Source organism: Proteus hauseri (genome assembly GCF_040139125.1).
GTDB classification, from domain to species: Bacteria; Pseudomonadota; Gammaproteobacteria; order Enterobacterales; family Enterobacteriaceae; genus Proteus; species Proteus hauseri_B.
Window position 1 is genome coordinate 1 of sequence record NZ_JBEEUB010000006.1, and the last position, 57671, is coordinate 57671.

The window sequence follows — 57671 nt, forward strand, 5'->3', positions numbered from 1 at the left end:
GCGCAGCGGTCCCACCTGATCCCATGCCGAACTCAGAAGTGAAACGTTGTAGCGCCGATGGTAGTGTGGGGTCTCCCCATGTGAGAGTAGGGAACTGCCAGGCATTAAATATCGCCTTAATGTTACATAAGACATTAAAGCAAAAAGAATACGCGGAGCGGTAGTTCAGTTGGTTAGAATACCTGCCTGTCACGCAGGGGGTCGCGGGTTCGAGTCCCGTCCGTTCCGCCAACTATTTAGGGGCGTAGTTCAATTGGTAGAGCACCGGTCTCCAAAACCGGGTGTTGGGAGTTCGAGTCTCTCCGCCCCTGCCAGTTACCAACTAAGTAATAACAAATTTATACTTTATTTATAGCCCAGTTAATTAACTGGGCTTTTTGTTGTTTAAAATTTGGCATATCTTTATGTCTCTCTTCATTGAAATCTGACAATGAATATAAGCCTCAATTAGTTGTATTTATGTACAACTAATTGAGGCTTACTATTATTGATGAGCAACGGGTTGTTTCAGCAATTGCTGTATTAAAGCTTGCTGATCGCTGGTATTTAACCAGACAGCAAAGAGGGGCTTTTGAATAATATCAGCAGAGACCGCAGATAAATCAGAATAGAGCTCAAGCCAATGTGTAGGTAAAAAAGCAACCGCATGTGTTGTTTTCATCAACTGGTAGGCAATGACAGCTGAGTTAGTCGTTAAAATAGGATCAACTTTCTTATCTATATCGCTTTGCAATAAGGGATAAAAATCAGCACTCCATTCTATTTTGATAAATTGGGATGGGCTGTCTGTTTCTTCTGACGATATTCTCATCAATTGAAAAGCAATATTACCAATAATCTTACTTTCCAACTCATCCATTTTAGGTGCTTCTGTTGTAAAAAGTAGATCAAGCTCTCTGGCATGAAGTTGTTTTACAAGAGATTGTCTTGTAGAGGCTCTAGATTCGATTCTGAGCTCTTTTTTATCTAGATAAGATTCCTGTAACCAAGAGGTTAAATAAGCCTCCCAGAGCGATGCCGTAGCGCCAATTGAAAGCTCAGAATGTTGAGATGCATGGCTAATCTCTTTTTTAGCCAGCAACCAAGTATTCATCAACGATTCAGCATAAGGTATGAGCCTTTCACCCGCCACAGTTAAACGAATATTATTGCGATGACGAGTGAATAAGTTCGTTCCTAATTGTGTCTCTAATTGTCGTATTCTAAAACTGACCGCAGACTGCGTTAAATAAAGAGATTCAGCGGCTCGGCCAAAGTGTCTTGTCTTACTGACTTCCAAAAAGGTTTTCAGTAATTCGGTATCCACATCTATCTCCAAAAAAATTTGTCGTTACGATTTAAATATTTTGTTTTACAGAACCGCATGACTACCTAATACTCCGCGCCATAAGTATGACGATAGAGAATTAGGAGTGTGTCAGATGGCAGAAAGTTTTATCACGACTAATCGTTTTTTTGACAATAAACATTATCCGCGTGGTTTTTCTCGTCATGGCGATTTCACTATCAAGGAAGCTCAGATATTGGAACGTCATGGTCAAGCATTTAACGAGCTTGATTTAGGCAAACGAGAGCCTACAACCGAAACGGAAAAATTATTTGTTGCCATGTGTCGTGGCGAACGAGAAGCAGCAACTATTGAAGAAAAAATTTGGAAAAAATATACAAGCCGTATAAGACGTCCAAAACGTTTTCATACATTGTCGGGTGGAAAGCCACAGCTCGATCCGTCTGACGACTATACCGACTCTGATGATTAATATCATTAGTTTTAGTGAAAAGGAGCGTTTTTCGCTCCTTTTTATTTATCCATCAAGCTGTTTTTGAAGATGTATCATTAATCTATCCATTGCGCGAAAACTCAGCGCTTCAATTAAATGATTTCGTTGTATATTTTCTTCATTTTGCAAATCGGCAATTGTTCTCGATACTCTAAGGATCTTATGCCACGCGCGTATAGATAATCCCAGTTTATTTAGTGTATCCTCTAAAAAAGTTGCATCTGCTGTATTTAGCGCACAATACTGCTCAATCTCTTTTCCCGTAAGGTAAGTATTAATTTTCCCACACCGCTTTAATTGCCTCTCTCTTGCCTTTAATACTCTTATTCTTATCTCTTCACTGCTTTCATTAGAGTGTGTGGGATTGATAAGTGCACCTTGAGGTAATAACGGCATTTCTACCGAAAGATCAAATCTATCTAAAAAGGGACCTGATATTCGACTTAAATAGCGTAATACTTGTTTTACGGGGGTTCGATTATGAGTGCCTTGATAATGCCCTGTTGGGCTTGGATTTAGAGCACCAATAAGCAATACACTCGCTGGGTAACTTATTTTTGCTTTTGCTCGTGAAATAACAATTCTTCTCGCATCTAAAGGCTCACGTAATGCATCTAACACTCGACGCTCAAATTCAGGTAATTCATCTAAAAATAAGATACCGTGATGTGCTAGTGTTATTTCTCCAGGTTTAGGAATTGAGCCGCCTCCCGTTAAAGCGACTGCTGAAGCTGTGTGATGAGGTGATCTAAACGGTCTCGTAGGCCATTTCCCTTCTGTAAACACAACGCCTCTTAAGCTACTAATGATTAAAACATCAAGCGCTTCTTGCGCGGTTAGTGGGGGTAATAATGTGCTGATCCTCTGAGCCAACATTGTCTTTCCTGTTCCTGGTGGACCAAGAAATAAAATGTTGTGATTTCCTGCTGCTGTAATTTCTGCTGCCCTTTTTGCATTGTTTTGACCAATAATATCACTAATATCTCTATTATCTTGGTTTTCAATTGCGCTATTAATATTAAGTTGCTGAGCTTCAGCTAATGGTGTGTTATTTTCTAAATAATGGCAAATTTCTAAAATATGAGATGCTAATAAAACAGATTTATTCGGTAATAATGAAACTTCTGAGCCATGTTCTATTGAAACAATACAGGTACGACCATCTTGAGATGCACTAATAATAGAGGGGATTATGGCATTAACTCTTTGTAGTTTACCTGATAGTGCTAGCTCACCAATAAATTCATAACTACTTAATTTGTCAGACTTTAACTGTTCTGATGCGATTAAAATCGCGAGAGCAATGGGTAAATCATAACGTGCTCCTTCTTTTGGCAAATCAGCGGGTGAAAGATTAATTGTTATTCTTTTTGCTGGGTAGATATATCCACTATTAATTAATGCGCTTCTAACTCTATCTTTGGCTTCTTTTACTACCGTTTCAGGTAAACCCACTAAAGCTAATCCGGGTAATCCTTGGCTAATATGAGCCTCTATAGTAACAAGTGGCGCAGATATTCCTAATGAAGCTCGTGTATATATGACTGCTAATGCCATTTATTATTCTCCCTTATTTTTATTCTTTTTAATTTATTTTTATCTTTTTGTTAAATGACTATTTAAATAAATGAGAGTTAACTCGTAAATATTGTAATTATTTGAAAAATATGAATAAAAGTAAAGTATTTTTAATTTTATTAATGGAGTTTTAATTATTTATATCGGTTTTTTATCTGTAAAAATAAATAAGGGGTAGCTGTAGTTAAAAAAGTTAAATAAATCGTTATTATCCAGTATATAATGCTATGAACTATTTATTTGTTGGTTTATTATTCTTTTTCGGTTTGGTTAAATAAAAATAACTATAAATTTCATAATGTTATACTTATTTTAAAAATAAACATTGTCAATATTAAAATATCATGGTAACTCTAAAAGAACAGAGTGAAATAAAACACAACACAACATTAAAAACATACATTTTAAATAAGAAAAGAAGTCATAAAACTATGAATACTATCGTCCTAGTGATTAGCCTAATTATTGTCAGCGTGGTGGTGATTATTATCCCACCGTGCGGGGCTGCACTAGGACGAAGAATGGCTAAGTAATTAGCCGGATCGCTTAAAACCCCCGCACCGAAAGGCGCGGGGGTTTTTTTTGAGCCTAAGTTTGAGAAATTAATCAAAAATAAAATTAATCAATATTAAACAATAAGTTAAACAGACGGGTGAGAAAATGAATGGAGCACAGTGGTTAGTACAGGCATTACGAATGCATCAGGTTGAAACCGTGTTTGGTTACCCCGGTGGTGCAATAATGCCTGTTTATGACGCACTCTATGATGGTGGTGTTGAACATGTCTTATGTCGCCATGAACAAGGTGCTGCCATTGCTGCTATCGGTTTTGCCCGTTCTACTGGCACAACTGGCGTTTGCATTGCAACCTCAGGGCCTGGTGCTACCAATGTTATTACTGGACTTGCAGATGCATTGTTAGACTCTGTTCCTGTTATTGCTATTACAGGTCAAGTAACTTCAGATTTAATTGGTACTGATGCATTTCAAGAAATCGATGTGTTAGGACTGTCATTGGCGTGTACAAAACATAGTTTTTTAGTATCTACCGTTGATGAATTACCAAGAGTTTTATCAGAAGCTTTCTCTATTGCATCGCAGGGAAGACCTGGACCCGTTTTAATTGATATTCCTAAAGATGTGCAGTTGGCTGATGCCTCACATTTATCAAGTTATCAATTGCCCGAAGAACAAGAGTTTCCTTATCCCACACAAGAGTTAGCTCAAGCTTTACACATGTTGGCTCAAGCACAAAAACCTATTCTGTATGTAGGGGGTGGTGTTGCAATGGGCGGTGCCGTTGACACATTAAGAAAATTTGTTGCACAAACTCAGATCCCGGTTGTTTCGACGCTGAAAGGCTTAGGTTGTGCTGATGCGTTCGATGCAAATTACTTAGGCATGTTAGGTATGCATGGTACAAAAGCCGCTAACTATGCCGTTCAACGCAGTGATTTATTGATCGCGGTTGGTGCTCGTTTCGATGATCGTGTGACTGGTCGATTAAATACTTTTGCATCCAATGCCAAGGTTATTCATATCGATATTGATCATGCTGAGCTGAATAAACTTAAACAAGCGCATGTTGCCTTGTTAGGCGATGCCAACGTTTTATTGCCAGTTTTATCTCAGGTATTAGATATCACACCTTGGAGAGAAGAAGTTCAGCACTTAAAAGCAGAACATGCTTGGCGTTATGACCATCCTGGTCGTGCAATCTATGCGCCATTGTTATTAAAGCAGCTTTCAGATGCAAAACCTGAAAATACGATTGTGACAACGGATGTAGGTCAACACCAAATGTGGTCAGCGCAACATATGACCTTTGATGCACCTGAAAATTTTATTACGTCTAGCGGGCTTGGCACGATGGGATTTGGTATTCCTGCCGCGGTAGGTGCTCAAATCGCAAGACCTGATGCTTGTGTAATCTGTGTCTCAGGGGATGGCTCTTTTATGATGAATGTGCAGGAGTTGGGCACAATAAAACGTAAGCAGTTGCCTATCAAGTTAGTGTTATTAGATAACCAACGTCTTGGTATGGTTCGCCAATGGCAAGAGCTGTTTTTTGAACAGCGTTATAGTGAAACTATTTTAACCGACAACCCTGATTTCGTTGCTTTAGCAAAAGCATTTGATATTCCGGGACAGCGCATTACAGAAAAATCACAGGTTGCTGACGCAATTAAAAACTTATTAGAGAGTGATGGTGCTTATTTATTACAGGTATCTATCGATGATGCAGAGAATGTCTGGCCTTTAGTTCCGCCGGGCGCAAGTAATGATGAGATGATGGAGAAATCAAAATGAACCAACACAATATCACAATTGAAGCCCGTTTTTGTCCAGAGATCTTAGAACGTATTCTGAGAGTTATCCGCCATCGTGGTTTTCATATATGCTCAATGAATATGAATATCACGGAGAGTAATAATATCAATCTTGCTCTGACTGTGAGTAGTCAACGACCTTTAGACCTTCTATGCAGCCAGTTAACTAAGTTAGCTGATGTTGCGGGAATTCAGGTCTTACAACAACATCAACAAAAAGAAAAATTACAATTCATGAGCGCACTTAGTGCTATGTAAGGATAGAAAATGACAAAGCAAGCTGATTATATTTGGTTTAACGGTGAAATGGTTCCATGGGCTGATGCCAAAGTTCATGTAATGTCTCATGCATTGCATTATGGAACTTCAGTTTTTGAGGGCGTTCGTTGCTATAACTCACATAAAGGACCCGTTGTTTTTCGTCATCGTGAGCACATGCAGCGTTTACATGATTCAGCTAAAATTTATCGTATGCCTGTTGCACAAAGTGTCGATGAATTAATGGAAGCCTGCCGTGAAACATTACGTAAAAATAATTTAGTCAGCGCTTATATTCGCCCACTAGTCTTTATTGGTGATGTTGGTATGGGTGTTAATCCACCTGCTGGTTATAAAACAGATATTATTATTGCTGCATTCCCATGGGGCGCTTATTTAGGTGAAGAAGCGCTAGATAAAGGGATTGATGCAATGGTTTCATCTTGGCATCGTGCGGCTCCAAATACTATTCCAACAGCGGCTAAAGCGGGTGGTAACTATCTCTCTTCATTATTAGTAGGTAGTGAAGCACGTCGCCATGGCTATCAAGAAGGTATTGCCTTGGATGTACATGGTTATCTTTCAGAGGGTGCGGGTGAAAACCTGTTTGAAGTAAAAGATGGGATTATTTTCACACCACCATTTACATCGTCTGCGCTGCCAGGGATCACCCGAGATGCCATTATCAAGCTAGCAAAAGATTTAGGTTATGAAATTCGCGAACAGGTGCTTTCTCGTGAATCACTTTATCTTGCTGATGAAGTCTTTATGTCTGGTACTGCGGCTGAAATTACGCCAGTACGTAGTGTTGATGGTATTCAAGTGGGTATTGGTCGTTGTGGACCTGTTACTAAAGCTATTCAAAAAGCCTTCTTCGGTCTATTTACAGGCGAAACGGAAGATAAATACGGCTGGTTAGATCCTGTTAATCAATAATCATAAATTAAATAAATTTGTTTAGCGGGTAGTTCGTTCGCTATTCGCTTTCATCATCGCAGGAGTGTTAAAAATGCCTAAATACCGTTCAGCGACAACGACTCATGGTCGCAATATGGCTGGAGCACGTGCTTTATGGCGTGCAACAGGAATGACAGATGCTGATTTTGGCAAACCCATTATCGCTGTTGTGAACTCATTTACTCAATTTGTACCGGGTCATGTGCATCTACGGGATTTAGGAAAACTGGTTGCAGAACAAATTGACGCTGCAGGTGGTGTTGCTAAAGAGTTTAATACCATTGCTGTAGATGATGGGATTGCGATGGGGCATGGCGGAATGCTTTATTCTTTGCCATCTCGTGAACTGATTGCTGACTCCGTGGAATATATGGTTAATGCACACTGTGCTGATGCCATGGTGTGTATCTCTAACTGCGATAAAATCACCCCAGGAATGTTGATGGCATCGTTACGCTTAAATATTCCCGTTATTTTTGTTTCAGGTGGACCAATGGAAGCGGGTAAAACCAAGCTTTCAGACCAAATCATCAAACTTGATTTAGTTGATGCCATGATCCAAGGTGCAAACCCAAATGTCAGTGACGCTGATAGTGAGCAAATTGAGCGTTCAGCTTGCCCAACGTGTGGCTCATGCTCAGGGATGTTTACTGCAAACTCGATGAACTGTCTAACCGAAGCTCTGGGATTATCTCAACCGGGAAATGGTTCATTATTAGCAACACATGCTGATCGTGAAACACTGTTTATCAACGCAGGTAAACGTATTGTTGAATTAACTAAGCGTTATTATGAGCAGGATGATGAGTCCGCTTTGCCGCGTAATATCGCGAAAAAAGAAGCCTTTGAAAATGCGATGATCTTAGATATTGCGATGGGCGGCTCTACTAATACCGTATTGCATTTATTGGCTGCTGCGCAAGAAGGTGATGTCGATTTTACGATGGAAGATATCGATAGGCTTTCTCGCCAAATTCCACACTTATGTAAAGTGGCACCCAGTACACAAAAATATCATATGGAAGATGTTCACCGTGCTGGTGGCGTAATGGGGATTTTAGGCGAATTAGACAGAGCAAACTTACTTAATCGTAATGTTAATAATATCTTAGGATTAACATTGCCAGAAACGCTTGATCAATATGACGTAATGTTAACGCAAGATGAGCAAGTTAAGTCGATGTTCCAAGCGGGACCTGCGGGTATTCGTACCACTAAAGCGTTCTCACAAAATTGTCGTTGGCCAACGCTAGATACTGATCGTGAAAATGGTTGTATTCGTAGTAAAGAGCACGCTTATAGTCAAGATGGTGGACTTGCAGTGCTTTCCGGTAATTTAGCGCAAGATGGTTGTATCGTTAAAACAGCTGGTGTTGATGAAGATAATCTGGTTTTTAATGGTCTTGCTAAAGTTTTTGAGAGTCAAGATGATGCCGTTGAAGCCATATTAAGTAGCAAGGTTGTTGCTGGTGATGTTGTGGTTATCCGTTATGAAGGACCTAAAGGTGGACCGGGTATGCAAGAGATGTTGTACCCAACTTCTTATTTAAAATCCATGGGATTAGGTAAAGCTTGTGCACTGATAACCGATGGTCGTTTTTCTGGTGGTACTTCAGGTTTATCTATTGGGCATGTCTCACCGGAAGCGGCTAGTGGTGGTGTCATTGGATTAGTTGAAGATGGCGATATGATTGCTATCAATATTCCTACTCGTGAGATTACCCTAAAAGTCGATGATAAAACCTTGGCCGATCGTCGTGATGCACAAAATGCGCGTGGCGATAAAGCATGGACACCAAAAAATAGAGAACGCCAAGTCTCCTTTGCGTTACGCGCTTATGCCTCTTTGGCAACAAGTGCAGATAAAGGTGCGGTACGTGATAAATCAAAACTTGGAGGCTAAGAAATGGCTGCCTTTAGACCTCTGAACTCAGCGCCAAGTAGCGCTGAGTATTTAAAAGCGGCGTTAAGTGCGCCTGTTTATGAAGTCGCGGTTGTCACTCCATTGCAAGAGATGATCAAAATTTCTGAGCGCTTAGAAAATACCATTTTAGTTAAGCGTGAAGATAGGCAACCAGTGCATAGTTTTAAATTACGCGGTGCTTACGCCATGATTGCTGGTTTAACACCAGAACAAAAAGCCAAAGGTGTTGTAACTGCCTCTGCGGGTAATCATGCACAAGGTGTCGCGTTATCAGCTAATAAAATGGGTGTAAAAGCGTTGATTGTTATGCCTGTGGCAACGGCAGATATTAAAGTTGATGCTGTACGCCAGTTTGGTGGTGAAGCACTGCTTTATGGTGCTAATTTTGATGAAGCTAAAGCCAAAGCTATCGCACTATCGCAAGAGATGGGCTACACCTTTGTACCTCCGTTTGATCACCCCGCAGTGATTGCAGGGCAAGCGACATTAGCTATGGAGCTTTTACAACAAGATGTGCATTTAGACCGAATTTTTGTCCCTGTAGGTGGGGGAGGATTAATTGCAGGTGTCGCTGTACTGATTAAGCAACTGATGCCTGAAATCAAAATAATTGGTGTCGAAGCAGAAGAAGCCGCCTGTTTAAAAGCAGCATTAGCAGCAGGTCATCCAGTTGAGTTAGCTAAAGTTGGTCTATTTGCAGAAGGTGTAGCGGTTAAGCGTATTGGTGATGAAACTTTTCGTTTATGCCAAAAATATGTGGATGATGTTATCACTGTTGATAGCGATGCAATTTGTGCCGCAGTGAAAGATTTATTTGAAGATGTACGAGCCATTGCAGAACCTTCAGGGGCTTTAGCGTTGGCTGGGCTGAAAAAATACGTTGAAGAGCACCAAATTAAAGGTGAACGTTTAGCGCATGTACTTTCTGGTGCTAATGTGAATTTTCATGGCTTACGTTATGTATCAGAACGCTGTGAATTAGGTGAAAAGCGTGAAGCGCTGTTTGCCGTTACTATTCCTGAACAGAAAGGCAGCTTCTTACGTTTTTGCCAAATCTTAGGTCAGCGTGTTGTGACGGAGTTTAACTATCGTTATAGCGATGCTGATGCCGATAATGCATGTATTTTTGTTGGTGTACGTTTAAGTCAGGGGCTACAAGAGCGTAAAGATATTTTACGTGAATTAACCGCTTCTGGTTATCAGGTTGCCGATCTCTCCGATGATGAGATGGCTAAATTGCATGTGCGTTATATGGTGGGTGGTCGTCCTAATAAACCGCTAAAAGAACGTCTTTTTAGTTTTGAATTTCCAGAATCACCGGGTGCATTAATGAAGTTTTTAAAAACATTAGGCACTTACTGGAATATTACGCTGTTTCATTATCGCAGTCATGGTACCGATTATGGACGAGTGCTGGTGGCGTTTGAATTACCTGAAACAGAAGGGCGTTTTGAGCGACACTTAGATGCATTAGGTTATGAATATCATGATGAGACAGGAAATCCCTCTTTTCAGTTATTCCTATCTCCTCAAACGACACCGTTAGCCGTGGAGTAATTGCCAAAAGGCATTAATCACTGGTTCTTGTAGGCGTTTGTTCAATCCACAAACGCCTAATTCAAACGGCTCTACTAGCGAAATGTTATCCAGTAAAGAGATACGATTACGCACAGGCTCAGGGCAATTATCAACCACAACTTGTGGAATAAGTGCAATGCCACAACCTAACGCAACCATTGAAACGATAGCTTCATGCCCTGAAACTGTCGCATAAATTGAAGGGTTATGGATCCGGTGACGTTTAAACCATAGTGCAATTCGTTGTCGAGAAGGGCCATGTTCTGGAATGATAAAAGGAATATTTAGCCAATCTGGATTTTCTTGTGTAGCGAGATGGCGAACATTGCAAGGTAATGCGGGAGCAATAAGTACAAGTGGGATCTCGCCTATTTTTTCAAAGCAGATATTTTCGGGAAGTTTTTCTGGTTTGCCCGCAATGCCAAGATCTGCTTCGTCAGATTGTACTTTATCAACCGCATCCGCAGCATCGCCAGTTGTCAGTTTTATCTCAACGAGTGGATTTTCAGCACGGAAACGGTCAAGAATCGAGGGTAAATGGCTATAAGCTGCAGTGACAGAACAAAATAAGCGTAGTTCACCTGAAAGCGTAGGGCTATTTTGATTTAGCATGTGCTTAAGTTGCTTATATTGCAACAAGGTTTGTTGAGCATATCGCCTAAGTTGCTCGCCAGCATCGGTGAGTGTGACTTGTCGATTGTCACGTAGAAAAAGAGGGTGCCCAAGGCTCTCTTCTAGGCGCTGGATCTGTCTTGAAAGCGTTGACGGGCTGACATGCATCGCTTGCGCGGTCTTAGTGAAATGACAGCTTTCAGCTAAGTGTAGGAAGAGCTTGAGATCACGAATATCCATGGCCAGCCACCGATTTTAATGAAAAAGAGTACGTTGCATATTTTGCAACACCATCTTGTAAATATATCAATTTAAGCAATGGCTTTCATCCCCTATAGTGAAGTCATGCAACACCTCACAGAAAGTGAGGATAAAAATAGCAAACACATACACAACGATTTTGGAGTCACTCATGACAAACTATTTTAATACATTAAATCTGCGTCAGCAGTTGTCACAATTGGGTAAATGTCGCTTTATGTCGCGTGAAGAATTTGCTGATGAAGCAAATTACCTGAAAGGCAAAAAAGTCGTTATCGTCGGTTGTGGTGCGCAAGGTTTGAACCAAGGCTTAAACATGCGTGATTCAGGTTTGAATATCGCCTATGCATTACGTCAAGAAGCGATAGATGAGAAACGTGCATCATGGCGTCGTGCGACTGAAAACGGTTTTGAAGTTGGGACTTATGAAGCGTTGATCCCACAAGCAGATTTAGTTGTTAACTTAACGCCAGACAAACAGCACACCGCCGTTGTTCAAGCGGTTCAACCTCTGATGAAATCAGGTGCTGCATTAGGTTATTCACATGGTTTTAATATCGTTGAAGTTGGCGAAAAAATTCGTGATGACATCACTGTTGTTATGGTGGCGCCAAAATGCCCAGGAACGGAAGTACGTGAAGAGTATAAACGTGGTTTTGGTGTTCCAACGCTGATTGCCGTTCACCCTGAAAATGATGCAAAAGGTGAAGGCATGGCGATTGCCAAAGCATGGGCAGCCGCAACCGGTGGTCATCGTGCTGGTGTTTTAGAATCCTCTTTTGTCGCTGAAGTAAAATCAGACTTAATGGGTGAGCAAACTATTCTGTGCGGTATGTTACAAGCTGGTTCACTGTTATGTTATGACAAAATGGTTGCTGATGGTGTCGAACCTGGTTATGCCGGAAAACTGATCCAGTTTGGTTGGGAAACTATTACCGAAGCGTTGAAACAAGGTGGTATCACCTTAATGATGGACAGATTATCAAACCCAGCCAAAATGCGGGCTTATGCATTGTCAGAGCAACTGAAAGAGATTATGGCACCTCTGTTTGAAAAACATATGGATGACATTATTTCAGGTAAATTCTCTGAAACCATGATGGTAGATTGGGCTAATGATGATAAAAACCTGCTGACATGGCGTGAAGAAACCGGTGCTAGCACATTTGAAAACTACCCAGATTATCAAGGTGCAATCAGTGAACAAGAGTACTTCGATCACGGTGTATTGATGGTTGCTATGGTTAAAGCGGGTGTTGAGTTAGCATTTGATACTATGATTGATGCCGGTATTATCGCGGAATCAGCTTATTATGAGTCATTGCATGAATTGCCATTAATTGCTAATACCATTGCTCGTAAACGTCTGTATGAAATGAATGTCGTTATCTCTGATACGGCAGAATATGGTAACTATCTGTTCTCATTCGCGGTTGTGCCTATGCTGAAAGAGTTTATGACAACATTACAACGCGGTGATTTAGCGAAGAATGTTCAAGATAGCGGCACAGATAATGCACAGTTACGTGAGATCAACGAAGCGATTCGCCAGCACCCTATTGAGGCTGTAGGTAAGAAGTTACGTGGTTATATGACGGATATGAAGAAGATTGCCGTTGGTAACTAATTTTCCAATTTTTCGTCGCTCTTTACGCGATAAGTGCGTTGGCTACACTCGGTTACCCAAGTCACATACTAATGTATGTTCCTTGGGATAACTTCTTTTGCCGCCTTCTTCTCTCGCAAATAGCTTAGAAAAATAAGCACTAAGTGTATTTAAAAATAATAAAGACCACATAATCTATTAATTAGGTATGCGGTCTTTTATTTAAATAAATCAGAATGTGAACCAGTTCTTTCAAAATGGACTGTATCATCTTCTATTTTATAAATAAGTAGCCAATCAGGTTCAATATGAAGATCTCGACGAGGTTTCCAATTTCCAGTTAATGGATGGTCTTTCAATTGAATTGGTAGTCGTCCTCCTTGTATTAATAGCAGCATAATATCTTTTAGTTTATTGATATCCTTTCCACGTTTTTCTGCGAGTTTTAAATCTTTTTTGAATTGTCCTGAATAGCTAACTTTTCGCATTTAGATATCCAATTTTTTGAATAAATCATTGGCATCTTTGGCATAAAAAACATCATCACCTTTATCTGTTTTTGCAAAAGTTTTTAATGTTTTTTCATTTGGTTGGGTTTGATTACTTTCCACATAAACTCGAATGAGATCTCTTAAAATTTGAGAGGCAGGTCTGTGTTTATTTCGAGCTATTGCAACAAAAGCCTCTTTGAGTTCAGCATCAATTTTAGTGGCTATTAACTCGCTTTTTATACTCATAATACACCTCCTTATTTGTTCAAATATCATACAGAGTAAAACTTTATTAAACAAGGTTAAACTTCGTTTTACTTAGATAAAATGAGGCTCAAAAAACCGAACCATCTTTCTATGCGCTTTCTGCTACAATTATCCCCCGTTATGTTCTTTATTGATGAAGTTTGGAAAAAGTATGCGATTAAATCCCGGTCAGCAAAAAGCAGTTGAATATGTGTCAGGTCCTTGTTTGGTCTTGGCTGGTGCTGGTTCGGGTAAAACACGGGTTATTACCAATAAAATTGCACATTTGATACGCCAATGTCGCTATCCAGCAAAACAGATTGCAGCGGTGACCTTTACCAATAAAGCGGCTCGCGAAATGAAAGAGCGAGTTGCTCAAACATTAGGTAAGCAAGAAGCTAAAGGATTAATGATCTCAACATTTCATACCCTTGGGTTAGAGATAATTAAACGGGAATACAAAGCGTTAGGAATTAAATCTAATTTTTCACTATTTGATGATCAAGACCAATCCGCACTACTTAAAGAATTAACGGCAGATTTATTAGAAGAAGATAAAGAGTTGTTATCACAGTTAAAGAGCCAAATCTCTAACTGGAAAAATGACATGCTTACACCAGAACAAGCTGTTGGAATTGCCAGATCTCAGCAAGAACATACTTTTGCTGAATGTTTTCGCCGCTATGAGCAACATCTTCGCAGTTGTAATGTCTTGGATTTTGATGACTTAATTAGTCGCCCAACCCTTTTATTACGCTCCAATGAAGAAGTGAGAGAACGTTGGCAACAACGAATTCGCTATTTGCTGGTGGATGAATATCAAGATACCAATACTAGCCAATATGAGTTAGTAAAGTGGTTAGTCGGTGAAAGAGCGCGTTTTACCGTTGTAGGTGATGATGACCAATCTATCTATTCATGGCGTGGAGCTCGACCTCAAAACTTAATCTTACTGCAAAAAGATTTTCCACAACTCAATGTGATTAAGTTAGAACAAAATTATCGATCTTCAGGACGTATTTTAAAATCAGCGAATATCTTGATCGAAAATAATCCTCATGTGTTTGAGAAAAAACTCTTTTCAGAATTGGGTTATGGAGACGAGCTTCGGGTATTAACAGCAAATAATGAAGAGCATGAGGCTGAACGTGTTGCTGGTGAATTAATTGCTCACCACTTTATTAATAAAACTAATTATAAAGATTATGCAATACTTTATCGTGGTAATCATCAGTCGCGTATTTTTGAAAAATATTTAATGCAAAACCGCATTCCTTACCGTATTTCCGGTGAAACTTCATTCTTTTCACGCGAAGAGATCAAAGATATTTTGGCTTATCTGCGAGTGATAACAAATCCTGATGATGACTCCGCTTTTTTACGCATTGTGAATAAGCCACGCCGTGAAATTGGACCAATGACAGTTCAAAAATTAGGGGAGTGGGCAAGAGTACGTGATAAGAGTTTATTTAGTGCTTGTTTCGACCTCGGTTTAAGTCAAACCCTAACGGGGCGTGGCTTAAATTCACTTCACGCTTTTTCACAATGGATGTCTCGTATTGTGCAGAAATCGCAGCAAGAACCGTTACTTGCGGTGAGAGATTTACTCCATGAAATGGACTATGAGAGTTGGTTATATGAAACCTCAAGCAGCGCCAAAGCAGCTGAAATGAGGATGAAAAATATTAACCAACTGTTTTCATGGATGAGTGAAATGTTAGAGGGTGATGAACTGCATGAACCGATGACACTTTCACAGGTCGTTAATCGCTTTACTCTGCGCGATATGATGGAACGTGGTGAATCAGAAGAAGCGCTAGACCAAGTTCAACTGATGACATTGCACGCCTCTAAAGGCCTTGAATTTCCACATGTTTTTTTAGTTGGGATGGAAGAGGGGATCTTACCTCATCAAAGTAGTATCGATGAAGATAATGTTGAAGAGGAGAGACGACTTGCTTATGTTGGGATAACTCGGGCACAGAAAACACTTACTTTCACCTTGTGCAAAGAAAGACGTCAATATGGTGAATTAATTCGCCCAGATCCTAGTCGCTTTCTCTATGAATTACCCCAAGATGACTTAAATTGGGATACTAATAAAAAGAAAGTCTTAAGTGCTGAAGAAAAGCAGGAAAAAGGGCAGGTTGGTGTTGCTGGGTTAAGAGCCATGCTTGCCAAGCATAAGCCTTAATATTTCTTGTATCTATTTCATAGTCGAACTGATTGCATAAGCCGATATTTCAAAAAATAAAATCCCTTAACTGATAAGGGGTTTTATTTTAAACTTTTATCTTAAATATAAACTAAGATGAGCTAGCCCATACGTGAACTATTTTGTTCTTCAATAATAAGAGGCCAGTGTATATAGCTTTGTAACTGGGTCTCTTCTTGAAGGTTTTCGGCTCGTAACGGATGCTCGGTAAGCCATTGATGAGGTAGTGTAATTACCAGCTTTTCATCTTCTGTACGCAAACGAAGTGCTGGTAGTGTGTCATCACGGCGGCGGCTAGCAAAAATAATCGCCAATCGTAATAAGCGAACTAATCGGTATGCTTGATTGATTGGTAACGCATTTTGGTGATTAAGTGGCGCTAAATCGATAATGCCAGTTTGGTTTCTCAATAGTGAAGCTAATAAGCGTCGTTGTGCAGGCGTATAACCAGGCAAATCAAGATGAGAAATTAGGTAACTAGCATGCGATGGCGCTTGGCGAAAATCTACGCTAAGACCAATTTCATGTAGTGCACTCGCACTATTAAGTAATTCACGACAACGATTATCTAATTGCCAGCTTTTACTTACCTGAATAAAAAAGTGTTCGGCAAGTTGTTGAACGCGATGAGCCTGTTCGATATCAATTTGAAAGCGGCGTTGGACATTACGCAATGTACGTTGACGGATATCTTGTTCAATTGGCAAGTGTAACATGCCGTAAACCAAACCTTCGCGTAATGCGCCACCTGCAAGGATCATATTCTCGATATGAAGTGTTTCAAAGATAGCGATTAAAATGGCAAGCCCACTAGGGAAAACCAGTGCTCTTTCAAAGGTTAAACCTTCAATTTCTAGCTCTTCCAGTTTGCCACATTCAATAGCTTTATGTTTAAGTCGCTCTAATTTAGGTAAGGTGATTAGCTCATCCATACCTTGTGCAATCATAATCTCTTGTAGTGCTTGAACGGTACCTGATGCACCGACACACACTTGCCAACCTTGCTGAATTAATTTATCAGCGACAGGCGCAAGGATTGCTTTAGCCGCATCTTGAGCTTGTTTGAAATTCTCTTGTGTTAGAGAGCGATCACTAAAGTAGCGCTCTAACCAAGTTACGCAGCCCATACCAAGGCTCATTAATTGTGTTGTTTTAGCACCAGTGCCTGTAACGAGCTCGGTACTACCACCACCAATATCAACAACTAACCGTTGTTCTGCTCCGCCTGTGGTATGTGCTACACCACGGTAAATAAGACGAGCTTCTTCCTCACCACTAATCACATGAATGGTATTGCCTAGTATTTCAGATGCTTTAGCAACGAAAGTATCTGCATTTTTGGCAATACGCAGTGTTGCAGTTGCAACCACTCTGATTTGGTCTGCAGGAATATCACGTAGATATTCTGAAAAAAGTTTTAGACATTGCCAGCCACGTTCCATGGCTTGTTCTGACAATTCATTCTCTTTATTTAGACCTGCTGCAAGGCGAACCTTACGTTTAACGCGGGAAAGCACTTGTATCGAGCCCGCAATTTCACGAACAACTAGCATGTGAAAGCTATTTGAGCCTAAATCGATAGCAGCATAAAGTGATGAGGATTTCAGCATAATTTATGAATGACTCTGGCGTTTAGGTCGGTTATTACGTTGAGTATTATTTCCTCTGCGAGGTGCCGCATTATTACGACGAGGCTGACCTTGACGAGGACGATGACGACGTTTTGGCTCCGGTAATTCGGTTAACAACGCGTCACTATTATATTTACTCACAGGAATTGAGTGCTGAATGTACTCTTCAATGGAAGGTAAATTCAGTGCATATTCTTCACAAGCTAAACTAATTGAATTACCACTTTTACCTGCACGTCCTGTTCTTCCGATACGATGAACGTAATCTTCACAGTCATCAGGTAAATCATAGTTAAAGACATGAGTTACAGAAGGAATATGTAATCCTCGTGCCGCAACATCAGTTGCAACCAGAATATCAATATTACCTTGGGTAAAATCTTCTAAAATACGTAGGCGTTTTTTCTGTGGAACATCACCTGTTAATAAACCAACACGGTGTCCATCGGCAGCAAGATGTGCCCAAATATCATCACAACGATGTTTGGTGTTTGCAAAAATAATGCAGCGATCTGGCCACTCTTCTTCAATAAGTGTCTGAAGAAGACGCATTTTTTCTTCATTTGATGGATAAAACAGCTCTTCTTTAATACTAAAGCCAGTTTTTTGCTCTGGTTCCACTTCAACGTATTCTGGATTATTCATCTGCTCAAACGCTAATTCTCTTACACGATAAGAGAGTGTCGCTGAAAAGAGCATGTTCATACGCTCTGCGGCGACAGGCATACGACGGAAAATCCAACGAATATCTTTAATAAAGCCAAGATCATACATTCTATCTGCTTCATCAAGCACAACGACTTGAATTGCATTTAGATTGACGTGACCTTGTTTTACATAATCAATTAGGCGACCTGTTGTACCAATAACGATATCAACGCCATTATTTAAAACTTTAAGTTGTTCGTCATAGCCATCACCACCGTAGGCTAGACCCATTTTAATCCCTGTATTTTGCGCAAGCTCTTTAGCATCAGAATAAATCTGCACGGCTAATTCGCGTGTTGGCGCCATAATAAGTGCACGAGGTTGATTGGTTTCATGCCCTTCTTTAGCAGGGTGTGTTAAAAGATAATGAAACGTTGAAGTTAAAAACGCCAACGTTTTTCCTGTTCCTGTTTGGGCTTGCCCGGCAATGTCTTGACCTTTCACAGTGATAGGTAACGTCAATGCCTGAATTTGTGTACAATTAGAGAACCCTTTTTTCTCAAGGGCTTCTATCACTTTTGGATGCAAGGCGAAGTCGGAAAACTTCTTTTCTGTCAAATATGTTTTGCTCATAATGTAATAGAATATCAGTTATGGGTTGCATTACAAAAGTTTATCCGCTGAAATGCAGGCAGACTTTTGTTGTTTAATGTTACACTGGTACGGTCAATATTATTCTTTGGAGTAGAACAATGAGCGATAAAATCCTTCACTTATCTGACAGCAAATTCGATGCTGATGTATTACAAGCAACCGGCCCCGTGCTCGTTGATTTCTGGGCTGAATGGTGCGGCCCGTGTAAAATGATTGCTCCTATTCTAGATGAAGTTGCAACAGAATACGCAGGTAAATTAACAGTAGCGAAATTAAACATCGATGAAAACCCTGCTACCGCACCAAAATACGGTATTCGCGGTATTCCTACACTGATTTTATTCAAAAACGGTGCAGTTGCTGCAACTAAAGTGGGCGCACTGTCAAAAACTCAGCTAAAAGAGTTTTTAGACGAAAATATCTAATTTGATTTAGATATCAAAAATAAAACCGGACGTTTAGATGTTGTCGGTATTTCTGTTATTGACCGCTAGACGTCCGCTTAGAAGCATGATAAGTTAGCGCCACTTGCTTACATAATATATCGGTTTTTCTTGTTTATTTGATTAGACACAATTAAATAAGTCTGAAATACTGAGTACCTGAAATATTGAACAAATATTTGAATATAAGCAATCTGAATTCATCTAACCAGTCAAGTTGCCTTAGAATAATCTATAGTATTCAAGGAATATAAAATTTTTTCCAATATGTTCCTAACCCATAAGTTGAAAGTACAATCATTTCATTATTACAATGGATGTCACTTTTCTGGGTATGATGCTGACTGGTCTATAAAGTATCAACATACTCTCTAGCATTATCATTTATGTTATATAGCAATGTAAGAAAGTAGAAATCTGTAATTTTACACATGACGAAACTGACAGCGATTCGCTGTTATACTATTCACGTTCATAGTTCGAGAGTTACCCCGAGTTATTAAGAACCCACCATTATGAATCTTACCGAATTAAAAAATACGCCGGTATCAGAACTGATAGCACTTGGCGAAAATATGGGGCTAGAAAATCTGGCTCGAATGAGAAAGCAGGATATTATTTTCTCTATTTTGAAGCAGCATGCTAAAAGTGGAGAAGATATTTTCGGTGACGGTGTGCTGGAAATACTACAGGATGGCTTTGGCTTCCTACGTTCCGGAGACAGTTCCTACCTTGCAGGCCCCGATGATATCTACGTTTCTCCTAGTCAAATTCGCCGTTTTAACCTTCGCACTGGTGATACCATCGCAGGGAAAATTCGTCCTCCTAAAGAAGGTGAACGTTACTTTGCTCTACTAAAAGTTAACGAAGTTAACTTTGATAAACCAGAAAATGCTCGCAGTAAAATCCTCTTTGAAAACTTAACTCCTTTACATGCTAATAATCGTTTACGCATGGAACGTGGTAATGGTTCTACTGAAGATTTAACAGCACGAGTGCTTGATTTAGCCGCACCAATTGGTCGTGGACAACGTGGTCTTATCGTTGCTCCGCCTAAAGCGGGTAAAACAATGTTACTGCAAAATATTGCAGCAAACATTGCTCACAACTATCCTGATTGCGTATTGATGGTTCTTCTTATTGACGAACGTCCAGAAGAAGTAACGGAAATGCAACGCTTAGTTAAAGGTGAGGTTATCGCATCTACCTTTGATGAACCTGCTTCTCGTCATGTGCAAGTCGCTGAAATGGTCATTGAAAAAGCAAAACGTTTAGTTGAGCATAAAAAAGACGTTATCATTTTATTAGACTCTATTACTCGTTTAGCCCGTGCTTATAACACCGTTGTTCCTTCTTCAGGAAAAGTATTAACCGGTGGTGTGGATGCTAACGCATTACATCGTCCTAAGCGTTTCTTTGGTGCTGCACGTAATGTTGAAGAGGGTGGAAGCCTGACCATTATTGCAACTGCGCTGGTTGATACGGGCTCTAAAATGGATGAAGTTATCTACGAAGAGTTTAAAGGTACAGGTAATATGGAATTACACCTGTCGCGTAAGATTGCTGAAAAACGTGTATTCCCTGCGATTGACTACAACCGCTCTGGTACACGTAAAGAAGAGTTACTGACGTCACAAGATGAGCTACAAAAAATGTGGATCCTGCGTAAAATCATTCACCCTATGGGTGAGATTGACGCGATGGAGTTCCTCATTAATAAGTTAGCTATGACAAAAACGAATGAAGAATTCTTCGACTTTATGAAACGCTCATAATTTTCAGGAAGAAAACGAGACCATCATAAAGATAAAAGTGATGAAACAGTGTGCTCTATTACAAAATAAGTAATATCACCTCGATTTATATGCTGTTAAGCTCGTTTACTTTGTGTGAATGACGATATGATAAAAACGCCACAAATTTTTGTGGCGTTTTTTTATATGGATTATTTATTGATTGCAACATATGGAAACTAGATCTTGGTACATATATTGCATGTTTAATGTTTTTGATAAAAATAGCGATAGCATCAATGCAAATAGTTAAGGAAAACTTATTATTGATGAAGGGTGGTGGGTTACTGAGTTAACTCGTCGTGGTACAAGCTGGAACAGAATAAAAAAACAATGGATGAGTAAATAACCAGCTATATTTATTATAGAGAACAGTACTGTGGATATACTAAAAATGAGCACAAGCGTTTTATATGTGTTCTTATTTTCTTTCGTGTTTTTATTTGTTGCACGTAAAATCGCGAAGAAAATTGGACTCGTGGATAAACCTAACTATCGTAAACGGCATCATGGATTGATCCCTCTTGTAGGCGGGATATCGGTCTATTTTGGTATTGTTTTCGCATTTTATATTTCAGATTTATATATTCCTAATAAGGAACTTTATCTGGCATGTGCGGGACTGTTAGTTTTTGTTGGTGCCTTAGATGACCGTTTCGATATTAGTGTAAAAATAAGAGCGACGATTCAAGCTTTTGTTGGGATTGCCATGATGGTGTGGGGAGGATTGAAATTAGACTCTCTTGGTCATGCATTTGGTCCTTGGGAAATGCATTTAGGACCTTTTGGCTATATCGTCACACTTTTTGCTGTTTGGGCTGCAATCAATGCTTTCAATATGGTTGATGGTATTGATGGATTGTTAGGGGGCCTCTCTTGTGTCTCTTTTGGCGCTTTAGGTATTTTGTTGTACCAAAGTGGTAACTCTGCCCTCGCATTTTGGTGTTTCTCGTTTATTGCCGCTATTTTGCCTTATATTTTATTAAATTTAGGGGTGTGTGGTAAGAAATTTAAAGTCTTTATGGGAGATGCAGGAAGTACTTTAATTGGATTTACCATTATCTGGTTACTTGTATCATCAACTCAAAACCAACCTCGCCCAATTAATGCCGTGACTGCGTTATGGATAATTGCTATTCCGCTCATGGATATGGTGGCAATTATGTATCGACGTTTACGTAAAGGGATGAGTCCTTTCTCGCCAGACCGTCAACATATACACCATCTTATTATGAGAGCAGGTTTTACTCCTCATCAGGCTTTTATTTTAATTACGGTTGCAGCGGCATTATTAGCTGCTATTGGTATTATTGGCGAAAACCTATCATTTGTGCCTGAATGGGTAATGTTGGCATTATTCTTGCTTGCATTTGTAATGTATGGTTACTGCATTAAACGCGCGTGGCGAGTTGCTCGTTTTATTAAACGACATAAGCGCCGTCTACGTAAAGCAACACAACTTAAGCATTAATAAGCAGAGGTTTTGTAACGTGATGAACTCGGAAAATAACGCTTCCCAGCAAGGTGTTTCACCTGATAACGAACTCGATATTCGAGGTCTTTGTTGCACACTTTGGTCCGGAAAAATTTGGATTATAGGGTTCGCTCTGCTTTTTGCTGTTGTGGCTCTGGGTGCATCTTATTTGATGCAACCCAAATGGAGTGCTATCGCAATGACAGAGAAACCGACAGTGAATAACTTAGGCAGTTATTACTCTCAGTCTCAATTTTTGCGTAATCTTGATACACAAATTAATCCTTCAACATTCAATGCGTCGCTGAGTATTCCTGATGAAGCTTATCAAGAGTTTGTGACTCAAATAGCGGCATTTGATACTCGACGAGAATTTTGGTTGCAGACGGATTATTACAAACAGCGTCAAGAGAGTGATGAACAAGCAAATGCAGCGCTATTGGACGAGTTGATTAATAATATTCAATTTACGCCAGCAGATGAAAAAAAGTTGGTTAATGATCAACTAAAATTAATCGCTGAAACCTCTAAAGAAGCTAGCCAGCTATTAAATGCGTACATCGCTTTTGCTAATAAACGTGCTTCTACTCATCTTAATGAAGAAGTTATTGTGGCTTGGTCAACGAGAACACAATCGATGAAAGCATTGGTTAAGCGCCAAGAAATGGCGGCTCGTGCTGCTTATCAACGTCAGATTAATTTATTAGAACAATCAATTAAAGTTGCTGAGAAACAGGGAATTTCTCAAAAACAGACATCGATTGCTATGGATGAATTACCTGATTCTAAGTTGTTTATGTTAGGTGTCCCGCTTTTACAGTCGCAATTAGAAACGCTAATTGCAACAGGACCAGATTTTGATAGCGATTATGATCAAAATACGGCAATGTTAGCGACCCTCGCAGTTGGTGCAAAACTACAAGATAACTTCCAAACTTACCGTTTTTTACGTACACCTGAAGATCCTGTGAAACGTGATAGTCCGCGTCGTGCCTTTATGATGGTACTTTGGGGGGCTATTGGTGTTTTAGCGGGAGCTGGCGTTGCACTGACAAGACGTAAATCATTAAAAAAATAATAATTATTAATTTCTATCTTTTATGACAATAACGAGACATCAGGTGTATTTGCACCTGATGTATTGAGAATAAGGGCATATTGCTTTCCCAAAAATAAGCAATATAACAATGAAAAAAAGAGAGCCACTGTGAAAGTGTTGACTGTTTTTGGCACACGCCCTGAAGCGATAAAAATGGCACCTTTAGTGCACGCTTTAGCAAATGATAATTCGTTTGAAGCAAAGGTATGTGTTACGGCCCAACATCGAGAAATGCTTGATCAGGTATTAAATCTTTTTGAGATCCAGCCAGATTATGATCTCAATATTATGAAACCAGGACAAGATTTAACTGATATTACTTGCCGTATTTTAGAAGGGCTAAAACCTGTTTTAGCTTCATTTCAACCCGATGTTGTTTTGGTACATGGTGATACAACAACAACGATGGCGGCAAGTTTAGCCGCGTTCTACCAACGGATCCCTGTTGGTCATGTTGAAGCCGGATTACGCACTGGCAATCTTTATTCACCTTGGCCTGAAGAGGCAAATCGGACAATTGCAGGTCATCTTGCAATGTATCATTTTGCGCCTACAGACACTGCAAAACAAAATCTTATTCGTGAAGCCGTTGCTGATAAGAATATCGTTGTCACGGGAAATACCGTGATTGATGCACTATTTTGGGTGAGTAATCGCGTGATGGGAAACCAAGCTCTACGTGATGAGCTTGCGGTTCACTATCCATTTATTCAGCCAGACAAAAAAATGATCTTAGTAACAGGTCACCGCAGAGAGAGCTTTGGCGGCGGATTTGAACGCATTTGCCAAGCCTTAGCTGAGATTGCGTTAGCACATCCTGATGTGGAAGTGGTTTATCCTGTCCACCTTAATCCAAATGTGAGTGAGCCTGTTGAACGAATTTTGCATGGTATTGAAAATATTAAATTAATTAAACCTCAGGATTACCTGCCGTTTGTTTATTTAATGAATCATGCCTATCTTATTTTAACTGACTCAGGTGGGATCCAAGAAGAAGCGCCTTCATTAGGAAAACCTGTTCTTGTGATGAGAGATACCACAGAACGCCCTGAAGCAGTCGAAGCAGGTTCAGTTCGTTTAGTTGGTACGGATACTAAGCGAATCGTGAGTGAAGTAACTACTTTATTGACAGACGAAAACGCATATCACCAAATGAGTAAGGCAACAAACCCTTACGGTGATGGTCATGCCTGCCAACGTATTCTTGAAGCATTGAAAAAAAATCAGGTGACATTATGAGTTTTGAAACTATTTCTGTTATCGGCCTCGGCTACATTGGTTTACCTACTGCTGCCGCTTTTGCCTCTCGCAAGAAAAACGTCATCGGTGTTGATGTTAATCAGCATGCTGTTGATACCATTAACAAAGGTCAAATTCACATTGTTGAGCCTGATCTTGATAAAGTGGTAAAACAAGCGGTGGAAGAAGGTCATTTAAAAGCGTACACCACACCACAACCTGCTGACGCTTATCTCATCGCAGTACCCACACCATTTAAAGGTGATCATGAGCCAGATTTAGCTTATGTTGAATCCGCGGCGCGTTCTGTCGCGCCAGTACTTAAAAAAGGTGATTTAATTATTTTAGAATCAACTTCACCCGTTGGTACAACAGAACAAATGGCAGAATGGTTAGCACAAGCTCGCCCTGATTTAACCTTCCCACATCAACAAGGTGAAGATGCTGATATTGATATCGCTTATTGCCCAGAACGCGTATTACCGGGTCAGGTGATGATTGAGCTTATTCGCAATGACCGTGTTGTTGGTGGCATGAACCGTAAATCATCAGAACGTGCTAGCGAACTATACAAAATTTTCCTTGAAGGTGAGTGTGTTATTACTAATGCACGTACCGCAGAGATGTGTAAGCTGACCGAAAACAGTTTTCGTGATGTGAACATTGCGTTTGCTAACGAACTATCACTTATCTGTGCTGATCAAGATATTAATGTTTGGGAACTGGTTAGCTTGGCAAATCGTCACCCACGCGTAAATATTTTACAACCAGGTCCAGGCGTTGGTGGTCACTGTATCGCAGTTGACCCATGGTTTATCGTGTCACAAAACCCAAAACAATCTCGCTTAATTCATACTGCACGTTTAGTTAACGATGGTAAACCAGTGTGGGTTATTGATCAGGTTAAAGCGGCGGTTGCCGATTGTTTAACTGAGACTGGAAAACGCGCTAACGAAATCAAAATCGCTTGTTTTGGTTTAGCATTTAAACCAAATATTGATGATTTACGTGAAAGCCCAGCAATGAATATTACCCAACAAGTCGCGAATTGGCATAGTGGAATCACTTATGCGGTTGAACCGAATATTCATGAATTACCAACTAAACTGAAAGGCATTACGGAATTAGTGTCGACTGAACAAGCATTAAAAGAAGCGGATATTGTGCTAATGCTGGTTGATCATCAACAGTTTAAGGCTATTTCAGGTGCTAAAGTGACTCAAAAATGGATTGTAGATACTAAAGGAGTATGGCGTTGAAACGCATTTTAGTAACAGGCGGAGCCGGTTTTATCGGCTCTGCTGTTGTTCGACATATAATTGATAACACTGCTGATAGCGTTGTCGTGGTAGATAAACTGACTTATGCCGGTAATCTTGAATCATTAACATCGGTTGCAACCAGTGATCGTTATGCATTTGAGCAGGTTGATATCTGTGACAGAGCAGCACTTGATCGCGTATTTGCGCAATATCAACCCGATGTCGTGATGCATTTAGCTGCGGAAAGCCATGTTGATCGCTCTATTGATGGTCCTGCTGCATTTATTGAAACCAATATTGTGGGTACTTACAGCTTATTGGAAGCGGCACGTCATTTTTGGCTAGTATTACCAGAAGAAAAAAAGAGTGCATTCCGTTTTCACCATATCTCAACAGATGAAGTGTATGGCGATTTAGACGGCACTGATGATTTCTTTACTGAAACTACGCCTTATGCGCCAAGTAGCCCTTATTCAGCATCTAAAGCCTCTAGTGATCACTTAGTTCGTGCATGGTTACGTACTTATGGTTTACCAACAGTGATTACAAATTGCTCAAATAATTATGGCCCTTACCATTTTCCTGAAAAATTGATCCCTTTAATTATTTTAAATGCGATTTCAGGAAAACCATTACCTGTTTATGGTAAAGGTGAGCAAATTCGTGATTGGCTCTATGTTGAAGATCATGCACGTGCACTCTATTTAGTTGCAACAACAGCGCAACCGGGTAAAACCTACAATATTGGTGGACATAACGAACGCCGTAATATTGATGTGGTGAAAACAATTTGTGAATTGCTTGAAGAGCTCTATCCAAATAAACCGGCAGGCGTTGATAACTACGTTGATTTAATTACTTACGTGAAAGACAGACCCGGTCATGATCTGCGTTATGCCATTGATGCTGCAAAAATTGAAGCTGAGCTAGGTTGGGTTCCACAAGAGACCTTTGAATCAGGTATTCGCAAAACAGTGTTGTGGTATTTAAATAACCAGACATGGTGGCAACGCGTTCTTGATGGCTCTTATGCGGGTGAACGTTTAGGGCTTGGAAACTGATTGAGTAAAAAGGATAGATGATGAAAGGTATTATTCTGGCTGGTGGCTCAGGTACGCGACTACATCCAATAACCAAAGGGGTGTCGAAGCAGTTGTTGCCTATCTATGATAAGCCAATGATCTATTACCCATTATCTGTACTGATGTTAGCTGGTATTCGAGATATTTTAATTATCACAACACCTGATGACCTCACGTCATTTCAACGTTTATTGGGTGATGGTTCTGCTTTTGGTGTTCATCTTCATTATAAAGTACAACCGTCACCCGATGGATTGGCTCAAGCCTTTATTTTAGGTGATGAGTTTATTGGTGATGACCATTGCTGTTTAGTGTTAGGTGATAATATCTATTTTGGTCAAGGGTTTAGTCCAAAACTAAAACAAGTGGCTCAGCGTGAACATGGTGCCACTGTATTTGGTTACCAAGTGATGGATCCTGAACGATTTGGTGTTGTTGAGTTTGATGATGATTTTCGAGTGCTGTCGATAGAAGAAAAACCAGAAAAACCTAAATCTAACTGGGCTGTGACTGGGCTCTATTTCTACGATAATCGGGTGGTGGATTTTGCCAAGCAAGTAAAACCGTCGATTCGTGGAGAACTTGAAATTACCTCTATTAATCAAATGTATCTTGAATGTGGCGAGTTGAATGTTGAGCTTTTGGGTCGTGGTTTTGCATGGCTAGATACTGGCACTCATGACAGCTTAATTGAAGCGAGCACATTTGTTCAAACCGTAGAAAAACGTCAAGGATTTAAAGTTGCTTGTCTTGAAGAGATTGCTTGGCGTAATGGTTGGCTAAATGATGAGCAAGTAAGAGAGAGCGCAAAATCGCTATCTAAAACGGGCTATGGTCGTTATCTATTGGATCTATTACATGTCCGTCCTCGCCAATATTAATCATTTAGAGTGGGAAAGCGAGTTTTTCTCACTGAAAACAGGGCGTCTTGAATTTAGTACTCAAGCCCCTGTTTTAACGCAGAAACAACTGGATGAATTTGGTGTGGTTCATGCCAAAGTTGCATCACATGAGTTATCTCTAATCGATAAACTCAGTCAATTTGGTTTTCGATTTGCTGAAGGTGAAATTGATTTTAAGCTCTCAGTTGGCACAGAAAATGCTACAGAAAACATCTGTAAACAAACAGAGGCGCAAACCTCACTATTTCGAGAAGCGAACGAAAACGACATTGATTTATTAATGGCGACGGCTTCGGAAGTATTTGTGCAGAGTCGTTTTAGAACACCATGGTATCAACCTGATGATAGCGGTCGTTTTTATGCGTTATGGGTGAAAAAAGCCGTTTTAGGCACTTTTGATAACACCTGTTTATTGACAGTTGATAGCAATAATAGCGTGAGCGGCTTTGTTACTTTGCGCCAAGTTTCAGAGAGTGAAGCAAGAGTGGGCTTACTTGCTGTAATGCCCAATAGAATAGGACAAGGCATCGGTAAGCAACTGATGTCGGCAGCGAAGTTTTGGTGTCAGCAGCAGGAAATATCGACTCTGTATGTTGCAACCCAAATCAGCAATATTGCAGCTTCGCGTTTATATACACACAGTGGCGCTTTAATAGAGAGCACCACCTATTGGTTATACAGGGGATAATATGATTCCGTTTAATAAACCACCCGTTGTCGGCACAGAATTAGGTTATATGAAACAAGCGATGGAAAGTGGCAAACTCTGTGGCGATGGCAACTTCACAAAAAAATGTGAAAAGTGGTTAGAAGAACAATTTCATTGTCATAAAACGCTGTTAACACCATCGTGTACTGCATCGTTAGAAATGGCGGCTATCTTATTAGATATCAAGCCTGGCGATGAAGTCATCATGCCTAGTTTTACCTTTGTTTCGACCTCTAATGCCTTTGTATTACGCGGTGCTACTATCGTTTTTGTTGATATTCGTCCAGATACGATGAATATTGATGAAACAAAAATTGAAGCGGCAATTACTAATAAAACTCGCGCGATTGTCCCTGTTCACTATGCTGGTGTTGCTTGTGAAATGGACACGATTATGGCGATAGCCAAAAAGCATAATCTGTTTGTTATTGAAGATGCGGCACAAGGTGTGATGTCTACCTACAAAGGCAAAGCCCTCGGTACTATTGGTCATATCGGTTGCTATAGTTTTCATGAAACTAAAAACTACTCATCAGGTGGTGAAGGTGGCGCAACACTGATTAATGATCCGGCATTAATTAACCGCGCTGAGGTTATTCGCGAAAAAGGGACTAATCGCAGTCAATTTTTCCGTGGTCAGGTAGATAAATACACATGGCGCGATATTGGCTCTAGTTATTTAATGTCTGATTTACAAGCCGCCTATTTATGGGCACAGCTTGAAGAAGCTGAGAAAATTAATGAGCGTCGCCTCGCATTTTGGCAGATTTACTATGATGCCTTAACACCATTAGCGGCAAAAGGCTTGTTAGCGCTTCCTGTTGTTCCTGAAGAATTAGAGCATAATGCGCATATGTTTTATATCAAACTAAAAGATATTGAACAGCGTACTGCATTTAATGAATATATGAAGGAACACGATGTATTAACCGTATTCCATTATGTTTCGTTACACACAAGCCCTGCAGGTATGGAGTTTGGTCGTTTTGATGGTGAAGATATCTTTACCACCCAAGAGAGCGAGCGTTTAGTCCGTTTACCTATGTTCTACAATATGACAGAAGAAGAGCAACAGACTGTAATTGGTCATATTCGCGACTTCTTTGCCTGATATGTCATTAGCTAAAGCATCAGTTTGGACTGCCGGATCAACCCTAATAAAAATTGGGGTTGGTCTGCTTGTCGTGAAGTTACTCGCTGTCTCTTATGGTCCTTCTGGGGTTGGTCTTGCGGGTAATTTTCGTCAATTAATTACTGTACTCGGTGTGTTATCAGGTGCAGGTATTTTTAATGGCGTGACGAAATTAATTGCACAATATCAAGATGATGCAGTTCAACGTAAAAATGTGTTGGGTACTTCATCATCGATGATTTTGCTGTTCTCAACACTTTTAGCCATTCTATTTCTTATTTTTACGGTTCCCATTAGCCAAGTTCTATTTGGTGATGACTATCAGCAGTATCAAAACATTGTAAGAGCGGTCGCTTTTATTCAAATGGGTATTGCTTATACCAACTATTTTTTAGCGATTTTAAAAGGGTATCGCGATGCATCAGGTAATGCGCTTGCAATTATTGCAGGTAGTATCATTGGTGTGGTTGCTTACTATTTGTGTTATCTCTTTGCTGGTTATCATGGCGCATTAATCGGGCTTGCATTAGTCCCTGCGTTAATTTTATTTCCAGCTACTACCATATTATTAAAGCGTAAACGCTTTGCCTTGAGTGAGCTTAAACCAAGTTGGGATAAGGCAATTGCTAGCCACCTTGGTAAATTCACCATTATGGCAATACTGACCTCCATTACCTTACCTGTTGCTTATATCATGATGCGTAATCTTTTAGCTGAAAATTATAGCTGGGATGAAGTCGGTATTTGGCAAGGTGTGAGCAGTATTTCAGATGCTTATCTACAATTTATCACCGCCTCTTTTTCGGTTTATCTATTACCTACACTCTCACGTTTAACGCAAAAGAGTGATATCGCCAAAGAGATTATTAAGTCGCTTAAATTTGTTCTTCCTGCTGTTGCTGTCGCTAGCTTTATGGTGTGGTTACTGCGAGATTTTGCTATTTGGTTGCTATTTTCAGATAAATTTACCGCGATGAGTGGCCTTTTTGCATGGCAATTAGTCGGGGATGTTTTAAAAGTCGGTTCCTATGTATTTGGTTATTTAGTTATCGCAAAGGCAGCTTTGCGTTTTTATATTCTCACTGAAGTAAGCCAGTTTGCTTTGCTAACGCTATTTTCTCGTTGGCTAATTCCTGAGCATGGTGCATTAGGTGCCGCTCAAGCCTATATGGCGACATACATTATTTACTTCTTTCTCTGTAGTTCTGTTTTCGTGATTTATTGCAGGCGCAAATGACAACTTTGATTTACGTACTAGGCTCAGACATTGTGCATCATAACAGCACAATGCTACGTTTTTTTAATGACCATCTCGTGACTGAGGCGGCATTAACGTATAAACCTCGTTTTATCGTTGCCAGTAAAGATGGTGCGCTTCAGGCGCACTATCCTGCTTTAGACATTGAGTGCTTAGCAGATAAACAGCAGGTGGCACAAAGAGTCGTTGCCTTAGCTAAAGCGGATAAATCCCAGCGATTTCTCTTTTTAGGGCAGTTTAATGCGCCGATTTGGATTGCCTTGCTGACAGGTAAAATCAAGCGCCATCAATTTTGGTGGCATATCTGGGGTGCCGACCTTTATCAAGATTCAAAACAGCTGAAATTTAAACTGTTTTATTTGCTTCGTAAGCTAGCGCAAAAGCGTGTTGGGCGAGTGTTTGGTACGCGAGGTGATCTTAACTACTTTGCGCAATCCAACGTAAATGTGCCGGCAAGTTTGCTCTACTTCCCAACGAGGATGGATCCTAAACTCACGGTTACTGAGAAAGCAAATATTGATGAGCAGCAAATAACTATTTTGCTGGGTAACTCTGGTGATAAATCTAATCGCCATATCGATGCATTAAATGCGATAGCAGAACAATTTGGTCAGCGAGCAAAAGTGATTATCCCAATGGGATATCCTGAAAATAATGATGCTTATATCCAAGAGGTTTCTCAAGCGGCTGATACGTTATTTGCTCGTGGTCATGTTGAGGTATTACGTGAAAAACTGGCATTTGATGATTATCTCGCATTATTGAAAACGTGTGATTTAGGCTATTTTATTTTTCATCGTCAGCAAGGTATTGGCACCCTATGTTTGCTTATCCAATTTGCCATTCCTTTTGTTATTAGCCGCCAAAATCCGTTCTGGCAAGATTTAACAGAGCAAAGTGTGCCAGTGTTTTTTTCTGGCGATAAGCTTGATATTCCACTTATTGAGGAAGCTCAACGCCAACTGTTAATGTTAAATCGTAATGATATTACTTTCTTTTCCCCTAATTTTACGCAGGGTTGGAAACAGTTAATTGAGATGAGTACAGGAGAGTCGCAATGACACTGGCGGAATTAGGTGGACTCGCACTCGTCTACTTTATCTCATTAGGTTTTATTTTATTGCTGACCTATCAAGAATTTCGTCGGGTTCGCTTTAATTTTAATGTCTTTTTCTCAATGCTCTATTTATTGACCTTCTATTTTGGTTTTCCACTTACCTGTATGCTGGTCTTTCAGTTTGATGTGGCGGTTGTTCCTGTTAATGCACTGCTACATGCATTACTCGCCTCTACAAGCTTCTATGCGATTTACTATGTGACTTACAAGGTAAGGTTGAGAAAACCTGCCAATGGTCCTTCTAGACCGTTATTTACCATGAATCGAGTAGAAACGAATCTGACATGGATCTTATTGGCGCTGATTGCCTTTGTAACCGTTGGAATTTTCTTCTTACAAAATGGTTTTTTACTGTTTAAGTTGAAAACATATAGCCAGATTTTTTCTAGTCAGGTTTCTGGTGTTGCACTTAAACGGTTCTTTTACTTTTTTATTCCAGCAATGCTGGTGGTCTATTTCTTAAAACCAACACAGCAGCGCTGGATTTTCTTTTTATGTGCCACTGTGGGTTTTGGTATTCTGACTTACATTATCGTTGGTGGTACTCGCGCTAATATCATTATCGCTTTTGCACTGTTTTTGTTTATCGGTATTGTGCGTGGTTGGATAACACTGTGGATGCTGATTGCTGCAGGTGTAATGAGCATTGTGGGAATGTTCTGGCTCGCCTTGAAGCGTTATGGGCTTGATGTCAGCGGTGCTGAAGCATTCTATACATTCTTGTATTTAACACGTGATACGTTCTCTCCTTGGGAAAACCTTGCGTTATTACTCAATAATTACGACAAAATAGAGTTCCAAGGTTTAGCGCCGATTATTCGTGATTTTTATGTCTTTATTCCCTCTTGGGTATGGCCAGAGCGCCCTGATGTTGTATTGAATTCAGCAAACTATTTTACATGGGAAGTGTTGAATTATCATGCAGGGCTTGCTATTTCACCGACTTTAATCGGTTCATTGGTGGTCATGGGCGGTGTTGCATTTATCCCATTAGGCGCCATTGTGGTAGGGCTTATTATTAAATGGTTTGATTGGCTTTATCAGCAAGGCGTGAATGAATCCAATCGTTATAAATCCGCCATACTACAAGCATTCTGCTTTGGTGCTATTTTTAATATGATAGTGTTAGCACGAGAAGGCGTTGACTCTTTTGTTTCTCGCGTTGTCTTCTTCTGCCTTATTTTTGGTTTATGTTTAGTTATCGCAAAACTGCTCTACTGGCTATTTGAGAGTGCGGGATTAATCCGTAATTATGTCGTTAGTCAGGTGCGTAATGAACCCCGTTTAGAGAAAAAGGAAAAGTAATGGAATCGAATTCAATTCCGAAGTATTCAATCCGCGGACATAGCATCTGGGGATTTCGCGATATGAAACATTTTCTGGATTATCTTTATGAGGGCACGCAAATTAGAAGTGGCTCGCTGATTGCTCTTAATGCAGAGAAAATCCTTAATGCAGAAACGAATAGCTCCCTTAATGAGCAGCTAAAAGAAGCCGATTATCTTTATGCTGATGGTATTAGCGTAGTGCGAGGCATTCGCCGTAAATACCCTGAAGCTAAGGTTTCTCGTATTGCAGGTGCTGACTTATGGGAAGCACTGATGGAAAGAGCGGGTAAAGAAGGAACCCCAGTATTTTTAGTTGGTGGGAAACCCGAGGTTTTATCTCAAACCGAAGATAAACTTAAATCACAATGGAATGTGAATATTGTCGGAAGTCAGGATGGCTATTTTACACCACAAGATAGAGATGCATTATTTGAGCGTATAAAGGCATCTGGTGCGAAAATTGTGACTATTGCTATGGGTTCTCCTAAGCAAGAGCTATTTATCCGTGCATGCCGTGAGATTCATCCTGATGCATTGTACATGGGTGTTGGTGGGACTTATGATGTTTTCACAGGTCACGTTAAAAGAGCGCCTAAAGCGTGGCAGAACCTTGGTCTAGAGTGGTTATATCGTTTACTTTCACAACCAAGCAGAATAAAACGTCAATTTAAGCTATTAAAATTTGTCGGTTACTACTATTCCAATAAATTATAAGTCTTGAAAGCTAGTTTCTATTAGTTTGAATGCATTAATATAGAAATAAATGTATTTAACTAGCATCTGGGTTGTTTAATTATTATACTGATGGGGCGTTGAACGAGTAAAAACGCTCCATTTATCGACGAAATGCACAAACTATCGTCAAACAAACTTTTTTTTTCAAAAAGCACTAGACAGACAGTGTGTAAATCCGTACTATCCTCTCCCGCAACGGCGTGAAGCGCCCGTAGCTCAGCTGGATAGAGCGCTGCCCTCCGGAGGCAGAGGTCTCAGGTTCGAATCCTGTCGGGCGCGCCAATAAAAAGCGTGCTAAGAGTTACGGTGAAGAACGTTGTTGTAGAAGTAAATAAGATAGCTGTTATGGTGGCTATAGCTCAGTTGGTAGAGCCCTGGATTGTGATTCCAGTTGTCGTGGGTTCGAGTCCCATTAGCCACCCCATCTTATCTTAGTTTCTGTTTATGCGAGGGTGGCGGAATTGGTAGACGCGCTAGCTTCAGGTGTTAGTGTCCTTACGGACGTGGGGGTTCAAGTCCCCCCCTTCGCACCATAAACAAGATAAGAACAGTGATTCAGACGGCGAGTAGCGCAGCCTGGTAGCGCAACTGGTTTGGGACCAGTGGGTCGGAGGTTCGAATCCTCTCTCGCCGACCATTAAGAGAAAGCCCCGATTTTATCGGGGCTTTTTCGCATCTGCAGTTTGTACCTTATCATGGTGTTACTTCTCCTTTATACCCCATCCAATATCTATCTCCTTATCTGTACTGATAAAATACGCGTGTTAACTTTAGCGACAAAATCTGTGATGTGCATATTTGATTTTTAAACGATCCGCTATTTTGGTAAAGGATAGATCCTCACTTTTTTTTCTATATATTTATTGCTACTTATTGACGATGAGAGGCGCCTTTTTTGTGCCATATTATCTTTATCACTTAAGCGTTATTAATAATTTACTTTATCGCCATATATCACACTTCAAATAAGGATGAGTATTAAATATTAAGTTACATACCATAACTATATGAATAATAATAATTTTATTTAAGTTGTCGGTAAATGCCAACAGTAGGCTATTTTAATGTCTCCAATAGGAGACATTTAACATCATGATTATAAAGCATTAAATTATCAGGTGGGCTTTGTTGTCGTGGAAAAGAGACGAATACGAGACCTTATTTTTTGTTTTCCATTTAACAATAGGGTAATGAAATTATTAATAGAGCCTCTTTTGTCATTAAAAATGAGTAAAGGCAAATAGGGTTGTCAAAATTCAGTAAGTTAGCTTTTCTAAATCAGAAAATTTATTGTATGAACTAAACAAAGAAAACTTGGCACACTAAATGCATTATTTAGTTTGTAGATGCTCATTCCACTTCTTATGACAGCAATGGCTTCATAAACCCAGGAATGATGCAGAGCCGATTATCGGTGCCTACGTCCACGTTATCGATGAACATCATTCATCATCAACAGGACGAAACGTTGAGTGAGGCACCATCCGTCTGTAGACCTGATTGTATATTTATGCACCTGTATTTTTTATACAGGTGTTTTTTTTGCTTATTTTTTACCATGGATGCTATTTTTGCGTCCGTATGACAAGTTTGTAGTCCTATTTTCATCAGCTTCAAATAGTAAACTTCCTTCTTTGTATTCATAGAATTATCGGGCTATTATCCCTTGGCAATAAATTGTCGGAGATAGCATTACAATGAGCTACAAACAAGATGCACGCCTTGCAGAAGAACGACTATTCCTTATTGAGAAATTTGGTCCTTTACTGTTTTTTCTGATCCCATTAATTATATTGATTATCGGTGGAAAGGCATGGGCTAGTTATGTGCTATTGCTTTGTCAGGGAATTACTATTGTCTATATCGGTGTTTTTTATCGGGCACGAAAAGCTTATTTAGCTTATAACCAAGAAAATGCTAAAGGCGTGCCAAGCCGTTTTTATCGTATTGCGTGGGGATATGTTTTATTGGCGGTTTGCGTTGAAATTGTTTTACTGTTTCTAGCGTGGCTATCATAAAGACAAAACCCCTCAAATAAGAGAGGGGCTTAGGTATTTATTAGGATTAAATCGACTATTTACTTTTTTGAGGCTCTTCAAAAATAACAGAGTCTTTTTTCAAGGTCATTAATAGCGCATCTTTACGTACTTTCGCCGACTCTTCAGGCTTTTTCTGCTTATCTAACGCATCAGCAAGCCATGCAAAATCATGTACATCAGGACGCTGTTTTAATGCGTTGCGAAAAGCCGCTTCAGCTTCTACCCATTTACCTTGCTGCATCGAAATTTGTCCCAATGTACTGTTAAGCAGTGGTGTTGGTCCATGTTGCTTAATCAGTGCGTTGAGTACTTTTAATATTACGTTGGCATCGGTATTTTTTAGACGAGGAAGCAATAAAATCAAGCGTTCATCATAGTGGCGTTTAATACCGTCTAGGATGATCGTTTGAGCTGTATTAGGATCATTACATTCAATCAGATGTTCAGCAAGTACAACTCGTAATGCATTATCGTGCTGAATTTTGCGAGATTGCGCTTTCCACCAATTTTTCAGTCCATCACAGCCGCTTTCAGACATTTTCTGACCCATAATGCCGATATAAGCATTTTGGCGCAATTGGTTTAATTCATCATCGTTATGTAATGCAATTTTTTGCATTGAAGGAATGATATCTAATAGTGCTTGCCAAGCTGCCGTGCGGACATAGGCGGTTTCAGCTAAACGCAATACTTCTGGGTGACGAGGTGCTTGATTTAACAGCTCATCGACACCTGTACGTGCAGCGTGATCCTCATTTTGCGCTAATAAGATACGCACTCGAGTAATATCAACAGGTAATTGGTTGGTGTCTGCTAACTCACTTGCACGTTCAAGATATTGTTGAACGCGAAATTCATCGCCTCGTTGTTGAGCGGCTTCGGCAGCTAGAAGATAGTTTACAACAGGCTGCTCTGCATAATCGGCATTACGGCTCATCAGTTTTTCAACTTGTTTAAAATCACCTTCTGCTAATTTCATTAACGCCATACTGGTCTGTTTACGTGCGCGATTGCGTCGACGAAATGAGAACCAGCTATAGGCTTTTGAACCCGTACCAATAAAGCGGCGGTAACTCCAACCAATAAGTAATAAAGCCAATTGAAGTAAAATAAACATGATAACTACGCTGGTAACACTGGTTTCAATATCCCAGTCGTCGGTCTGTATAAGAACATAACCTTGATGACCAGCGAGTATTGGACCAAAAATAACGCCAGCAATTAGTACCACAAAAAGGAGTAATACTTTTAACATGCGCTTATTCTCCCTGTGGTGTTACAGTTTCTGCTGTTGCACTATCAGTCACTGTATCAGTTGCAGCATCTGCTGCCGGATTCTCAGGCTCTACAATTTGAGCATCTTGTGCTTCTTGTGCCTCAATTGCTTCTGGTTGCGTATATTCATTTTGAGTGAGTAGATTACGAATTTGTTTTTCAACACGTTTTTCTAACAGCGTCGGGCTTTTTAGCTCTGTTGGCATTGCTAATGTAATTGGCTGTTTTTCAAGTGCAGATACCGTATCTAGAAACGCGGTTGTATTCGGATCTGTGGTATCAAAGTAAGAACGAACCCATGTGGATACCGCCTCAAGTGACTGTTGATAAATTTCACTTTGATGGCGAGGAACGGCTTGAGAAGCGATTAATAGACGTGAACGAATATTTTCACGTAAATAGATATCTTGGTTTGGTGCTAATAAAGGAACGGCTGTTGTATCTCGACGACGAATGGTAATAAAGTCATCCATAAAGCTTTTCCAGCTCTTACTGAGGTTTTGCTTCCAGTCAGAAAGTGAACCAGAAATGGCTTCATCATTTTTATCCATTGGTGCACCATTACGTTCAAAACCAGATAAACGTAAATTATCAACCTGATTAGCTAATTGATTTAGTTGTAAAATAATACCGTCGTTGTCAATTTTAGTTAATGCAGCAAGGTTACCAATATCTTCATTAATAGCACGACGAATGTCCAATAAACTTGGGTCATTCATTTCAGCTAAGCTGCTGTCTGCGCCTTTTAATAAGCTTACGGCTGTGACAACATCTTGATCATTCCAAAGTTTACGACCTGCCATTTTGACCATAAAATCAGCTTGTGCAAGTAACCAACTTTTTACGTCAGCACTAGAAATTGCTGCAAATCGTGTTTGGAGATCTTGAAGTTGGCGCTCTGTAATTTGTCGCTCACTTTGTAGCTTATCAATAGTGATTTTTTGTGAATTAAACATACTATCGATATTATCAAAACGTTGCTGATATGCGTTTTGTAATTGCTGAAGCTGAGCTAGTTCTGTTTTAAGTGATTGGTTTTCATCACTTAAGCGTAATGCTTGCTGGTTGGTGTAAGAATAAAGTCCACCGCCAATTGCTAAAATAACGATAATCGCAACAGCACTACCAATTAGACCTGAACGTTTGTTATTAACAGGTTTAACTTCCTGATAGCGGACATCTTCATCAGCCTTTGATGCACCTTTTTGCAAGTCATTTTCGTTGATATTTTTCTGTTCCGTCATATCGGCGTCTCATTTAGGTTCTATATTAATGCACGAAATAAAGCATCATTGTTGGCACTATCTGCAACGGTGATATTTTTCCACCCTAGTGCTTCTGCTATTGTTGCTAATCGTTCACTTACAACAATCAAATGGCAGTGTAACAGCCATGCTTTTTTAGGTTTAGTGACCAACTCAAAAAGTTGTTGCAACATTTCGCCACTTGTCACTACAAGAGTATCAATCTGGGCGTTTTCCCATTGAGCGCTAAATGTCTCTGATGAGTAATCAATAAATAGACGTTGATAGCACTCACACTCATCAACTATCGCACCTCGCTGGCGTAGCACGGTGGCAAGTAAATCTCTGCCTCCATTGCCCCTAAGCAGTAAAATCCGCTTATTTTGTACCTGATGGAGGGCGGGTAGTGTGAGCAAATCTTCGCTGGTCTCTCCCTGTTCAGGATAACTAACAGTAATACCACTTAAACTTTGAAACTTACTTGCCGTACTCGGACCTATTCCATAATAGAATAGCGTATCTGGCCATGATTGTTGTAATTGATTTAGCTGCCAGTTCGCGTATGACACCGCATTTTTAGAAAGAAGAAAAAGGCAATCACCCGACCGAAGCTTATTCAGCTTAGTCTCTAATAAAGGTAGCTCTCGACCTGCTGCTATCTCTATTAAAGGAGCTTGAAACGCTTTTTTCCCTGCATTATTTAAGCGTTGTGCTAACGCTTGTCCTGCGGGATTTGGGCGAGTGATTAAGATACTCATTTAGGTGCATTGCCTTGGTATACGGCAGTTAAAATTTCGCGCGCGCCTTTATCTAGTAACTCTTCAGCAAGAGAAATACCTGCTTTTTCAGCTTCTTCTGGTGCGATTAAGCGCTCTCCTTGTAAGATAGTTTCACCATCAGGTGAGCCAACCAGTGCACGTAGCCAAATTTTATCGTCTTGCCAGATGGCATAACTACCGATAGGAACCTGACAACCGCCTTCAAGGCGAGTATTCATGGCACGTTCTGCTCTTACGCAGATATCTGTACGAGTATGGTTTAATGCGGTTAATAAATTGCGTGTTTCATGGTCGTCTAAACGACATTCAATACCCACAGCACCTTGTCCTACAGCGGGTAAAGATTGCTCTGCTGACAAAGGCGAGCGAATACGCTGTGCAAGATTAAGACGTTTTAGCCCCGCAACGGCAAGAATAATAGCATCATAGTCACCATTATCTAATTTACTTAAACGTGTACCTACGTTGCCACGTAAGTCTCGGATAATAAGATCTGGGCGCTGTGCTTTTAATTGACATTGGCGGCGTAGGCTTGAAGTACCAACAATGCTGCCTGCTGGAAGTGTATCCAGAGAGTCATAATGGTTAGAAACAAAGGCATCGCGAGGATCTTCACGTTCACAAATGGTGACAAGTCCTAAGCCTTCAGGAAAGTCGATAGGCACATCTTTCATGGAGTGAACGGCAATATCAGCGCGAGATCCCAGCAAAGCTAACTCTAACTCTTTAACGAATAATCCTTTACCTCCAACTTTTGCCAATGGGGTATCTAAAATGATGTCACCTTTAGTGACCATCGGTACCAGTTCGACCACTAAACTTGGATGAGCAAGTTGTAGTTGTTCTTTTACATAAAGAGCCTGCCACATAGCAAGAGGGCTTTGGCGGGTTGCAATACGGATGGTACTTTTTGACATAATAGTATTATCTTCCGAGCGATTAGCGATATTTTTGTTTATAAATAAAGCTTTGTTTTAACATTTTAACGCGCATTTTTCCAGTTAAGGGATCTGGCGTGAGATTTTTCATACAAAAAAAAAGCCTTCAGTTGAAAGAAAGATGAAACAGATAAAGAGAGCAAAAAAAATTAAATATAAGAAAAAAACAAAGAGAGTATTTATCATTTCTCTTATTTTATATTTAAGTTTTTTTATACCTTTATAAAAAATGTGGTCATTTACAAATTTGAAACAATTAATGATAGTTGTTAACGTGTTTTTTGAATGGTGAAGATAAACGAGATAGATATCACTGAACGTGTTGATAAAGCGAAAATAATTCTATTTTGTGATCTGTTTTTTTATTTAGTGATAAAATATAAAGGCATGATAAAATTTAACAAAAAAGTATTCTAATAAACAATTAAAGAAATTATAAAAAATAAAATAGATATTTATTTATTTTTAGAATAACTAATGAATTAAATTTATTTTTACTCGATTTATATTTTTTATTTTTATTAAAAATAATCTTATATTTTATATGAAAAATAAAAATATAGGACTTAATAATCTATTATTTATAATAATCAATGGGTTGTGTTTTTTTTTGCCGATTACCATTTTTTTATATTTTGTCAGGTTTTTTTTTAGTTTGTTATCATCAGGAAAACAGGGTCTTTTTGCCAGGTTAACGGTGGATTGAGGGTAAATTCCAACATTTATTTGTATAACTAAATCACGCTATCATTATGATTATAATAATATTATTTGACTCGCTTTAAACGATTTAGCCGTTAAATATCTTTTTTAGATCTTGGTGCTATATATTTAGTTCCTCTTTACGCTTTGCTTGCAAGGTGTTAAATTGATCACGTTTCCGAGATTTTGTTAGTAAAGTTTTATCTATTAATAATTGAATAATTTGATCTCGGTGATTTATAAACTCAGATTCTACTATCTTCTTAGTATTGTTCAGGCGAAACTCTTGTATCTTTATATTGAAACACTGAAGCAACGGCTGGATGCGATTAATCAACTCAGACTGGAACGAGCTTTTGCATCGATGGGTGATGTTTTTAAACAGGTCTATGGTTTAATCCCTGTTTTACTGCATTATCACCATCCTGAGTTACCTGGTTATATTCAGGGAAATGTGCCTCATGGTACCTGTTTCTTTGAACCTGATGACGTGCAACGTCAATGGACAACCAATCTGGTTAACGCATTATGTGATGAGCCAATGAATGGATACGCCAGCGGAGAACTGCCAATTACTGGCATCTATTCGATGGGGAGTACCTCTTCTATTGGGCAAAGTCACAACTCTGATATCGATATTTGGGTCTGTCATCAATCTTGGCTGGATCAGGATGAGCGTGTGCTTTTACAACGCAAGTGTCAGCTGATTGAGCTGTGGGCAGGTAAACTAGGTATTGACGTTACGTTTTTTCTTATTGATGAGAATAGATTTCGTCATCATGCAAGTGGCAGCCTTGGTGGAGAAGATTGCGGCTCGACTCAGCATATCCTTTTATTGGATGAGTTCTATCGTACTGCGGTGCGTTTAGCGGGTAAACGCTTGCTATGGGCAATGGTGCCAGTAGAAGAAGAGCACCATTATGATGAATATGTTATCTCTCTTTATGCTCAAGGTGTTTTAACACCCAATGAGTGGCTAGATTTGGGGGGATTAGGTGAGCTTTCTGCTGAAGAATATTTCGGTGCAAGTTTATGGCAGCTTTATAAAAGCGTCGATTCACCTTACAAAGCCGTACTAAAAAGTATTTTATTAGAAGCCTATTCTGCGGATTATCCGAATGGGAAATTGCTGGCATTAGAAATGAAGCAACATCTACATCGTGGTGAAATTGTGAACTACGGTTTAGATGCTTATTGTATGATGCTTGAGCGAGTCACTCGCTATTTGGTTTCTATTAATGATTTAACCCGCCTTGATCTTATCCGACGTTGTTTCTACCTCAAAGTCTGTGAAAAATTATCTAACCAAAAAACAGAAAATGAACCAATTGGGTGGAGACGACAAGTATTATCTCAGTTAGTAACACAATGGCAGTGGGATAATGAGCGTTTAACCATACTGGATAACCGAGATGGCTGGAAAATAGAGCGAGTGCGTGATGCACATAACGAGCTATTAGATACGATGATGCAAAGCTATCGTAACCTTATTCGTTTCGCTCGTCGTAATAACTTAAGTGTAAGCGCTAGCCCTCAGGATATTGGCGTATTAACACGTAAACTTTATGCCGCATTTGAAGCTTTACCGGGTAAGGTTACTTTGGTTAATCCGCAGATATCACCTGATTTATCAGAACCTCACTTGACCTTTATTTATGTTCCTCTAGGTCGCGCTAATCGCAGTGGTTGGTATCTTTATAATCGTGCGCCAGATTTTGCCAATATCGTAGGACATCAGCCTTTAGAATATAACCGCTACTTAAATAAATTAGTTGCATGGTCTTATTTTAATGGGCTTTTGACTAGCCGTTCTAAAGTCTATATTCATCAAGGTGAATCTTCTTGTGATGAAATTAAACTTCACGAATTAGTTAGAGATATGTCTGGGCATTTTCCAATACGCTTGCCAGCACCAACGCCAAAAGCATTATATAGTCCTTGTGAAATTAGACATTTGGCTATCATTGTTAATTTAGAGACTGATCCAACAGAGAGTTTTTCTGATCAAGTGGTTCACTTTGATTTTAGAAAACTGGATGTATTTAGTTTTGGTGAAAAAGAGCAATGTCTTATTGGCAGTATTGATTTGTTGTATCGTAATTCATGGAATGAAGTAAGAACGCTGCACTTTAGTGGCACTCAATCGATGTTGGAATCGTTAAAAACTATTTTAGGTAAAATGCATCAAGATGCAGCGCCTCCAGCCTCTGTTGAAGTGTTGTGTTATAGCCAACATCTACGTGGTTTAATTCGTACTCGTGTTCAGCAGTTGGTTTCTGAGTGTGTTGAATTACGTTTATCAACGAATCGGTTAGAGCCAGGGCGTTTTAAAGCGTTACGTATTGCAGGGCAAACATGGGGGTTGTTTTTTGAACGCCTCAATGTGTCTGTGCAGAAATTAGAAAATGCCATTGAATTCTATGGTGCAATCTCTTACAACAAATTACATGGATTACCCGTTAAGTTAGACAAAGATGCTCGTTATTTACCTGCAGTGATCGATGGTTTTGCTTGTGAAGGGATTATTCAGTTCTTCTTTGAAACGACTGAAGATAATAATGTCTTTAATATCTATATCTTAGATGAAGCAAATAGAGTCGAAATTTATTCTCATTGCGAAGGGAGTAAAGAAGACTTAGTGAAGGATGTAAGCCGCTTCTATTCATCGTCTCATGACCGATTCACTTATGGCTCAAGTTTTATTAACTTCAATTTGCCGCAGTTTTATCAAATCGTGAAAGTAGAAGGATTAACACAAGTGTTGCCTTTTGCGGGTGGATCTTTTGGTCGATTAAGTGAGCTGGGTAAAGAAGATGATTATCCTAAAGATATTATCTCTGTTGAATCTCATGCCTTTAACGATTATCAGGCAGTACAACACACTTAAGTGTTCACCTGATAAGATAAATAGCAGGTAAAAAACGAACAGGAGCTGATTAAGGCTCCTGTTTTTATTGCATTAATGTATCAACTAAAATGAAAATGTTTCACCGCTTTGTTCGGTGATTGCTTTTGCCAGCATTGTTAAGAATTCACCACCACTTCTATCACAAATCCATTGGCTATTTTTCCAATCAAAATGATAGCCGCCAGAACGTGTTGCTAACCAAACCTGATGAAACGCTTCTTGGCGATTGATAATAATTTTACTATTATTTTCAAAGGTTAATGTCATAACGCCGCCATTGATTTCACAATCAATATCCGCATCACCTTCATAGTCGTCGATAGTTTGTTCTATTACTGACATCAATTCATCAGCTAATTGGTGAAATTCACTGTCGTTCATCTTCATTTCCTATTTGCTTTTCGAGATCTAACTGCGATTATAGAGGATATTAATCAAATTAATGACAGGCAGATCTCGAATGAAAACGTATTTACGTTGCACTCTTGCTATAATAACACTGATTTCTCTTTCTGGTTGTGGCTTGAAAGGCCCTCTTTACTTCCCTCCTGAAGATACTCAGGCAAAAATGACGCAGTCATCCCAGCCAACCCAGCAAGTTGAGAGCACCTCAACTCAGAGTAATTAGTCAATATTAGGAACGGTACACCGTTTCAGGCAGGGGCAAAATGCAATTTTCAAAAATGCATGGTCTTGGCAACGACTTTATGGTGGTTGATGCCGTGACTCAAAATGTTTATTTTTCACCAGAACTGATTTGTCGGTTAGCGAATCGACACACGGGCGTCGGTTTTGATCAGCTTTTAGTCGTTGAAGCACCTTATGATCCTGAACTTGATTTCCATTATCGCATTTTTAATGCTGATGGAAGTGAAGTAGCACAATGTGGTAATGGTGCGCGTTGTTTTGCTCGCTTTGTCCGATTAAAAGGGCTCACTAACAAACGAGAAATAAAAGTGAGTACACAATCAGGCAGAATGACCCTACATGTTATGGATAATGACGATATTTGCGTCAATATGGGTGAGCCCGAATTTGATCCACAAAAAGTTCCTTTTCGTGCACAAAAGGCAGAAAAGACCTATATTATCAGGGCAATGGAACGCACAGTGTTATGTGGAGTCGTTTCTATGGGAAATCCACATTGTGTTATTCAGGTTGATGATATTCAAACCGCAGAAGTTGAATTATTGGGACCTGTATTAGAACTACATGAACGTTTTCCTGAGCGTGCTAATATAGGTTTTATGCAAATTGTAGATAAAAACACGCTTCATTTACGCGTCTTTGAACGTGGTGTCGGTGAAACTAAAGCCTGTGGAAGTGGGGCTTGTGCTGCTGTTGCGATAGGTATTTCACAAGGCTTACTTGATAAACGAGTAAACGTGACATTACCAGGCGGCTCACTGCTAATTGAGTGGAAAGGTACTGGAAATCCGCTTTATATGACAGGCTCTGCGACGCATATTTATGATGGGATCATTCAGCTATAATATTATTTTTTAAGAGGTTATCTGTATGACGGATAAAAATGAGCAGTTTTGTTACCCAGAAAAGAACGAATTAAGTGATCAACAGGTCATTCGTTATCTTAGGGAGCACCCTGGTTTTTTTATCCGTAATGCCAGCTATATTGAGCAAATGCAGGTTCCTCACCCAGTGAGAGGCACTGTTTCATTGGTTGAATGGATTATGTCTCGCCAACGTAATCGTATTCATTATCTTGAAGAAGATATGCGGCTGTTAATAGAGCAAGCTTCAGAGAATGAATCACTGTTTAGCCAGCTCTTACTGCTTATCTCTGAGTTATCGAGTAGTTCTTCTCTTAATGAGATGCTAGAGCGCTTAAATCTTTGGGCTAAAGATTTAGGGCTTTATTCTGTTCAATTGCGCTTATTTACCGATCGCTGGCAATTACATCCTCCTCTAGATGCACAAGATCTCGCTCTGTCACGTCAATCTTTTGAACATTTTCGTATTCAGCACATGGGTGATGATAATCACTATTTAGGTACATTAAATGGGCAAGAGATGATGCTGTTAATGCCAAATGTGCGTCGCTCAGGCTCTGTTGCACTCTCTTTGCTAGGACATTATGGCGATTTAGGGGTGATAATTTTTAATAGCCGCGATAATCAACATTTCCAGCAAGGTATGGGAACCGTTATGCTTGATAAACTTGCTCACTTATTGCCTGAATTATTAATACGTTGGGTTGCAAGGCAATGAGTAATTTAGTGGAGATACCTGAAACGCTCTCGTTACCTTATGAGCAATTTCTGCGTTATATCCAAGTGGAACGACGATTAAGCCCTGTTACTATAGAAAATTATCAGCGCCAACTCAGTGCATTAGCTCAAATGATGGTAGAGATGAATATCATTGAGTGGTCATCGCTAGAAAGCCAACATGTACGTATGCTCTTAGCTAAAAGCCATCGTAGTGGATTACAGGCAACAAGCTTAGCTTTACGTTTTTCCGCGTTACGTAGTTTTCTAGATTGGCAAGTTGCTCAAGGGATGTTAACGGTTAACTCCGCTAAGGGGATTCGCACCCCGAAATCCGGTCGTCATCTGCCTAAAAATATGGATGTTGATGAAGTCAACCAATTGATGAACATCGACTTAAAAGATCCCCTCTCTGTTAGAGATAGAACCATGCTAGAAGTGATGTATGGTGCAGGATTACGTTTATCAGAACTTACGGGATTAAATATTACCGATATCGATCTTAACGAAGGCGAAGTTCGCGTATTAGGTAAGGGAAGTAAAGAGCGAAAAGTACCACTAGGGCGTATGGCAATTGAGTGGCTACAACACTGGTATCCAATGAGAGATCTTTATGATCCTGAAGATAAAGCCGTGTTTATCTCGACTAAAAGTGGCAAACGTTTATCAGTACGTAGTGTGCAAAAACGCTTTGAACTTTGGGGGGTTCGCCAAGGCTTAAGTAGCCATGTTAACCCTCATAAGTTACGCCACTCTTTTGCAACTCATTTACTTGAGTCAAGCGGCGATTTACGTGCAGTACAAGAGTTATTAGGGCACGCTAATTTATCGACTACACAAGTTTATACGCACTTAGATTTCCAACATTTATCTAAAGTGTACGATGCTGCTCATCCTAGAGCTAAGAGAGAAAAATCATAATGCACTTTTATCGAACACTGACGCCCATTGCAGCGATGACTTTCGATCTTGATGATACGTTGTATGACAACGTGCCAGTTATGGATAGAACGGAAAAAGAGACACTCACGTTTATTCGTCACTATGATATGCGTTTTAATGATTTCACTGCACAAGACGTTAATGCGTATAAAAAACCGCTTTTAGCGCAAGATCCAAATATTCTCCACGATATTACGCATTGGCGATGGTTAGCTGCTAAAAATATGCTGTTGGCTTATGGCTATAATGAAGCAAAAGCGAATCAAGGTGCCGATGAAATTATGGCGCACTTTGCTTATTGGCGTAGCCGGATTACGGTTCCTAGCAATACCCATCAAGTACTCAGCGAGTTAGCACAAAAAATGCCACTAGTGGCGATAACAAATGGTAATGCTAATCCACTAAGTTGTGGTTTAGGGCAATATTTTTCTCATATTTTAAAGGCTGGACCTGATGGTCGCTCTAAGCCTTATCCTGATATGTTTGATAAAGCGGCGACGTTGCTAAATTTGCCTCATCAACAGATCTTGCATGTGGGTGATCATCTTGTGACGGATGTTGAAGGTGCCATTCGCAGTGGGTTACAAGCTTGCTGGATTAACCTTGATAACCGTAGTCTGTTTCAAGATGGCGAAGCTAGAGTGATGCCACATGTTGAAATCACAGCTTTAACTAAGCTGACAGAATTAATCTAAGATAAGTGCTAGGTTAAAATAACCTTTACATAGGCTTTACTTTGCACAGGGCGTAAAATCCTGTTAGTTTGTTGCATATTAATTATTTCTGTATATATCCACAGTATTTTTTCTTCACTAAATGATTGGTAATTATGGACGTCTCATCTCTGCTAGAAGGCCTTAACGATAAACAGCGTGAAGCTGTTGCGGCACCTCGAACAAATATGTTGGTGCTGGCAGGTGCGGGTAGTGGTAAAACCCGAGTGCTGGTACATCGTATTGCTTGGTTATTATCAGTTGAACAGGCGTCTCCATTCTCAATTATGGCGGTGACCTTTACCAATAAAGCGGCAGCAGAAATGCGCCATCGCATCGAAGATTTAATTGGTACAAGCCAAGGTGGTATGTGGATAGGGACTTTTCATAGCCTTGCGCACCGCTTATTACGCGCTCATTACCTTGATGCTGGATTACCGCAAGATTTTCAAATTATCGACAGTGATGACCAATATCGCTTAATTCGTCGTATTGTAAAATCAATGAATCTTGATGATAAACAGTGGCCCGCACGACAAGGCACATGGTATATCAATGGTAAAAAAGATGAAGGATTGCGCCCTCAACATATTCAAACGTATGGTAATCCCGTTGAAACCACATGGTTAAAAGTTTATCAGGCTTATCAAGAAGCTTGTGATCGTGCTGGATTAGTCGATTTTGCTGAGCTTTTATTGCGTGCCCATGAGCTTTGGTTAAACAAACCACAAATTCTAGAGCATTATCAAAACCGATTTACCAACGTATTAGTTGATGAGTTTCAAGATACTAACCACATTCAGTATGCCTGGATAAGAATGCTAGCGGGTCAAACCGGCAAAGTAATGATTGTGGGTGATGATGACCAATCGATTTATGGTTGGCGTGGCGCACAAGTCGAAAATATCCAAAACTTTTTAAATGAATTTCCTGGTGCTGAGACTATACGTCTAGAGCAAAATTATCGCTCGACCAGCAATATTCTAAAAGCAGCCAATGCTTTAATTTCTAATAACAGTGATAGGTTAGGTAAAAGCCTGTGGACTGAGGGAATTGAAGGCGAGCCAATCTCTCTTTATTGCGCCTTTAATGATTTAGATGAAGCGCGTTATGTTGTTGGGCGTATTAAACGTTGGCAAGAAGAGGGCGGTGCACTTTCTGACTGCGCTATCCTTTATCGTAGTAATGCCCAATCTCGTATAATGGAAGAGGCGTTATTACAAGCTGCAATGCCTTATCGTATTTATGGTGGTCAACGCTTCTTTGAACGCCAAGAGATCAAAGATGCGCTCTCTTATATGCGATTAACAGCTAATCGTCATGATGATGCTTCTTTTGAACGCGTTGTGAATACACCTACGCGCGGTATTGGCGACAGAACCCTAGATATTGTTCGACAAGTGGCAAAAGATAACCAAATCACTTTATGGGAAAGTGCATTACAGGTTATTGAGCATAAAATGTTAGCGGGCAGAGCAACCGCAGCAATACAGCGCTTTTTAGAGCTAATTGAAACCTTAGCGTCTGAAACATCTGACATGCCACTACATGTTCAAACGGACCGTATTATTCGTGACTCCGGTTTAAAAGCGATGTATGAGCAAGAGAAAGGTGAAAAAGCACAGGCTCGTATCGAAAACCTTGAAGAGTTAGTGACGGCAACACGTCAATTTAGCTATCAAGATGAAGATGAAGATCTTATGCCTCTGCAAGCTTTTCTTTCTCATGCCGCGCTTGAGTCAGGCGAAAGTCAGGCAGATGCTTATCAAGATGCGGTTCAACTAATGACGTTGCACTCGGCAAAAGGGCTTGAGTTTTCACAAGTCTTTATCGTCGGTGTTGAAGAGGGCATGTTCCCAAGTCAAATGTCGTTAGATGAAGGTGGACGTTTAGAAGAAGAGCGTCGTTTAGCTTATGTTGGTGTGACGCGAGCAATGAAAAAGCTAACACTAACTTACGCTGAGAATCGTCGATTATATGGCAAAGAAGTGAGCCATCGACCTTCTCGTTTTATTGGTGAATTACCTAAAGAGTGCGTGGAAGAGGTTCGTTTAAGAGCCACTGTTTCACGTCCTGTCAATCATCAACGATTAGGTACACCTATTATAAGTAACGATTCTGGTTATTCTCTCGGTCAGCGAGTTAAACATCCTAAATTTGGTGCAGGCACAATTATTAATATTGAAGGCAGCGGTGAGCACTGTCGCTTACAAATTGCATTCCAAGGTGAAGGAATTAAATGGCTGGTGGCCGCGTTTGCTCGATTAGAGTAAATCATTTTCACTTTGTATTATTAGTGTAAGTATCAAAAATAAACCTCTATTTACCTCAGTGGTAGATAGGGGCTTTTTTTTGCGGTCATAGGGCGATAGTTGGCAAATAATTCCTGAGTAAACTTCTATTTAGGATATTAATTTATGAAAATAGCACCTCTATCGTATTACTATTCTTATAATTTAGACACAGTAAATTCATTAAATAAAACAACGAAATACCGACAAATTGTGGTTGAATCAGTCGAGGACTCAATATCAACAGACGCGTTATCTCCACTCCCCATCAAACAGGATTTTTATCGTCCCTCTGAATTAAACAGTGAAGAAGACACCTATATTAGACAATTACAGCGCCAACGTAATTTTGTACCCCAAGTAAATCTATTTAATATAGTTTGGCAACGTAGTGTTCGTGTTTTTAACTCACCTGTTTTTTTAATAAAGAGAACGTACCGCTATGTCGAAGAGATGGCGCGTAGTTCATTACTGAAATCAGATAAGAAAAAGCAGCTCTCTTCCGCCTTTATTGCCATAGGCAATTCGACGGAAGAGTAAAAACGAGGTAATTAAGAACGTCTTAGTCGGCGTTGTGTGTATAACGCATCTAATGTAAACAGAATAAGCGCAACCCAAATAAAGCCAAAGGTGATCAAACGCTCTGAGTCAATACTTTCGCCATAAACCATTGTTGCGAGAATAAACATTAACGTTGGACCAATATATTGGAAAAAGCCCAATGTAGATAAGCGCAAGTGTTGAGCTGCTTCTGTAAATAACAGGAGTGGGATCGTAGTGATAACACCTGCAGCAATCAGCAATGTATTTAATGACCAACTGTTTTCCATCATATTGCTGGTTGGTGAATGGGTGAAAAATAGAATGTATATTAAAGCAATAGGGAATAACCAAAGGGTTTCAATGGTCATGCCAGTTTGTGCATCAACACCTAATTTTTTACGTAGTAATCCATAAAGACCAAATGTCACAGCAAGACTTAGCCCGATAACAGGCACAGAGCCAAATTGCCACAACTGGATTAGGACACCAGTAAAGGCTAATCCAACGGCAATCCACTGCATACGACGAAAACGCTCACCTAAGAAGAGCATGCCAAAAAGTACGTTAACAAGTGGGTTGATAAAATAACCAAGGCTGGCTTCTAACATAAATCCGTGGTTTACCGCCCAAATATAAATTAGCCAGTTACTCGCTATTATTACGGCAGTCAACGCTAAGAGTAATATTTTTTTAGGTTGACGGATAAGTTGACGTAAATAAGGCCAATGACGGCTTGCCGTCATTAAGATCAACATAAAAAAGAAAGACCACAAGATACGGTGTGTCAGGATCTCTTCTGCGGGCACTTCTTGAATGCTTTTAAAATAGACAGGGGCAATACCCCAGATAAAATAGGCACCTAAGGCACATAAGACGCCTTTCATCGTGTTTTTCTGGCTCATGCTATCTCTGGAATTGATGGAAAGGAAAATTGTGACGGGGTTATCATACCCAATGACATCTCTAATGTGTCATTAGGTATACATTTTTACAAGTAATTAATAACATTCCAAACATCTCAGTACACCATCACCTTTAGCCAACAATATAAGTTGCTGTACCACTTGCTATATGAACTTGTTTTTCATTGTGCAATTCAACACGAGCGACGGAAACTTTGTTGCCACTGCGTAAAATATGGCTACTTGCAGTAAAGATTTCTCCATGCCCTGGGCGTAAATAATCGACACGTAAATCAATAGTACCCATTTTAGCGAGTTTTTGCTGGAGCTGCTCTTGGGATATTGGCGCTAACCGTGTTAAGGCATTGCCCACACAAACAAGCCCTGCACTTACATCTAGAACAGCGGCAATCATACCGCCATGTAATATACGTTGGGCAATATTACCAACCAGTTTGTCTTGATAGCGAAATTGAATATCTGCGTAATCTTGCTCAAAACGGACAAGTTCTAAACCAATAAGTTGATTGAATGGCATTTTATACACAAAGACATGACCGATTAAAGCTTGCGCTTCTTCTAGTGTTAACTGCTTTTCCATTTTTAGCCCTCTTAGTATTACACTATCAACGTTAATATAATGTTAATAATACATGACGAAAAGGTAATTTCCTATTCGTGCTATAAATATAATGACGCTAAAATATACGAGATTTAATGGAAATTACGTGTAAAATATGGAAACTTAAGTGTAATAAATCGCATTTATAAGATTTGAGTAGTCAGTTAGTGCTAACTCCTTCTCTTATTTATCAATAACACAGGATAATTAACTATGCGTTACATCCGTTCTTTGCTTGCGGTGATTTTATGCTATCCAGCATGGGGAACAGCGTCAGAAGCATTGACTTCTTTTTCTCCTACACCGCTTGTTCAGGGCAGTATTATTTCTGGTTTATTGCAAGAATATGATTCTCCTTTTGTGCTTTATCCCTATGAATCAAACTATATTATCTATACAAAAACCTCTGATATGAATAAAGAGGCTATCGCAAGTTATGATTGGGGTGATAAAGCCAAAAAAGATGAAGTGAAATTTCAGTTAAGCCTTGCTTTTCCACTTTGGCGTGGCATCGCGGGTGATAATTCAGTATTAGCAGCATCTTATACTCAACGCTCTTGGTGGCAATTAAGTAATAAGAAAGAGTCTGCTCCTTTTCGTGAAACCAACTATGAGCCACAACTCTTTTTAGGTTGGGTAACTGATTACCGTTTTGCTGGTTGGACATTGCGCGAAATAGAGACTGGTTTTAATCACGAATCAAATGGTCGTTCTGATCCTACCTCGCGTAGCTGGAATCGTGTTTATGCCCGTTTTATGGCACAAAAGGGAAATTTCCAACTCGATTTAAAACCATGGTATCGGTTTAGTGAAAGTGCCCAGAATGATGATAATCCAGAAATTAACCGTTATATGGGCTATTACCGTTTAAAAGCGGGTTATCAATTAGGTGATAGTGTCATAACTGCAACGGGGCGATATAACTGGAACAGTGGTTATGGTGCTGCTGAATTAGGTTGGAGCTACCCGATTACTAAACATGTGCGTTTTTACACTCAGTTATTTAGTGGTTATGGCGAGTCAATGATTGATTATGACTTTCGTCAGACACGTATTGGTGTTGGTGTGATGCTTAATGATATGCTGTAATTTTCCTCGTTCTGGGGTAGCATAGTTCTACAAATGATGATGGCACCCAACTGGTGCCTTTTCTTTTACTCCTCATCATAGTTTTAATCAGCTTTTCAGAGGAACGGTGTGTCCACAGCAGAAGTTCTTAACTCAATGCCATCAGCTCAGATAATTTTGCGTGATACCTTTGGTTATCAACAATTTCGCCCTGGCCAGCAAGAAATTATCGATACTATTACTACAGGGCGTGACTGTTTAGTTGTTATGCCAACGGGTGGTGGAAAGTCCCTTTGTTATCAAATTCCAGCGCTTTTGCTTGATGGGCTCACTGTCGTTGTTTCACCCCTAATTTCATTGATGAAAGATCAGGTCGATCAGCTTTGCCTTCATGGTGTTGAGGCGGCATATCTCAACTCAACACAAACACGCGAAGAACAATTCAATGTACAAAAGCGTTGTCAACAAGGTGAAATAAAACTGCTCTATATTGCTCCTGAACGTTTAATGATGGAGAGCTTTCTTCATAATTTAGTACAGTGGCAACCCGCATTATTAGCGGTAGATGAAGCGCACTGTATTTCACAGTGGGGGCACGATTTCCGCCCTGAATATCGAGGTATTGGTCTATTACGTCAATATCTCCCAGATGTTCCTATTATTGCGTTAACTGCTACTGCTGATAACACAACACGTTACGATATAATCAATCAGCTTGTATTGCGTTCACCTTTAGTTCACGTCAGCAGTTTTGATAGACCCAATATCCGCTACACTTTGGTTGAAAAATACAAACCATTAGACCAACTTTGGCTATTTATTCGCGGTCAAAAAGGTAAGTCAGGCATTATTTACTGTAATAGTCGTAGCAAAGTTGAAGAAACAGCAGAACGACTGAGCAAACGAGGTTTAAGTGTTGCGGCATATCATGCTGGAATGGAAATCGTTGAACGTGCAAAAGTGCAGGATGCTTTTCAGCGTGATGATCTGCAAATCGTCGTAGCAACAGTGGCTTTTGGTATGGGTATTAATAAGCCTAATGTCCGTTTTGTCGTACATTTTGATATCCCTCGTAATATTGAATCTTACTACCAAGAGACAGGACGAGCGGGACGAGATGGTTTACCTGCTGAAGCAGTATTATTTTACGATCCTGCGGATATGGCATGGCTACGTCGTTGCTTAGATGAAAAACCTGAAAGTGACCAAAAGGCGATAGAAACCCATAAGCTAAATGCAATGGGTGCTTTTGCTGAAGCTCAAACTTGCCGACGTTTAGTGCTATTAAATTATTTTGATGAACATCGCCAAGATGCTTGTGGAAACTGTGATATTTGTCTTGATCCTCCTAAACAGTATGATGGTTTAGTCGATGCACAAAAAGCATTGTCTTGTATCTATCGAACAGGACAGCACTTTGGTATTGGGTATATTGTTGAGGTATTGAGAGGTGCGAATAACCAACGTATTCGTGATACTGCTCATGACACATTACCTGTTTATGGTATTGGAAAAGAGCAAAGCCATGAACACTGGGTAAGCGTTATTCGCCAATTAATTCATTTAGGAATGGTGACACAGAATATTATTCACCGTTCTGCATTGCAATTAACAGAAACGGCAAGACCTATTTTACGGGGCGAAATTCCGTTGCAATTAGCCGTACCTAGACTGTTAAGTCCAACAAAGGGACGTAATCAGCAAACAAAACACAGCCATAGGCAGTACGATAGAAAACTATTTGCGAAATTGCGTAAATTACGTAAATCTATTGCTGATGAAGAGAATATTCCGCCATTTGTGGTGTTTAACGATGTCACTCTTATTGAAATGGCAGAGCAGTGCCCGGTTTATCCTAATGAGCTGTTATTAATTAATGGTGTAGGACAACGGAAACTAGAACGTTTTGGTCCCGCTTTTATGACGCTAATCCGCGACCATATTGAGGGTTTTGAATAACGAAGTGAGGAGAGCCTATGAAAACCACTCTTTTTAAATACATGTGGTTATCACGTGAAAAGCAATTTTCTGCTTTTACGAATGGCGCCTTATTAGATTTTTGGAACCAGCGTCAAGAAGGTGAGTTTGTTGGTATCGATGGCATTATGATACGTTATGTTTATTGGCGGTCACCTTCGCACAATAAAGCCCTAGTTATTGCTTCAGGGCGTAGTGAAAGTTATGTAAAGTACCCTGAAGTTGCCTTTGATTTTTTTCATGTGGGTTATGATGTTTTTCTCCTTGATCATCGTGGACAAGGTCGTTCTGGTCGAATGCTCGATGATCCTCAAAAAGGACATGTAGAAAAATTTAGTGACTATATTGATGATTTTTCGACTTTTATCGATAGCGTAGTGTTGCCTTATCAATATAAACATTACTTTGCTTTAGCTCACTCAATGGGTGGTGCAATATTAGCAGGGTATCTTCTACGAAAACCCAATATCTTTAAAGCAGCAGCACTCTGTGCACCTATGTTTGGTATTAATTTACCCATACCTCGCTGGGTTGCTAATTTTTTGGTCAGCCGAGCAGAGCAGAATTTATCAGATAGAAATAACTATGCGGCATCAACGGGGAAGTGGTTTCCATTACCGTTTATTCTGAATGTGTTAACGCATAGCCATGAAAGATACCGTCGTTATTTACGTTATTACGCTGATTTCCCTGAGTTACGATTAGGTGGTCCCACATATCATTGGATGGGGGAAAGCTTACAAACAGGAAATTGGTTGATAGAACATGCGGGAGAGATTAATACCCCTTTATTAGTACTAGAAGCCGAGCAAGATAAAGTGGTAGATAATCGGGAGTTAAGGGCTTTCTGTGAACAGTATAGTCAGTCCAGAACAAGAGAAGAAAAGCAAAAACTGCCACTGGTGATTGAGGGTGCGCATCATGAAATCTTGTTCGAAATAGATAAGCTACGCTCACAAGCATTAAGTGAAATTTGTGAGTTTTATGATAAGCATTTATTTTAATCAGGAATGTGTATGTATTCGATAGTCGCTTCAGATCTTGATGGCACATTGTTATCACCCAATCATTTATTAACTCCCTATACTCAAGAAACTTTGCACTTGCTTATTAACAAAGGGGTGCACTTTGTTTTTGCAACAGGACGTCATCATGTTGATGTCGCACAGATCCGTGATGGATTAGGCATTAACGCTTATATGATAACGTCTAATGGTGCGAGAGTTCACAATACTCATGGTGACCTGATTTTTAGCCAAGATCTTGAACCTGAGATAGCTTACGACCTTTCATTAATGGTATTTGATCATCCAGAAGTTGAAACCAACATCTATAGTGGTGATTACTGGTATATCAATAAAGAAACACCTGAATTTTGTGAGTTTTTTCAAGAGTCTGTATTTAATTATAAATTATTTGGTAAAACGGCTTTTCCAACCACTGATGTTTGTAAGGTCTTTTTCACCTCACAAAATCATGATTTGTTATTAAAGCTAGAAAATGAAATTAACCAGCGCTGGGGCGATAAAGTTAATGTAAGTTTCTCACTGCGTAGTTGCTTAGAAGTTATGGCTGGTGGTGTATCAAAAGGTGAAGCATTAGAGAAAGTTGCCGAGTTGATGCAGCACACCATTCATGATGCTATTGCATTTGGTGATGGCATGAATGATAAAGAGATGCTGAAAATGGCAGGTAAGGGCTGTATTATGCAAAATGCTCATCAAATGCTAAAAGACCTGCTACCTCATATGGAAGTGATTGGCTCTAACGTGGATGATGCAGTTCCTCACTATTTACGTAAACTCTACCAAGTTTAATTGTTCTTTTGCGTTAGCATGTCATAAATTAATAAGGCAGAATTGATATTCTGCCTTATTAAAATCAAATGGTTAGCCAATCATCAACTAAGATTAGTGATATTGCATGGTGAATTGCAATGTACCGTCTGCTTTACCTGCTTTTGTTGTATCTGATGTTTGAATATAGCCGGCTTCTAGCGGAATTGAATAATGACCTGCGCTATTATTTCTTTCGCTAATAGTCATTAATTGCCCCAGCTTAATCGGCTGATTTTGATACTTAACTTGTATGCCATAACCTTTTGCCGTATTGGTGTCGTTGGCATTATTTAAGACTATCGTACCTGCTGCTTGGTTA

The 57671-nt window shown here is 39.8% G+C and carries 51 protein-coding genes, 6 tRNA genes and 1 rRNA gene (1 of these 58 running past the window's edge); 43 read left to right on the forward strand and 15 right to left on the reverse strand.

The features are described 5' to 3' along the window. From rrf to ABN099_RS10960, 3 genes are all read left to right on the forward strand, one after another. Positions 1-103, forward strand: a 5S ribosomal RNA gene (gene rrf, locus ABN099_RS10950); the annotation flags it as partial. A 51-nt stretch (positions 104-154) separates the two neighbouring features. Then, a tRNA-Asp gene (locus ABN099_RS10955) sits at positions 155-231 on the forward strand. 7 nt (positions 232-238) lie between these two features. Then, a tRNA-Trp gene (locus ABN099_RS10960) sits at positions 239-314 on the forward strand. 170 nt (positions 315-484) lie between these two features. Here the strand turns inward: ABN099_RS10960 and hdfR are convergent. Continuing rightward, entirely contained in the window at positions 485-1306 is an 822-nt protein-coding gene (gene hdfR, locus ABN099_RS10965; RefSeq protein WP_349463813.1) for an HTH-type transcriptional regulator HdfR, read from the reverse strand. Positions 1307-1421: 115 nt separating this feature from the next. Between hdfR and ABN099_RS10970 the strand changes: the two genes are divergently transcribed. Further along, a complete protein-coding gene (locus tag ABN099_RS10970; RefSeq protein ID WP_349463814.1) occupies positions 1422-1760 on the forward strand; it encodes a DUF413 domain-containing protein in 339 nt (112 codons plus the stop codon). A gap of 45 nt (positions 1761-1805) precedes the next feature. On the opposite strand, the gene ABN099_RS10975 is transcribed toward ABN099_RS10970, so the two are convergent. Beyond that, positions 1806-3338 (reverse strand): YifB family Mg chelatase-like AAA ATPase, encoded by a 1533-nt coding sequence (locus ABN099_RS10975; protein ID WP_349463815.1) that lies wholly within the window; start codon positions 3336-3338, stop codon positions 1806-1808. A gap of 452 nt (positions 3339-3790) precedes the next feature. Between ABN099_RS10975 and ilvL the strand changes: the two genes are divergently transcribed. The 6 genes from ilvL to ilvA all read left to right on the forward strand — a co-directional run bounded on the left by ilvL (position 3791) and on the right by ilvA (position 10385). After that, positions 3791-3892 carry an ilv operon leader peptide gene (ilvL, locus tag ABN099_RS10980; RefSeq protein WP_349463816.1) on the forward strand — a complete coding sequence of 34 codons (102 nt, stop codon included), beginning with the start codon at positions 3791-3793 and terminating at the stop codon, positions 3890-3892. A gap of 127 nt (positions 3893-4019) precedes the next feature. Beyond that, positions 4020-5669 (forward strand): acetolactate synthase 2 catalytic subunit, encoded by a 1650-nt coding sequence (gene ilvG, locus ABN099_RS10985; RefSeq protein WP_349463817.1) that lies wholly within the window; start codon positions 4020-4022, stop codon positions 5667-5669. Then, complete coding sequence (gene ilvM / locus ABN099_RS10990) at positions 5666-5947, forward strand: acetolactate synthase 2 small subunit (protein WP_349463818.1); 282 nt, start codon at positions 5666-5668, stop codon at positions 5945-5947. Before ilvG ends, ilvM begins: the two co-directional genes overlap by 4 nt. 9 nt (positions 5948-5956) lie before the next feature. Then, on the forward strand, positions 5957-6883 hold the full coding sequence (ilvE, locus tag ABN099_RS10995) for a branched-chain-amino-acid transaminase (protein ID WP_349463819.1): 927 nt from the start codon (positions 5957-5959) through the stop codon (positions 6881-6883). Between the two features lie 73 nt (positions 6884-6956). Further along, positions 6957-8807 carry a dihydroxy-acid dehydratase gene (gene ilvD / locus ABN099_RS11000; RefSeq protein WP_349463820.1) on the forward strand — a complete coding sequence of 617 codons (1851 nt, stop codon included), beginning with the start codon at positions 6957-6959 and terminating at the stop codon, positions 8805-8807. Between the two features lie 3 nt (positions 8808-8810). Continuing rightward, a complete protein-coding gene (gene ilvA, locus ABN099_RS11005; protein WP_349463822.1) occupies positions 8811-10385 on the forward strand; it encodes a threonine ammonia-lyase, biosynthetic in 1575 nt (524 codons plus the stop codon). On the opposite strand, the gene ilvY is transcribed toward ilvA, so the two are convergent. Beyond that, positions 10371-11258, reverse strand: a complete 888-nt coding sequence (ilvY, locus tag ABN099_RS11010) for an HTH-type transcriptional activator IlvY (RefSeq protein ID WP_349463823.1) — start codon at positions 11256-11258, stop codon at positions 10371-10373. The genes ilvA and ilvY overlap by 15 nt on opposite strands. Before the next feature lie 172 nt (positions 11259-11430). On the opposite strand from ilvY, the gene ilvC reads away from it, so the two are divergent. Then, positions 11431-12906 carry a ketol-acid reductoisomerase gene (gene ilvC, locus ABN099_RS11015; protein ID WP_349463824.1) on the forward strand — a complete coding sequence of 492 codons (1476 nt, stop codon included), beginning with the start codon at positions 11431-11433 and terminating at the stop codon, positions 12904-12906. A 197-nt stretch (positions 12907-13103) separates the two neighbouring features. On the opposite strand, the gene ABN099_RS11020 is transcribed toward ilvC, so the two are convergent. Both ABN099_RS11020 and ABN099_RS11025 read right to left on the reverse strand, forming a co-directional pair. Continuing rightward, on the reverse strand, positions 13104-13373 hold the full coding sequence (locus tag ABN099_RS11020; RefSeq protein WP_349463825.1) for a type II toxin-antitoxin system YafQ family toxin: 270 nt from the start codon (positions 13371-13373) through the stop codon (positions 13104-13106). Further along, positions 13374-13622: a hypothetical protein gene (locus ABN099_RS11025; protein ID WP_349463827.1), complete on the reverse strand. Its 249-nt coding sequence runs from the start codon at positions 13620-13622 to the stop codon at positions 13374-13376. A 172-nt stretch (positions 13623-13794) separates the two neighbouring features. Here ABN099_RS11025 and rep point away from each other — a divergent pair, with 172 nt between their 5' ends. Beyond that, positions 13795-15816 carry a DNA helicase Rep gene (gene rep, locus ABN099_RS11030; RefSeq protein WP_349463829.1) on the forward strand — a complete coding sequence of 674 codons (2022 nt, stop codon included), beginning with the start codon at positions 13795-13797 and terminating at the stop codon, positions 15814-15816. Between the two features lie 122 nt (positions 15817-15938). Here the strand turns inward: rep and gppA are convergent, their stop codons facing one another. Continuing rightward, positions 15939-17447 carry a guanosine-5'-triphosphate,3'-diphosphate diphosphatase gene (gene gppA, locus ABN099_RS11035; protein WP_349463830.1) on the reverse strand — a complete coding sequence of 503 codons (1509 nt, stop codon included), beginning with the start codon at positions 17445-17447 and terminating at the stop codon, positions 15939-15941. A 3-nt stretch (positions 17448-17450) separates the two neighbouring features. Next, positions 17451-18749 (reverse strand): ATP-dependent RNA helicase RhlB, encoded by a 1299-nt coding sequence (gene rhlB / locus ABN099_RS11040; RefSeq protein ID WP_349463831.1) that lies wholly within the window; start codon positions 18747-18749, stop codon positions 17451-17453. Positions 18750-18868: 119 nt separating this feature from the next. On the opposite strand from rhlB, the gene trxA reads away from it, so the two are divergent. The 19 genes from trxA (at position 18869) to ABN099_RS11135 (ending at position 36361) form a co-directional block, all read left to right on the forward strand. Next, positions 18869-19195, forward strand: a complete 327-nt coding sequence (trxA, locus tag ABN099_RS11045; RefSeq protein WP_064718546.1) for a thioredoxin TrxA — start codon at positions 18869-18871, stop codon at positions 19193-19195. Between the two features lie 533 nt (positions 19196-19728). Then, positions 19729-20988: a transcription termination factor Rho gene (rho, locus tag ABN099_RS11050; protein ID WP_064718547.1), complete on the forward strand. Its 1260-nt coding sequence runs from the start codon at positions 19729-19731 to the stop codon at positions 20986-20988. 397 nt (positions 20989-21385) lie between these two features. Then, positions 21386-22477 carry a UDP-N-acetylglucosamine--undecaprenyl-phosphate N-acetylglucosaminephosphotransferase gene (gene wecA, locus ABN099_RS11055; protein WP_349463832.1) on the forward strand — a complete coding sequence of 364 codons (1092 nt, stop codon included), beginning with the start codon at positions 21386-21388 and terminating at the stop codon, positions 22475-22477. Between the two features lie 22 nt (positions 22478-22499). Next, the gene (wzzE, locus tag ABN099_RS11060; RefSeq protein ID WP_349463833.1) at positions 22500-23558 is read left to right on the forward strand and encodes an ECA polysaccharide chain length modulation protein; all 1059 of its coding nucleotides are present in this window, start codon (positions 22500-22502) and stop codon (positions 23556-23558) included. A 129-nt stretch (positions 23559-23687) separates the two neighbouring features. After that, positions 23688-24818: a non-hydrolyzing UDP-N-acetylglucosamine 2-epimerase gene (gene wecB / locus ABN099_RS11065; RefSeq protein WP_349463834.1), complete on the forward strand. Its 1131-nt coding sequence runs from the start codon at positions 23688-23690 to the stop codon at positions 24816-24818. Next, a complete protein-coding gene (gene wecC / locus ABN099_RS11070; RefSeq protein ID WP_349463835.1) occupies positions 24815-26077 on the forward strand; it encodes a UDP-N-acetyl-D-mannosamine dehydrogenase in 1263 nt (420 codons plus the stop codon). Before wecB ends, wecC begins: the two co-directional genes overlap by 4 nt. Beyond that, the gene (rffG, locus tag ABN099_RS11075; protein ID WP_349463836.1) at positions 26068-27141 is read left to right on the forward strand and encodes a dTDP-glucose 4,6-dehydratase; all 1074 of its coding nucleotides are present in this window, start codon (positions 26068-26070) and stop codon (positions 27139-27141) included. The genes wecC and rffG overlap by 10 nt, the downstream gene beginning before the upstream one ends. Before the next feature lie 20 nt (positions 27142-27161). Beyond that, the gene (gene rfbA, locus ABN099_RS11080; RefSeq protein WP_349464073.1) at positions 27162-28043 is read left to right on the forward strand and encodes a glucose-1-phosphate thymidylyltransferase RfbA; all 882 of its coding nucleotides are present in this window, start codon (positions 27162-27164) and stop codon (positions 28041-28043) included. Next, positions 28021-28752 carry a dTDP-4-amino-4,6-dideoxy-D-galactose acyltransferase gene (gene rffC, locus ABN099_RS11085; RefSeq protein ID WP_349463837.1) on the forward strand — a complete coding sequence of 244 codons (732 nt, stop codon included), beginning with the start codon at positions 28021-28023 and terminating at the stop codon, positions 28750-28752. Before rfbA ends, rffC begins: the two co-directional genes overlap by 23 nt. Before the next feature lies 1 nt (position 28753). Continuing rightward, on the forward strand, positions 28754-29884 hold the full coding sequence (gene rffA, locus ABN099_RS11090; protein ID WP_349463838.1) for a dTDP-4-amino-4,6-dideoxygalactose transaminase: 1131 nt from the start codon (positions 28754-28756) through the stop codon (positions 29882-29884). A gap of 1 nt (position 29885) precedes the next feature. Next, the gene (gene wzxE / locus ABN099_RS11095) at positions 29886-31142 is read left to right on the forward strand and encodes a lipid III flippase WzxE (protein ID WP_349464074.1); all 1257 of its coding nucleotides are present in this window, start codon (positions 29886-29888) and stop codon (positions 31140-31142) included. Beyond that, positions 31139-32224: a TDP-N-acetylfucosamine:lipid II N-acetylfucosaminyltransferase gene (locus ABN099_RS11100; protein ID WP_349463839.1), complete on the forward strand. Its 1086-nt coding sequence runs from the start codon at positions 31139-31141 to the stop codon at positions 32222-32224. Before wzxE ends, ABN099_RS11100 begins: the two co-directional genes overlap by 4 nt. Then, positions 32221-33585 (forward strand): ECA oligosaccharide polymerase, encoded by a 1365-nt coding sequence (gene wzyE / locus ABN099_RS11105; RefSeq protein WP_349463840.1) that lies wholly within the window; start codon positions 32221-32223, stop codon positions 33583-33585. Before ABN099_RS11100 ends, wzyE begins: the two co-directional genes overlap by 4 nt. Then, the gene (gene wecG, locus ABN099_RS11110) at positions 33585-34322 is read left to right on the forward strand and encodes a lipopolysaccharide N-acetylmannosaminouronosyltransferase (RefSeq protein ID WP_349463841.1); all 738 of its coding nucleotides are present in this window, start codon (positions 33585-33587) and stop codon (positions 34320-34322) included. Before wzyE ends, wecG begins: the two co-directional genes overlap by 1 nt. A 226-nt stretch (positions 34323-34548) precedes the next feature. Continuing rightward, positions 34549-34625, forward strand: a tRNA-Arg gene (locus tag ABN099_RS11115). 66 nt (positions 34626-34691) lie between these two features. Then, positions 34692-34767: transfer RNA gene (locus ABN099_RS11120), tRNA-His, on the forward strand. Positions 34768-34789: 22 nt separating this feature from the next. After that, positions 34790-34876, forward strand: a tRNA-Leu gene (locus tag ABN099_RS11125). A gap of 27 nt (positions 34877-34903) precedes the next feature. Further along, positions 34904-34980, forward strand: a tRNA-Pro gene (locus ABN099_RS11130). A gap of 1060 nt (positions 34981-36040) precedes the next feature. Next, on the forward strand, positions 36041-36361 hold the full coding sequence (locus ABN099_RS11135; protein ID WP_349463842.1) for a hypothetical protein: 321 nt from the start codon (positions 36041-36043) through the stop codon (positions 36359-36361). A gap of 55 nt (positions 36362-36416) precedes the next feature. On the opposite strand, the gene hemY is transcribed toward ABN099_RS11135, so the two are convergent. Genes hemY through hemC form a run of 4 tightly spaced genes read right to left on the reverse strand, consistent with a single transcriptional unit; the run spans position 36417 to position 40597 of the window. Continuing rightward, a complete protein-coding gene (gene hemY, locus ABN099_RS11140; protein ID WP_349463843.1) occupies positions 36417-37637 on the reverse strand; it encodes a protoheme IX biogenesis protein HemY in 1221 nt (406 codons plus the stop codon). A gap of 4 nt (positions 37638-37641) precedes the next feature. Beyond that, positions 37642-38901 carry a uroporphyrinogen-III C-methyltransferase gene (gene hemX / locus ABN099_RS11145; protein WP_349463844.1) on the reverse strand — a complete coding sequence of 420 codons (1260 nt, stop codon included), beginning with the start codon at positions 38899-38901 and terminating at the stop codon, positions 37642-37644. 20 nt (positions 38902-38921) lie between these two features. Next, positions 38922-39659, reverse strand: a complete 738-nt coding sequence (gene hemD / locus ABN099_RS11150) for a uroporphyrinogen-III synthase (RefSeq protein WP_349463846.1) — start codon at positions 39657-39659, stop codon at positions 38922-38924. Next, on the reverse strand, positions 39656-40597 hold the full coding sequence (gene hemC / locus ABN099_RS11155; protein WP_349463847.1) for a hydroxymethylbilane synthase: 942 nt from the start codon (positions 40595-40597) through the stop codon (positions 39656-39658). The genes hemD and hemC overlap by 4 nt, the downstream gene beginning before the upstream one ends. Before the next feature lie 1009 nt (positions 40598-41606). Here hemC and ABN099_RS11160 point away from each other — a divergent pair. Beyond that, the gene (locus ABN099_RS11160) at positions 41607-44207 is read left to right on the forward strand and encodes a class I adenylate cyclase (protein WP_349463848.1); all 2601 of its coding nucleotides are present in this window, start codon (positions 41607-41609) and stop codon (positions 44205-44207) included. Between the two features lie 84 nt (positions 44208-44291). On the opposite strand, the gene cyaY is transcribed toward ABN099_RS11160, so the two are convergent. Then, positions 44292-44609: an iron donor protein CyaY gene (cyaY, locus tag ABN099_RS11165; protein ID WP_349463849.1), complete on the reverse strand. Its 318-nt coding sequence runs from the start codon at positions 44607-44609 to the stop codon at positions 44292-44294. A gap of 79 nt (positions 44610-44688) precedes the next feature. On the opposite strand from cyaY, the gene lptM reads away from it, so the two are divergent. The 7 genes from lptM to ABN099_RS11200 all read left to right on the forward strand — a co-directional run bounded on the left by lptM (position 44689) and on the right by ABN099_RS11200 (position 50942). Beyond that, a complete protein-coding gene (gene lptM / locus ABN099_RS11170) occupies positions 44689-44856 on the forward strand; it encodes an LPS translocon maturation chaperone LptM (RefSeq protein WP_074379330.1) in 168 nt (55 codons plus the stop codon). Between the two features lie 40 nt (positions 44857-44896). Next, on the forward strand, positions 44897-45721 hold the full coding sequence (gene dapF / locus ABN099_RS11175; RefSeq protein ID WP_349463850.1) for a diaminopimelate epimerase: 825 nt from the start codon (positions 44897-44899) through the stop codon (positions 45719-45721). Between the two features lie 25 nt (positions 45722-45746). Continuing rightward, positions 45747-46457: a DUF484 domain-containing protein gene (locus tag ABN099_RS11180; RefSeq protein WP_349463852.1), complete on the forward strand. Its 711-nt coding sequence runs from the start codon at positions 45747-45749 to the stop codon at positions 46455-46457. Further along, positions 46454-47377, forward strand: a complete 924-nt coding sequence (gene xerC, locus ABN099_RS11185; RefSeq protein ID WP_349463853.1) for a tyrosine recombinase XerC — start codon at positions 46454-46456, stop codon at positions 47375-47377. Before ABN099_RS11180 ends, xerC begins: the two co-directional genes overlap by 4 nt. Beyond that, the gene (yigB, locus tag ABN099_RS11190; RefSeq protein WP_349463855.1) at positions 47377-48093 is read left to right on the forward strand and encodes a 5-amino-6-(5-phospho-D-ribitylamino)uracil phosphatase YigB; all 717 of its coding nucleotides are present in this window, start codon (positions 47377-47379) and stop codon (positions 48091-48093) included. Before xerC ends, yigB begins: the two co-directional genes overlap by 1 nt. Positions 48094-48227: 134 nt before the next feature. After that, on the forward strand, positions 48228-50384 hold the full coding sequence (gene uvrD, locus ABN099_RS11195; protein ID WP_349463856.1) for a DNA helicase II: 2157 nt from the start codon (positions 48228-48230) through the stop codon (positions 50382-50384). Between the two features lie 144 nt (positions 50385-50528). After that, a complete protein-coding gene (locus ABN099_RS11200; RefSeq protein ID WP_349463857.1) occupies positions 50529-50942 on the forward strand; it encodes a hypothetical protein in 414 nt (137 codons plus the stop codon). 11 nt (positions 50943-50953) lie between these two features. On the opposite strand, the gene rarD is transcribed toward ABN099_RS11200, so the two are convergent. Together rarD and ABN099_RS11210 are read right to left on the reverse strand one after the other, a co-directional pair. Next, a complete protein-coding gene (gene rarD, locus ABN099_RS11205) occupies positions 50954-51847 on the reverse strand; it encodes an EamA family transporter RarD (RefSeq protein ID WP_349463858.1) in 894 nt (297 codons plus the stop codon). Between the two features lie 133 nt (positions 51848-51980). Beyond that, the gene (locus ABN099_RS11210; protein ID WP_349463859.1) at positions 51981-52448 is read right to left on the reverse strand and encodes a thioesterase family protein; all 468 of its coding nucleotides are present in this window, start codon (positions 52446-52448) and stop codon (positions 51981-51983) included. A 234-nt stretch (positions 52449-52682) separates the two neighbouring features. Here ABN099_RS11210 and pldA point away from each other — a divergent pair, with 234 nt between their 5' ends. The 4 genes from pldA (at position 52683) to yigL (ending at position 57331) form a co-directional block, all read left to right on the forward strand. After that, positions 52683-53558, forward strand: coding sequence for a phospholipase A (gene pldA, locus ABN099_RS11215; protein WP_349463860.1), 876 nt, complete (start codon positions 52683-52685; stop codon positions 53556-53558). A gap of 108 nt (positions 53559-53666) precedes the next feature. After that, positions 53667-55496, forward strand: a complete 1830-nt coding sequence (gene recQ, locus ABN099_RS11220; protein ID WP_349463861.1) for an ATP-dependent DNA helicase RecQ — start codon at positions 53667-53669, stop codon at positions 55494-55496. 17 nt (positions 55497-55513) lie between these two features. Further along, on the forward strand, positions 55514-56518 hold the full coding sequence (gene pldB / locus ABN099_RS11225) for a lysophospholipase L2 (protein ID WP_349463862.1): 1005 nt from the start codon (positions 55514-55516) through the stop codon (positions 56516-56518). A gap of 12 nt (positions 56519-56530) precedes the next feature. Then, complete coding sequence (gene yigL, locus ABN099_RS11230; RefSeq protein WP_349463863.1) at positions 56531-57331, forward strand: sugar/pyridoxal phosphate phosphatase YigL; 801 nt, start codon at positions 56531-56533, stop codon at positions 57329-57331. 93 nt (positions 57332-57424) lie between these two features. On the opposite strand, the gene ABN099_RS11235 is transcribed toward yigL, so the two are convergent. Then, on the reverse strand, positions 57425-57671 hold the 3' portion of the coding sequence (locus ABN099_RS11235) for a fimbrial protein (RefSeq protein WP_349463864.1). Its footprint extends 770 nt past the window's final position; only the last 247 of its 1017 coding nucleotides appear in the window; its start codon lies off the right edge, out of view — the gene reads right to left on this strand; its stop codon occupies positions 57425-57427.

Excerpts from the sequence above, each read along its gene's own strand:
- ilvM (WP_349463818.1), top strand. The coding sequence starts at position 5,666 with ATGAACCAACACAATATCACAATTGAAGCCCGTTTTTGTCCAGAGATC.
- hemD (WP_349463846.1), bottom strand. The coding sequence starts at position 39,659 with ATGAGTATCTTAATCACTCGCCCAAATCCCGCAGGACAAGCGTTAGCA.
- hemC (WP_349463847.1), bottom strand. The coding sequence starts at position 40,597 with ATGTCAAAAAGTACCATCCGTATTGCAACCCGCCAAAGCCCTCTTGCT.
- rep (WP_349463829.1), top strand. The coding sequence starts at position 13,795 with ATGCGATTAAATCCCGGTCAGCAAAAAGCAGTTGAATATGTGTCAGGT.
- wzyE (WP_349463840.1), top strand. The coding sequence starts at position 32,221 with ATGACACTGGCGGAATTAGGTGGACTCGCACTCGTCTACTTTATCTCA.
- xerC (WP_349463853.1), top strand. The coding sequence starts at position 46,454 with ATGAGTAATTTAGTGGAGATACCTGAAACGCTCTCGTTACCTTATGAG.
- rhlB (WP_349463831.1), bottom strand. The coding sequence starts at position 18,749 with ATGAGCAAAACATATTTGACAGAAAAGAAGTTTTCCGACTTCGCCTTG.
- pldB (WP_349463862.1), top strand. The coding sequence starts at position 55,514 with ATGAAAACCACTCTTTTTAAATACATGTGGTTATCACGTGAAAAGCAA.
- wecC (WP_349463835.1), top strand. The coding sequence starts at position 24,815 with ATGAGTTTTGAAACTATTTCTGTTATCGGCCTCGGCTACATTGGTTTA.
- rarD (WP_349463858.1), bottom strand. The coding sequence starts at position 51,847 with ATGAGCCAGAAAAACACGATGAAAGGCGTCTTATGTGCCTTAGGTGCC.
- yigL (WP_349463863.1), top strand. The coding sequence starts at position 56,531 with ATGTATTCGATAGTCGCTTCAGATCTTGATGGCACATTGTTATCACCC.
- ilvC (WP_349463824.1), top strand. The coding sequence starts at position 11,431 with ATGACAAACTATTTTAATACATTAAATCTGCGTCAGCAGTTGTCACAA.
- ilvG (WP_349463817.1), top strand. The coding sequence starts at position 4,020 with ATGAATGGAGCACAGTGGTTAGTACAGGCATTACGAATGCATCAGGTT.
- rffC (WP_349463837.1), top strand. The coding sequence starts at position 28,021 with ATGTCCGTCCTCGCCAATATTAATCATTTAGAGTGGGAAAGCGAGTTT.
- uvrD (WP_349463856.1), top strand. The coding sequence starts at position 48,228 with ATGGACGTCTCATCTCTGCTAGAAGGCCTTAACGATAAACAGCGTGAA.
- yigB (WP_349463855.1), top strand. The coding sequence starts at position 47,377 with ATGCACTTTTATCGAACACTGACGCCCATTGCAGCGATGACTTTCGAT.
- rffA (WP_349463838.1), top strand. The coding sequence starts at position 28,754 with ATGATTCCGTTTAATAAACCACCCGTTGTCGGCACAGAATTAGGTTAT.
- ilvA (WP_349463822.1), top strand. The coding sequence starts at position 8,811 with ATGGCTGCCTTTAGACCTCTGAACTCAGCGCCAAGTAGCGCTGAGTAT.
- wecG (WP_349463841.1), top strand. The coding sequence starts at position 33,585 with ATGGAATCGAATTCAATTCCGAAGTATTCAATCCGCGGACATAGCATC.
- ilvE (WP_349463819.1), top strand. The coding sequence starts at position 5,957 with ATGACAAAGCAAGCTGATTATATTTGGTTTAACGGTGAAATGGTTCCA.
- trxA (WP_064718546.1), top strand. The coding sequence starts at position 18,869 with ATGAGCGATAAAATCCTTCACTTATCTGACAGCAAATTCGATGCTGAT.
- ABN099_RS11135 (WP_349463842.1), top strand. The coding sequence starts at position 36,041 with ATGAGCTACAAACAAGATGCACGCCTTGCAGAAGAACGACTATTCCTT.
- ABN099_RS11025 (WP_349463827.1), bottom strand. The coding sequence starts at position 13,622 with ATGAGTATAAAAAGCGAGTTAATAGCCACTAAAATTGATGCTGAACTC.
- ABN099_RS11020 (WP_349463825.1), bottom strand. The coding sequence starts at position 13,373 with ATGCGAAAAGTTAGCTATTCAGGACAATTCAAAAAAGATTTAAAACTC.
- hemX (WP_349463844.1), bottom strand. The coding sequence starts at position 38,901 with ATGACGGAACAGAAAAATATCAACGAAAATGACTTGCAAAAAGGTGCA.
- ABN099_RS10975 (WP_349463815.1), bottom strand. The coding sequence starts at position 3,338 with ATGGCATTAGCAGTCATATATACACGAGCTTCATTAGGAATATCTGCG.
- ABN099_RS11210 (WP_349463859.1), bottom strand. The coding sequence starts at position 52,448 with ATGGAAAAGCAGTTAACACTAGAAGAAGCGCAAGCTTTAATCGGTCAT.
- pldA (WP_349463860.1), top strand. The coding sequence starts at position 52,683 with ATGCGTTACATCCGTTCTTTGCTTGCGGTGATTTTATGCTATCCAGCA.
- rho (WP_064718547.1), top strand. The coding sequence starts at position 19,729 with ATGAATCTTACCGAATTAAAAAATACGCCGGTATCAGAACTGATAGCA.
- ilvD (WP_349463820.1), top strand. The coding sequence starts at position 6,957 with ATGCCTAAATACCGTTCAGCGACAACGACTCATGGTCGCAATATGGCT.
- hemY (WP_349463843.1), bottom strand. The coding sequence starts at position 37,637 with ATGTTAAAAGTATTACTCCTTTTTGTGGTACTAATTGCTGGCGTTATT.
- cyaY (WP_349463849.1), bottom strand. The coding sequence starts at position 44,609 with ATGAACGACAGTGAATTTCACCAATTAGCTGATGAATTGATGTCAGTA.
- lptM (WP_074379330.1), top strand. The coding sequence starts at position 44,689 with ATGAAAACGTATTTACGTTGCACTCTTGCTATAATAACACTGATTTCT.
- rfbA (WP_349464073.1), top strand. The coding sequence starts at position 27,162 with ATGAAAGGTATTATTCTGGCTGGTGGCTCAGGTACGCGACTACATCCA.
- ilvY (WP_349463823.1), bottom strand. The coding sequence starts at position 11,258 with ATGGATATTCGTGATCTCAAGCTCTTCCTACACTTAGCTGAAAGCTGT.
- ABN099_RS11180 (WP_349463852.1), top strand. The coding sequence starts at position 45,747 with ATGACGGATAAAAATGAGCAGTTTTGTTACCCAGAAAAGAACGAATTA.
- ABN099_RS10970 (WP_349463814.1), top strand. The coding sequence starts at position 1,422 with ATGGCAGAAAGTTTTATCACGACTAATCGTTTTTTTGACAATAAACAT.
- ABN099_RS11200 (WP_349463857.1), top strand. The coding sequence starts at position 50,529 with ATGAAAATAGCACCTCTATCGTATTACTATTCTTATAATTTAGACACA.
- gppA (WP_349463830.1), bottom strand. The coding sequence starts at position 17,447 with ATGCTGAAATCCTCATCACTTTATGCTGCTATCGATTTAGGCTCAAAT.
- ilvL (WP_349463816.1), top strand. The coding sequence starts at position 3,791 with ATGAATACTATCGTCCTAGTGATTAGCCTAATTATTGTCAGCGTGGTG.
- rffG (WP_349463836.1), top strand. The coding sequence starts at position 26,068 with ATGGCGTTGAAACGCATTTTAGTAACAGGCGGAGCCGGTTTTATCGGC.
- wzzE (WP_349463833.1), top strand. The coding sequence starts at position 22,500 with ATGAACTCGGAAAATAACGCTTCCCAGCAAGGTGTTTCACCTGATAAC.
- wzxE (WP_349464074.1), top strand. The coding sequence starts at position 29,886 with ATGTCATTAGCTAAAGCATCAGTTTGGACTGCCGGATCAACCCTAATA.
- dapF (WP_349463850.1), top strand. The coding sequence starts at position 44,897 with ATGCAATTTTCAAAAATGCATGGTCTTGGCAACGACTTTATGGTGGTT.
- ABN099_RS11100 (WP_349463839.1), top strand. The coding sequence starts at position 31,139 with ATGACAACTTTGATTTACGTACTAGGCTCAGACATTGTGCATCATAAC.